Annotated in this window: 51 protein-coding genes and 1 tRNA gene; 22 read left to right on the forward strand and 30 right to left on the reverse strand. The window is 65.7% G+C overall.

Annotated features, from left to right (window positions below; all coding sequences use genetic code 11):
• Positions 1 to 206: 206 nt before the first annotated feature.
• The gene (locus QZ378_RS02145) at positions 207 to 2327 is read right to left on the reverse strand and encodes an ATP-dependent helicase (RefSeq protein ID WP_291257158.1); all 2121 of its coding nucleotides are present in this window, start codon (positions 2325 to 2327) and stop codon (positions 207 to 209) included.
• Between the two features lie 108 nt (positions 2328 to 2435).
• On the opposite strand from QZ378_RS02145, the gene QZ378_RS02150 reads away from it, so the two are divergent.
• A complete protein-coding gene (locus tag QZ378_RS02150; RefSeq protein ID WP_191379414.1) occupies positions 2436 to 3014 on the forward strand; it encodes a GNAT family N-acetyltransferase in 579 nt (192 codons plus the stop codon).
• Between the two features lie 48 nt (positions 3015 to 3062).
• Here the strand turns inward: QZ378_RS02150 and QZ378_RS02155 are convergent, their stop codons facing one another.
• The 3 genes from QZ378_RS02155 to QZ378_RS02165 all read right to left on the reverse strand — a co-directional run bounded on the left by QZ378_RS02155 (position 3063) and on the right by QZ378_RS02165 (position 4470).
• Positions 3063 to 3917 (reverse strand): DNA/RNA non-specific endonuclease, encoded by an 855-nt coding sequence (locus QZ378_RS02155; protein WP_291257159.1) that lies wholly within the window; start codon positions 3915 to 3917, stop codon positions 3063 to 3065.
• Positions 3914 to 4327 (reverse strand): hypothetical protein, encoded by a 414-nt coding sequence (locus tag QZ378_RS02160; protein WP_191529145.1) that lies wholly within the window; start codon positions 4325 to 4327, stop codon positions 3914 to 3916. Before QZ378_RS02160 ends, QZ378_RS02155 begins: the two co-directional genes overlap by 4 nt.
• Before the next feature lie 66 nt (positions 4328 to 4393).
• Positions 4394 to 4470 (reverse strand) — tRNA-Arg (locus tag QZ378_RS02165).
• A 229-nt stretch (positions 4471 to 4699) separates the two neighbouring features.
• Between QZ378_RS02165 and QZ378_RS02170 the strand changes: the two genes are divergently transcribed.
• On the forward strand, positions 4700 to 6463 hold the full coding sequence (locus QZ378_RS02170) for an ABC transporter ATP-binding protein (protein WP_291257160.1): 1764 nt from the start codon (positions 4700 to 4702) through the stop codon (positions 6461 to 6463).
• Positions 6429 to 8273: an ABC transporter ATP-binding protein gene (locus QZ378_RS02175; RefSeq protein ID WP_291257161.1), complete on the forward strand. Its 1845-nt coding sequence runs from the start codon at positions 6429 to 6431 to the stop codon at positions 8271 to 8273. Before QZ378_RS02170 ends, QZ378_RS02175 begins: the two co-directional genes overlap by 35 nt.
• Before the next feature lie 82 nt (positions 8274 to 8355).
• Here QZ378_RS02175 and QZ378_RS02180 read toward each other — a convergent pair whose 3' ends face one another.
• From QZ378_RS02180 to QZ378_RS02190, 3 genes are all read right to left on the reverse strand, one after another.
• Positions 8356 to 10086: an ABC transporter ATP-binding protein gene (locus tag QZ378_RS02180; protein WP_291257162.1), complete on the reverse strand. Its 1731-nt coding sequence runs from the start codon at positions 10084 to 10086 to the stop codon at positions 8356 to 8358.
• A gap of 4 nt (positions 10087 to 10090) precedes the next feature.
• Entirely contained in the window at positions 10091 to 11860 is a 1770-nt protein-coding gene (locus tag QZ378_RS02185) for an ABC transporter ATP-binding protein (protein ID WP_291257163.1), read from the reverse strand.
• Positions 11861 to 11965: 105 nt separating this feature from the next.
• Positions 11966 to 12586, reverse strand: a complete 621-nt coding sequence (locus QZ378_RS02190; protein ID WP_191379420.1) for a TetR/AcrR family transcriptional regulator — start codon at positions 12584 to 12586, stop codon at positions 11966 to 11968.
• A gap of 195 nt (positions 12587 to 12781) precedes the next feature.
• Here QZ378_RS02190 and QZ378_RS02195 point away from each other — a divergent pair, with 195 nt between their 5' ends.
• Positions 12782 to 13441 (forward strand): hypothetical protein, encoded by a 660-nt coding sequence (locus QZ378_RS02195; protein ID WP_191379421.1) that lies wholly within the window; start codon positions 12782 to 12784, stop codon positions 13439 to 13441.
• A 72-nt stretch (positions 13442 to 13513) separates the two neighbouring features.
• On the opposite strand, the gene QZ378_RS02200 is transcribed toward QZ378_RS02195, so the two are convergent.
• On the reverse strand, positions 13514 to 14446 hold the full coding sequence (locus QZ378_RS02200) for a S1 RNA-binding domain-containing protein (RefSeq protein WP_366935115.1): 933 nt from the start codon (positions 14444 to 14446) through the stop codon (positions 13514 to 13516).
• A gap of 171 nt (positions 14447 to 14617) precedes the next feature.
• Between QZ378_RS02200 and QZ378_RS02205 the strand changes: the two genes are divergently transcribed.
• The 8 genes from QZ378_RS02205 to QZ378_RS02240 all read left to right on the forward strand — a co-directional run bounded on the left by QZ378_RS02205 (position 14618) and on the right by QZ378_RS02240 (position 20449).
• Positions 14618 to 14809: a DUF951 domain-containing protein gene (locus QZ378_RS02205; protein WP_087236970.1), complete on the forward strand. Its 192-nt coding sequence runs from the start codon at positions 14618 to 14620 to the stop codon at positions 14807 to 14809.
• Positions 14806 to 15864 carry a histidinol-phosphate transaminase gene (gene hisC, locus QZ378_RS02210; protein WP_291257165.1) on the forward strand — a complete coding sequence of 353 codons (1059 nt, stop codon included), beginning with the start codon at positions 14806 to 14808 and terminating at the stop codon, positions 15862 to 15864. Before QZ378_RS02205 ends, hisC begins: the two co-directional genes overlap by 4 nt.
• Positions 15861 to 16733 (forward strand): radical SAM protein, encoded by an 873-nt coding sequence (locus QZ378_RS02215; protein ID WP_291257166.1) that lies wholly within the window; start codon positions 15861 to 15863, stop codon positions 16731 to 16733. The genes hisC and QZ378_RS02215 overlap by 4 nt, the downstream gene beginning before the upstream one ends.
• A gap of 18 nt (positions 16734 to 16751) precedes the next feature.
• Entirely contained in the window at positions 16752 to 17093 is a 342-nt protein-coding gene (locus QZ378_RS02220) for a DsrE family protein (RefSeq protein ID WP_191379424.1), read from the forward strand.
• 134 nt (positions 17094 to 17227) lie between these two features.
• On the forward strand, positions 17228 to 18085 hold the full coding sequence (locus QZ378_RS02225; protein WP_291257167.1) for a sigma-E processing peptidase SpoIIGA: 858 nt from the start codon (positions 17228 to 17230) through the stop codon (positions 18083 to 18085).
• Between the two features lie 27 nt (positions 18086 to 18112).
• Positions 18113 to 18835: an RNA polymerase sporulation sigma factor SigE gene (gene sigE, locus QZ378_RS02230; RefSeq protein ID WP_191379426.1), complete on the forward strand. Its 723-nt coding sequence runs from the start codon at positions 18113 to 18115 to the stop codon at positions 18833 to 18835.
• 79 nt (positions 18836 to 18914) lie between these two features.
• Positions 18915 to 19133 carry an AbrB/MazE/SpoVT family DNA-binding domain-containing protein gene (locus QZ378_RS02235; protein WP_291257168.1) on the forward strand — a complete coding sequence of 73 codons (219 nt, stop codon included), beginning with the start codon at positions 18915 to 18917 and terminating at the stop codon, positions 19131 to 19133.
• A 113-nt stretch (positions 19134 to 19246) separates the two neighbouring features.
• On the forward strand, positions 19247 to 20449 hold the full coding sequence (locus QZ378_RS02240; RefSeq protein ID WP_291257169.1) for a macrolide family glycosyltransferase: 1203 nt from the start codon (positions 19247 to 19249) through the stop codon (positions 20447 to 20449).
• A 60-nt stretch (positions 20450 to 20509) separates the two neighbouring features.
• Here the strand turns inward: QZ378_RS02240 and QZ378_RS02245 are convergent, their stop codons facing one another.
• The 12 genes from QZ378_RS02245 to acpP all read right to left on the reverse strand — a co-directional run bounded on the left by QZ378_RS02245 (position 20510) and on the right by acpP (position 30312).
• Positions 20510 to 20965: a MarR family transcriptional regulator gene (locus QZ378_RS02245; protein ID WP_087236984.1), complete on the reverse strand. Its 456-nt coding sequence runs from the start codon at positions 20963 to 20965 to the stop codon at positions 20510 to 20512.
• 62 nt (positions 20966 to 21027) lie between these two features.
• Complete coding sequence (fabZ, locus tag QZ378_RS02250) at positions 21028 to 21465, reverse strand: 3-hydroxyacyl-ACP dehydratase FabZ (RefSeq protein WP_191379429.1); 438 nt, start codon at positions 21463 to 21465, stop codon at positions 21028 to 21030.
• A gap of 2 nt (positions 21466 to 21467) precedes the next feature.
• Positions 21468 to 22709 (reverse strand): beta-ketoacyl-ACP synthase II, encoded by a 1242-nt coding sequence (gene fabF / locus QZ378_RS02255; RefSeq protein ID WP_087236988.1) that lies wholly within the window; start codon positions 22707 to 22709, stop codon positions 21468 to 21470.
• A gap of 61 nt (positions 22710 to 22770) precedes the next feature.
• Positions 22771 to 23514 (reverse strand): 3-oxoacyl-[acyl-carrier-protein] reductase, encoded by a 744-nt coding sequence (gene fabG / locus QZ378_RS02260; protein WP_291257170.1) that lies wholly within the window; start codon positions 23512 to 23514, stop codon positions 22771 to 22773.
• 4 nt (positions 23515 to 23518) lie between these two features.
• Positions 23519 to 24445 (reverse strand): ACP S-malonyltransferase, encoded by a 927-nt coding sequence (gene fabD / locus QZ378_RS02265; RefSeq protein ID WP_291257171.1) that lies wholly within the window; start codon positions 24443 to 24445, stop codon positions 23519 to 23521.
• On the reverse strand, positions 24442 to 25368 hold the full coding sequence (locus QZ378_RS02270) for a DUF561 domain-containing protein (RefSeq protein ID WP_291257172.1): 927 nt from the start codon (positions 25366 to 25368) through the stop codon (positions 24442 to 24444). The genes fabD and QZ378_RS02270 overlap by 4 nt, the downstream gene beginning before the upstream one ends.
• A 217-nt stretch (positions 25369 to 25585) precedes the next feature.
• Positions 25586 to 26536 (reverse strand): beta-ketoacyl-ACP synthase III, encoded by a 951-nt coding sequence (locus QZ378_RS02275; RefSeq protein WP_191379431.1) that lies wholly within the window; start codon positions 26534 to 26536, stop codon positions 25586 to 25588.
• Entirely contained in the window at positions 26533 to 27354 is an 822-nt protein-coding gene (locus QZ378_RS02280; RefSeq protein WP_291257173.1) for an acetyl-CoA carboxylase carboxyltransferase subunit alpha, read from the reverse strand. Before QZ378_RS02280 ends, QZ378_RS02275 begins: the two co-directional genes overlap by 4 nt.
• Positions 27344 to 28210 carry an acetyl-CoA carboxylase, carboxyltransferase subunit beta gene (gene accD, locus QZ378_RS02285; RefSeq protein WP_291257174.1) on the reverse strand — a complete coding sequence of 289 codons (867 nt, stop codon included), beginning with the start codon at positions 28208 to 28210 and terminating at the stop codon, positions 27344 to 27346. Before accD ends, QZ378_RS02280 begins: the two co-directional genes overlap by 11 nt.
• Entirely contained in the window at positions 28207 to 29589 is a 1383-nt protein-coding gene (accC, locus tag QZ378_RS02290) for an acetyl-CoA carboxylase biotin carboxylase subunit (protein ID WP_191379433.1), read from the reverse strand. The genes accD and accC overlap by 4 nt, the downstream gene beginning before the upstream one ends.
• A 4-nt stretch (positions 29590 to 29593) precedes the next feature.
• Complete coding sequence (gene accB, locus QZ378_RS02295; RefSeq protein WP_291257175.1) at positions 29594 to 30025, reverse strand: acetyl-CoA carboxylase biotin carboxyl carrier protein; 432 nt, start codon at positions 30023 to 30025, stop codon at positions 29594 to 29596.
• A 56-nt stretch (positions 30026 to 30081) separates the two neighbouring features.
• Positions 30082 to 30312, reverse strand: a complete 231-nt coding sequence (gene acpP, locus QZ378_RS02300; protein WP_087237007.1) for an acyl carrier protein — start codon at positions 30310 to 30312, stop codon at positions 30082 to 30084.
• Between the two features lie 343 nt (positions 30313 to 30655).
• Between acpP and QZ378_RS02305 the strand changes: the two genes are divergently transcribed.
• The 6 genes from QZ378_RS02305 (at position 30656) to QZ378_RS02330 (ending at position 34286) form a co-directional block, all read left to right on the forward strand.
• Complete coding sequence (locus QZ378_RS02305) at positions 30656 to 31132, forward strand: helix-turn-helix transcriptional regulator (protein WP_191379435.1); 477 nt, start codon at positions 30656 to 30658, stop codon at positions 31130 to 31132.
• Positions 31133 to 31145: 13 nt separating this feature from the next.
• The gene (locus QZ378_RS02310; protein WP_291257176.1) at positions 31146 to 31553 is read left to right on the forward strand and encodes a hypothetical protein; all 408 of its coding nucleotides are present in this window, start codon (positions 31146 to 31148) and stop codon (positions 31551 to 31553) included.
• A gap of 89 nt (positions 31554 to 31642) precedes the next feature.
• Positions 31643 to 32221 carry a hypothetical protein gene (locus tag QZ378_RS02315; RefSeq protein WP_291257177.1) on the forward strand — a complete coding sequence of 193 codons (579 nt, stop codon included), beginning with the start codon at positions 31643 to 31645 and terminating at the stop codon, positions 32219 to 32221.
• Positions 32222 to 32267: 46 nt separating this feature from the next.
• On the forward strand, positions 32268 to 32720 hold the full coding sequence (locus tag QZ378_RS02320) for a hypothetical protein (protein ID WP_191379438.1): 453 nt from the start codon (positions 32268 to 32270) through the stop codon (positions 32718 to 32720).
• Positions 32721 to 32784: 64 nt separating this feature from the next.
• On the forward strand, positions 32785 to 33585 hold the full coding sequence (locus tag QZ378_RS02325) for a M55 family metallopeptidase (protein ID WP_291257178.1): 801 nt from the start codon (positions 32785 to 32787) through the stop codon (positions 33583 to 33585).
• A gap of 41 nt (positions 33586 to 33626) precedes the next feature.
• Entirely contained in the window at positions 33627 to 34286 is a 660-nt protein-coding gene (locus QZ378_RS02330) for a hypothetical protein (protein ID WP_291257179.1), read from the forward strand.
• A 344-nt stretch (positions 34287 to 34630) separates the two neighbouring features.
• Here QZ378_RS02330 and QZ378_RS02335 read toward each other — a convergent pair whose 3' ends face one another.
• From QZ378_RS02335 to QZ378_RS02355, 5 genes are all read right to left on the reverse strand, one after another.
• Positions 34631 to 34864, reverse strand: a complete 234-nt coding sequence (locus QZ378_RS02335) for a hypothetical protein (protein ID WP_191379441.1) — start codon at positions 34862 to 34864, stop codon at positions 34631 to 34633.
• 140 nt (positions 34865 to 35004) lie between these two features.
• A complete protein-coding gene (locus QZ378_RS02340) occupies positions 35005 to 35217 on the reverse strand; it encodes a cold-shock protein (protein WP_009259878.1) in 213 nt (70 codons plus the stop codon).
• A gap of 189 nt (positions 35218 to 35406) precedes the next feature.
• Positions 35407 to 35844, reverse strand: a complete 438-nt coding sequence (locus tag QZ378_RS02345; protein WP_087237017.1) for a hypothetical protein — start codon at positions 35842 to 35844, stop codon at positions 35407 to 35409.
• Positions 35845 to 35929: 85 nt separating this feature from the next.
• A complete protein-coding gene (gene glpK / locus QZ378_RS02350) occupies positions 35930 to 37426 on the reverse strand; it encodes a glycerol kinase GlpK (RefSeq protein WP_291257180.1) in 1497 nt (498 codons plus the stop codon).
• 1 nt (position 37427) lies between these two features.
• A complete protein-coding gene (locus QZ378_RS02355; protein WP_291257181.1) occupies positions 37428 to 38111 on the reverse strand; it encodes a Crp/Fnr family transcriptional regulator in 684 nt (227 codons plus the stop codon).
• Between the two features lie 148 nt (positions 38112 to 38259).
• Between QZ378_RS02355 and QZ378_RS02360 the strand changes: the two genes are divergently transcribed.
• Positions 38260 to 38433, forward strand: a complete 174-nt coding sequence (locus tag QZ378_RS02360; RefSeq protein ID WP_191379444.1) for a hypothetical protein — start codon at positions 38260 to 38262, stop codon at positions 38431 to 38433.
• A 48-nt stretch (positions 38434 to 38481) separates the two neighbouring features.
• Here the strand turns inward: QZ378_RS02360 and ytvI are convergent, their stop codons facing one another.
• Positions 38482 to 39561 carry a sporulation integral membrane protein YtvI gene (gene ytvI, locus QZ378_RS02365; RefSeq protein WP_291257182.1) on the reverse strand — a complete coding sequence of 360 codons (1080 nt, stop codon included), beginning with the start codon at positions 39559 to 39561 and terminating at the stop codon, positions 38482 to 38484.
• A gap of 184 nt (positions 39562 to 39745) precedes the next feature.
• Between ytvI and QZ378_RS02370 the strand changes: the two genes are divergently transcribed.
• The 3 genes from QZ378_RS02370 to QZ378_RS02380 all read left to right on the forward strand — a co-directional run bounded on the left by QZ378_RS02370 (position 39746) and on the right by QZ378_RS02380 (position 42725).
• Positions 39746 to 40186 (forward strand): ACT domain-containing protein, encoded by a 441-nt coding sequence (locus QZ378_RS02370; RefSeq protein ID WP_191379446.1) that lies wholly within the window; start codon positions 39746 to 39748, stop codon positions 40184 to 40186.
• A gap of 30 nt (positions 40187 to 40216) precedes the next feature.
• Positions 40217 to 41428 carry a homoserine dehydrogenase gene (locus QZ378_RS02375; protein WP_291257183.1) on the forward strand — a complete coding sequence of 404 codons (1212 nt, stop codon included), beginning with the start codon at positions 40217 to 40219 and terminating at the stop codon, positions 41426 to 41428.
• Between the two features lie 73 nt (positions 41429 to 41501).
• Positions 41502 to 42725 carry an aspartate kinase gene (locus QZ378_RS02380; RefSeq protein WP_291257184.1) on the forward strand — a complete coding sequence of 408 codons (1224 nt, stop codon included), beginning with the start codon at positions 41502 to 41504 and terminating at the stop codon, positions 42723 to 42725.
• 54 nt (positions 42726 to 42779) lie between these two features.
• Here QZ378_RS02380 and QZ378_RS02385 read toward each other — a convergent pair whose 3' ends face one another.
• From QZ378_RS02385 to QZ378_RS02400, 4 genes are all read right to left on the reverse strand, one after another.
• Complete coding sequence (locus tag QZ378_RS02385) at positions 42780 to 43994, reverse strand: aminotransferase class I/II-fold pyridoxal phosphate-dependent enzyme (RefSeq protein ID WP_291257185.1); 1215 nt, start codon at positions 43992 to 43994, stop codon at positions 42780 to 42782.
• A 16-nt stretch (positions 43995 to 44010) separates the two neighbouring features.
• A complete protein-coding gene (locus QZ378_RS02390; RefSeq protein ID WP_087237034.1) occupies positions 44011 to 45390 on the reverse strand; it encodes an APC family permease in 1380 nt (459 codons plus the stop codon).
• A gap of 272 nt (positions 45391 to 45662) precedes the next feature.
• Positions 45663 to 46145 (reverse strand): MarR family transcriptional regulator, encoded by a 483-nt coding sequence (locus tag QZ378_RS02395; RefSeq protein ID WP_291257186.1) that lies wholly within the window; start codon positions 46143 to 46145, stop codon positions 45663 to 45665.
• A 79-nt stretch (positions 46146 to 46224) separates the two neighbouring features.
• Positions 46225 to 47121: alpha-isopropylmalate synthase regulatory domain-containing protein (locus tag QZ378_RS02400; RefSeq protein ID WP_291257187.1), on the reverse strand; the 897-nt coding region annotated here is incomplete at its 5' end.

Consider the following 47121-nt stretch of genomic DNA (forward strand, 5'->3'; position numbering starts at 1 on the left):
AACTTCATGCGGTTTTGCGGGCTTTGCAGTCTACTTCGACCTGCTGATTACGAATCAGCTGCTCTACCGACTGAGCTATTCCAGCGTCCGACCGCCGGGGGCTTCGGCCCAAAGCGGCAATTTTTATAATACTATACCGGAGGGGCGTTGTCAAGTCCCAACGCCCTGAAATTCAGCGAGGCAGGGGAGGGGAGAGGCGCCCGGCCTCAGAACCCGGGGCTGGAGGCCAGGCGGATCAGCCTGCGCCGCAGGCAGGCGGCGAGCTCCACCTTGCGCACACCCGCCTCTCCGAAATCGATCACCGCCAGGGAGCCGGCCCGGCTCTCCACCACCCCGGGGCCGAAGGAGCGGTGCACCACCACCGTGCCGGGCAGGTAGTCCTTCTCCCAGGCGGCCACTGCGGCGGCGGAGGGCTCCTTCCGGGGGGCGGCCGCCTCTTTGGGCTTCTGGCTGCTCCAGGCGGGCAGGCCTAGGAACTGCTCCACAAAGGTGGAGGGTGGGGAAGGCTCCCCGAAGCGGTTGACGCAGGTGAGCAGGGTGAGCCGCTTCTTCGCCCGGGTGGCACCCACGTAGAAGAGCCGCCGCTCCTCCTCCAGGGTGCGCTGCTCCTCCGGGGACAGATCATTGCCCTTCCGGGGGTTCACCGAGGGGAAGATGCCGTCCACCACGTCGATGAGGAACACCCGCTCGTACTCCAGGCCCTTGCTGGCGTGGATGGTGGACAGGACGAAGGGGCAGCCGGAGCTGTTTCCCGTCTCCACCGTCTCCCGCAGGGTGTCCAGCCGGCGGAGCAGCCCCTCCACCCCCGGCTCCTGCCGGGCCAGGGCCAGCAGGATGTCCACCCGGCTGCGGTCGCCGCCCTGGCTGGACAGGTAGTCCCCGTAGCCCATGTATTTGACAATCCGCTGGAGGGCGGCGAAGCTGGACAGCTGGGGCAGCTTGGACAGGTGGGTGCGCAGGGCCTTGAGCCGTCCAACCTGCCAGGGCTCGATGCCGCCGCCGTCGATCAGGGCGTCCAGCACCGGCACCCCCTCCGGCACCCGGCGGAGCCTGTCCTGGAGGACGTTCCGCTTGATGCGCACCTCCAGCTTGTAGTACACCCGCAGAAACCGCTCCCGGTCGGTGGGATCCAGGGCCAGGAGGAGCACGTCGGTGAGATCCCGCACCGCCGGGCTGGTGAAGAAGAAGCCTTCCCGCTGGCGGCAGGCGTAGGGGATGCCCCGCCGCTCCAGCAGGTCGATGAGGGGCAGGGCGCTGTCGTTGTTGCGGTAGAGCACCGCGGTGGGGACTGTGCAGTCCTCCGCCGCCTGGGCCAGATAGTGGGCCTGCTGCCCGTAGTCCTCCAGCTGGACGTGGCGCACCGCCTCCCCCTGGGGGCGGCTGGGGCGCATGTGCTTGGCGTGGCGGCTGCCGTTGCGCTGGATGAAGGAATCCGCCTTCTCCACAATGGAGCCGGCGGAGCGGTAGTTGGTCTCCATCAGCAGCACACGCCCCTCCGGGTAGAGCTTCTGGAAGTCCAGCAGGGCCTGGGGCCAGGCCGCCCGGAAGCCGTAGATGCTCTGATCCTCGTCCCCCACCAGGAACAGGCTGCGGCCCCCCGCCGCCAGCAGGTTGAGGATGGCGTGCTGAATCTTGGAGGTGTCCTGGGCCTCGTCCACGCTGAGACAGGGAAAACGGCGCTGATACCAGGCCAGCAGCTCCGGGTACCTCCGCAGGGCCCGCCAGGCGAACACCAGCTGGTCGTCGTAGTCCATGCGGCGGTGCTCCTCCAGATAGGCCCGGTAGCCGAAGTACACCGCCGGGAAGTCCACCCCGTCCATCCGGATGGCCCGGATCTCCTCGTCCCGCAGCATGCCGTTCTTGCAGCAGGTGATCTGCCCCCGCACCTCCTTCACCTCCTGCTCCCCCGGCCACTCCGCCCCGTTGGCCTGCATCAGCCAGCGCACCAGGGCATTCAGCTCCCCCTCGCTGCTCCACAGGGCGAAGGGCTCCACGCCCCGCAGCCGGGCGTAGCGGGAGACAATGGACTGGCACAGGCCGTTGATGGTGCGGAAGGACAGCTCCTCCGCATGCTCCTCCCCGAAGAGGGAGATGAAGCGGCGCTTCATGTCCCCGGCGGCGGCCACGGTGTAGGTGACGGTGAGCAGCTGCCGGGGATCCACCCCCCGGCAGTGGATCAGATAGCCCAGCCGGGTCACCAGGGTGGTGGTCTTTCCGCTGCCCGGCACCGCCAGCAGCAGGGTGGCCCCCGCGTCGGAGAGGATGGCCGCCTCCTGCTGGGGATCGGGGTGCAGGCCGTATTTGGCTTTGAACTCTGGGTAGGTCATGGGGAGCCTCACTTTCGCCGCGTACGGCCGCCCCGCCCCCGCCCATTGGAGGCGGAGGGGTGCGCGGCAGCCGCTTTTCTGCTATACTGTGGGGGAGGAGGGAGCGCCATGGAGTGCAACACACCCCGGCTGGAGACGGAGCGGCTGGTGCTGCGCCGCTTCACCCCGGCAGATCTGGAGCCGCTGTTCCGCCTGATGGCCGACCGGGCGGTCAACACCTTTCTGCCCTGGTTTCCGCTGGAGACGGAGGCGGCGGCAGCCGGCTATCTGCAAAGCCATTATCTGGACTACTACCAGCGCCCTGTGGGCTTCCGCTGGGCGGTCTGCCTGCGGGAGACGGACCGCCCCATCGGCTATGTCCACGTGGACGACGGGGAGGCTCATGACCTGGGCTACGCCCTGGCCCGGGAGGCCTGGGGGCACGGCTACGCCGCGGAGGCCGCCGCCGCGGCGGTGAATTGTCTGCGGTCCGGCGGCGTCCCCTTCATCACCGCCACCCACGACGCGGACAACCCCCGGAGCGGCGCGGTGATGGCCCGCATCGGTATGACCTACCGCTACTCCTACCGGGAGCTGTGGCAGCCCAAAAACCGCTGGGTCACCTTCCGGATGTACCAGATGGAGCTCAACGGCCCATGGCCCGACTACCCGGGCTACTGGAACCGCTGGCCCTGCCACTGGGTATAGCGCGGAGCCCCGCCGGGGCGGCAGCTGCCGCCCTAGCGGGGCCTCTTTTTAGGGGTTGCACTGGCCGCAGGGGGAGTAGCCCTCGTCCAGCAGGGCCTCCCGGCTGCCCACATAGGTCTGCTGGTTGGCCGGGTTCATGCTGGCCACGCCGGAGCAGTCTGGCAGGTGGAACTTTTTGCTGCTGGTGTTCAGGATGTAGGTGGTCTCCGCCGGGGTCTGGGTGTCCTCCGCCGGGGCAGTCTCGCCCTCGGCCCAGCTCTCCCCGGTGGCGTAGTCGATGGCGATGCCGGGCTGGACGTTGTAGACGTACACGTTGAAGCACACGCCCTCCCCGTCGTCCTCTATGCTGAGGGCCTCCATCAGCACGCCGCCGGCCACCAGATTGTCCCCCTCAAAGATGGGGGTCACCCGGTAGAGCACGTGATTGTCCGTCTCCTTCACGTAGTCGGCCACCAGGTTCTCAAAGGGCAGCATGCCGTCCACGTTCATGTACCGGGTGCCGGTGATCAGGTTGCGCTCGTTGGCGTTCTCGCCGGTGAGCTGGAAGCCGATCAGGTGGCAGCGGTTATAGAGGTACTGGCCGTCGTACTCCACATTGATCCAGCCGGAGGGGGTCACCGAGCTGATGCTCTCCCGGTCCTCGGTGGGCATCAGCTCCGTCCCCACGCAGGCCCAGGCCGGGCCGCAGCGGCCCAGATCGTCCAGCTCACTGTAGGTCTCAAAGGCCTCGGTGGTGTAGTCCGTTTCCTCGAAGAAGGGCTGGTTGGCGTTGACGGTCACATAGGGCTCTCCGGCATAGGCGGGGAGTTCATCCAGGCTGACGGCGGGAACTGCGGCCTCCTCATCATAACACCCGGTGAGGAGCAGGACGAACAGGAACAGCAGAGGCAGGACTCGTTTCATCGTTGGTAGACCTCCTTGGTTATGCGGGGGTGGGAACTGCCGGAGAACTCCTCCCGGCTGACCAGCCGCCACCCCGGCGGCTCCGGCCGTATGTCCAGATACACATCGGCAGGGTAGCGCCGGTTCCAGCGGTAGAGCACCAGCCCCTCCATCCGCTCCAGCCAGTGGAGCAGGGGGCGGTCCTCCACGAAGCAGAACTCCCCCGGGCCCGCCCGGTTCAGAAAGTCCTCCGCCGCCGTCAGCCGGGCCTCCGCCCCGGGGCCGAACAGGGCCAGGGAGGATGGCGCGCACCACAGCGCCCGCCCCGCCGCGTCCGCCAGCATGCGGGTGCTCACCTCCCGGTCCCGGCTCTGCCGCCGGCCGCCGAAGGCCATGCCCCAGCTGTCGTCCACGCATACGATGGGAATCATCCCGGCACCTCCCGCGTCTAAAGATGAGTGGAAACAAAAAGGCAACTGCCGAAGCAGTTGCCTTTTTGGTACGGCTGAAGGGATTCGAACCCCCGACCTTTTGGTTCGTAGCCAAACACTCTATCCAGCTGAGCTACAGCCGCATATCCGTTCAAACGGAACCGCCTCAATGACGGCTCAATTATATTATCACAGCCGCCGACAAAATGCAAGAGCAAATTCGAAATTTTTTGAAATTTTTTCGTCAGCCCACCGGCGGCACCGCAGCCGCCGGTTGACAATCCCGCCGGCTGTTTTATAATAAGGACAATCACTGCTGACCGGGCGGCGCGGTGCGGCGGGGCAGGAAACGGGAAAAGGAGGGATGCCGCAGTGAGGGATTTTAAGCGGCTGCTGGGCTACCTGGGTCCATACCGGCGGGATATGGCGCTGGGGGCGCTGCTGGTGCTGGTGGAGAGCGCTTTTGAGCTCTTCATCCCCGTGCTGATGTCGGATATCATCGATGTGGGCGTGGCCAATCGGGACGTGGTCTTCATCCTGCACAAGGGGGTGCAGATGGGCATCTGCGCCATTCTGGCCCTGGCTACCGGCCTGCTGTACGCCCGGTTCGCCGCCCGGGCGGCCTACGGCTGGGGAGCCCGCATCCGGGAGGCCCAGTTTGCGCGGGTGCAGGATTACGCCTTCTCCAACCTGGACCACTTTGAGACCTCCTCCCTGGTCACCCGGATGACCACCGACGTGACGGTGATTCAGAACGCCGTCAACGGCGGCCTGCGCCCCCTGGCCCGGGCGCCGGTGCTGCTGGTGATGGGCGTGGGCCTGTCCGTGTGGATGAACGCCCGTCTGGCCCTGGTCTTTCTGGTGTGCACCCCCATCCTGGCTGTGATCCTGTTCTGCATCGTGCGCAAGGTGGGGCCCATGTACGCCCCGCTCCAGAAGGCGGTGGACCGGCTCAACAACGTGGTGCAGGAGGGGCTCACCGCCATCCGGGCGGTAAAGGCCTTTGTCCGCGGGGAGTCTGAGAACGAGAAGTTCGCCGCCGTCAACGAGGAGCTGGCCGCCGCCAGCCAGAAGACCTTCCACTACGCGGTGCTCAACCTGCCCGCCTTTCAGTTGGTGATGTACACCTCCACCGTGCTGTTCATGTGGTTCGGCGGCAATATGATCCTGGGCGGCAGCCTCCAGGTGGGGGATCTCACCGGCGTGCTCAGCTATGTGCTCCAGGTGATGAACTCTCTGATGATGCTCTCCAACGTGTTCCTGCTGCTCACCCGCTCCCTGGCCAGCGCCCGGCGCATTGTGGAGGTGCTGGACGAGGAGATCGTGCTCACCTCCCCGGAAAACGGCGCGGCGGAGGTGCCCGACGGCGGCATCGACTTTGAAAACGTCTCCTTCAAATACCACGCCGGGGCGAAGGAGTACGCCCTCTCCGGCGTCACCCTCCACATTCCGGCGGGGCAGACGGTGGGCATACTGGGAGGCACCGGCTCGGCCAAGACCACCCTGGTGCAGCTCATTCCCCGCCTGTACGACGCCACCGAGGGGGCCGTCAAGGTGGCCGGCCGGGATGTGCGTGAGTACGAGCTCCACGCCCTGCGGGACGCGGTGGGCATCGTGCTCCAGAAGAATGTGCTCTTCTCCGGCACTGTGCGGGAGAATCTGAAGTGGGGCAGCCCAGACGCCACGGACCAGGAGCTGTGGGCGGCCTGCAAAGCGGCCTGCGCCGACGAGTTTCTGGAGCGGATGCCCAGGGGCCTGGACACCGACCTGGGGCAGGGGGGCGTCAACGTCTCCGGCGGGCAGAAGCAGCGGCTGTGCATCGCCCGCACCCTGCTCAAGCGCCCCAAGGTGCTCATCTTTGACGACTCCACCAGCGCGGTGGACACCGCCACCGAGGCCAGGATCCGGGCCGCCCTGACGGCCCTGCCCGGCGTGACCAAGCTGATCATCGCCCAGCGGATCACCTCGGTGATGAACACCGACCAGATCATCATCCTGGAGGACGGGCGGGTCCACGCCGTGGGCACCCACGAGAGCCTGCTGGCCTCCGACCCGATCTACCAGGAGATCTACGCGTCTCAGATGAAAGGAGGGGATGCCCATGGCGGCCCGGCAGCTCAGTGCAAAAAAGCCTAAAAACCTGCGGTATACCCTGCGCACCCTCCTGTCCTATCTGGGGCGGCACAAGCTCCTCCTGCTGGCGGTGGCGGTGCTGGTCACCATCAGCGCCCTGGCCAATCTGCTGGGGACCTATATGATCCGGCCGGTGGTCAACTCCCTGACCGCCGGGGCCTTTTCCGACCTGGTGGCCGGCGTGGCGGTGACGGCGGGCATCTACGCCCTGGGGGTCCTGTCCTCCTACGGCTACACCCAGATCATGGTGCGGGCCGCCCAGAAGGTCCTGCGGGACATCCGGCGGGATCTCTTCGCCCACCTCCAGACCCTGCCCCTCCAGTTCTTCGACTCCCACCGCCACGGCGACGTGATGAGCTACTTCACCAACGACGTGGACACCATTTCCGACGCGCTGAACAACAGCTTCGCCATGGTGATCCAGACCTTCATTCAGGTGGTGGGCACCCTGGCCATCCTGTTTATCCTCAACTGGCGGCTGTCCCTGGTGGTGGCGGCCTGCTATGTGGTCATGTTCTGCTACATCCGCTTCAGCGGGAAGCGGAGCAAGAAATACTACACCAGGCAGCAGGTCGCCCTGGGTGAGCTGGACGGCTACATTGAGGAGATGATGGCCGGCCAGAAGGTGGTGAAGGTGTTCAACCACGAGGGGGCCAGCCTGGAGCAGTTCCGGGAGAAAAACGAGGCCCTGCGCCGGGCGGGCACCGGGGCCCAGAGCTATGCGGCAACCATGGTGCCCGCGGTGGTCACCATCTCCTATCTCAACTACGCCATTGTGGCGGTGCTGGGCGGCATCATGGCCATCAACGGCACCACCGACGTGGGCAGCCTGGCCAGCTATCTGGTCTTTGTGCGCCAGGCCACCATGCCCATCAACCAGTTCACCCAGCAGACCAACTTCCTGCTGGCCGCCCTGGCCGGCGCGGAGCGGGTCTTCCAGGTCATGGACCAGGACAGCGAGGTGGACGAGGGCAGAACCGTCCTGGTCAACGTGAAGGAGACCGGCGGCCGCCTGTCTGCCTGCCCGGAAAAGACGGGCTGCTGGGCCTGGCAGAAGCCGGACGGCTCCCTGACGCCCCTGCGGGGGGATGTGCGCTTTGAGCACGTGGACTTCGGCTACGAGGCCGGGCACCCCATTCTCAGGGACATCAGCCTCTACGCCGAGCCGGGGCAGAAGATCGCCTTCGTGGGCTCCACCGGCGCGGGCAAGACCACCATCACCAACCTGATCAACCGCTTCTACGACGTGCAGGGGGGCCGGGTGATCTACGACGGCATCGACGTGCGGGACATCAAAAAGGACGATCTCCGCCGCTCCCTGGGCATTGTCCTCCAGGACACCCACCTGTTCACCGGCACCATCGCGGACAACATCCGCTTCGGCAAGCTGGACGCCACCCGGGAGGAGGTTGAGCGGGCCGCCCGCATCGCCAACGCCGACTCCTTCATCCGCCGCCTGCCCCAGGGGTACGACACCCCGGTGACCGCCGACGGCGCCAACCTGTCCCAGGGCCAGCGGCAGCTGCTGGCCATCGCCCGGGCCGCCGTGGCCGATCCGCCGGTGCTGATCCTGGACGAGGCCACCTCCTCCATCGACACCCGCACCGAGGCCCTCATTGAGAAGGGCATGGATCAGCTGATGGAGGGGCGAACCGTGTTCGTCATCGCCCACCGGCTGTCCACCGTGCGCAACGCCGACGCCATTCTGGTGCTGGAGCACGGCCAGGTGGTGGAGCGGGGCAGCCACGAGGCCCTGCTGGCCCAGCAGGGCGAGTACTACCAGCTCTACAACGGCATGTTCGAGCTGAGCTGACCTCCGAAAAGCCTACCCGGCCCCGGAACTCAGTTCCGGGGCCGGGATTGTCTGTTTCCCGGGGAAAGCCGGGGGCGCGGCGTCACAGGGCCCAGCGCTGGCTCTCGGCCTGGGTGCGCACCATATGAGCGTAGATGCCGCCCTGCTTCATCAGCTCGGCGGGGGGGCCCTGCTCCGCCGCCACACCGCGGTCCAGTACCACGATCTTGTCCGCCCCGGCCACTGTGCGCATGCGGTGGGCGATCACCAGCACCGTCTTGTCCCGGATGAGCCGGGACAGGGCGCCCTGGATCAGGGACTCGTTTTCCACGTCCAGGGAGGCGGTAGCCTCATCCAGCAGGATGATGGGGGCGTTTTTCAGAAAGGCCCGGGCGATGGAGATGCGCTGCCGCTCACCGCCGGAGAGCTGGCAGCCGTTCTCCCCGATCTCGGTGTTCCACCCGCCGGGCAGCTTCTCGGCAAACTCGTCCACATTGGCCAGGCGGGCGGCGGCGATGCACTCGGCGTCGGTGGCGTCCTTCCGGCCGATGCGGATGTTCTCCAGGATGGTGTTGTCAAAGAGGGTCACGTCCTGGAACACGATGGAGTAGAGGGAGAGCAGGGCCTCCGGGTCGGCCTTGGACACGTCCATGCCCCCTACGGTGATCCTCCCCCGGTCGGCATCCCAGAACCGGGCGGCCAGCCGGGACACGGTGGTCTTGCCCCCGCCGGAGGGGCCCACCAGGGCGGTGACCTCCCCCTGCTTCGCGGTGAAGGACACGTCCTTCAGCACCGTCTCCCCGGTGTTGTAGGAGAAGCCCACGTGGTCGAAGGTGATGTCGCAGCCCCGGTTGGTGAGGGTGTCCGAGCCCTGTTGCACCGGGTGATCCAGGATCTCGTTCATCCGGGCCACGTTGGTGCGGGTGCTGACCACGGCGGCCAGGTTCTGTAAGGCGCCCTGGAGGGGGTCGTACAGCCGGGAGACCACCAGCAGGAACAGGAAGAAGGTGAGCACGTTCAGGCCGCCCTGCACCAGCAGGAGGGAGCCCGTCAGGGCCACCGTGGCAATGCCCAGCTTGAGGATCAGGGAGGCGGACACCACAAAGGCGGCCAGGCCGAACTCGTTGACGATGCTCCGCCGCTCCACCGCCCGGATCTTCTCCTCCAGCCCCGCCAGGTAGGCCCCCTCGGCGTTGTTGGAGCGGAGATCCCGCACTGTCTCGATGCACTCCTGAATGCCGTCGGCGCAGGCCATCCTGGCGTCCATGGTCTTCTGGTTCAGCTTCTCCTGCACCCTGGCGGAGCCGGCCACGATGGCGAAGGACACGGGCAGCACCCACAGGGCCGCCAGGGCCATGCGCCAGTCGATGCAGAACAGCCCCGCAGCCACCAGGGTGGTGGAGCAGATGGCCCCGGCCAACTCGGGGACAAAGTGGGAGAAGCTCTGCTCCAGGAAGGTGCAGTCGGCCATGATGGTGCTGGTGAGATCCGCCAGATCCTTCTTGCCGAAGAAGGACAGGGGGAGCTTCCGCAGCCGCTCGGCCAGGGTGATGCGGCGCACGCCGCTCTCCACATAGGTGGCCAGATAGGTGGCGTTGTACTGGAGCCAGGTGGTCAAAAAGATCAGCCCCACGCAGGCCGCGCACCCCGCAATGTAAAAGGGAACCCGCCCGGCGGCCACCCCGCCGCCCAGCAGCTCCCCCACCAGCAGATAGAGCAGCCCCACCGGGAACAGAAAGGAGAGGTTTTGCAGCACGCAGGCGATGCAGCCCTTGATGAGATCCCTGGCGCCCTGCTCGGACAGGGCGTATTTCCGCTGCAGCTTCTGAATCACGGTTTCATCCCTCCTTGGCGACCTTCCACTGGGTGGAGGTCTGGTAGTTGTCCCACAGGCGGCGGAAGAGGCCGTCCCGGGCCAGCAGCTGGTCATAGGAGCCGTGCTCGGCGATGCGGCCCTCCTCCACCACAAAGATCTGATCCACATGGGCGACGGTGGACAGGCGGTGGGCGATCATCAGCACGGTTTTGCCCTCGGCCAGGCGGGCGAAGGCGGCCTGCACCCTGGCCTCGTTGTCGGGATCAGCGAAGGCGGTGGCCTCGTCCAGGATGATCACCGGGGTGTTTTTCAGCATCACCCGGGCGATGGCGATGCGCTGCTGCTCCCCGCCGGAGAGGTACACCCCCCTGCTGCCGATCACCGTGTCCACCCCCTGGGGCAGCTTTTCCAGGATGTCGCCGCACTGGGCGCTGCGAAGGGCGGCCAGCACCTCCTCCCGGGTGGCCTCCGGCCGCCCCAGCCGCACGTTGTCCAGGATGGAGGCCTTGATGAGCCTGCTGTCCTGGAACACGAAGGACACTGTGTCCATCAGCGTCTCCTTGGCGATGTCCCGCACGTCCACGCCGCCGATGCGGATTACGCCGCCCTGGGGGTCGAAGAAGCGGGCGATCAGCTGGGCCAGGGTGGTCTTGCCGCCGCCGGAGGGGCCCACAAAGGCCGCCGTGGTACCGGTGGGGATGGAGAGGGTGACGTGCCTGAGCACCTCCGGTCCGCCGCCATAGCGGAAGCACACGTCGCTCAGCTCCACGGAGCCGTCCCGGGGCTCCCGGGGGCGGGCGGGCTCGGGCAGGGGAGCCAGGTTAAGCACACTGTCGATGCGCTGGAGGGCGTCGTCCACGATCATGGCGTTTTCGCTCTGGAACATGATGCGGGTGAGGGTGACGGAGATCACCGGCGTGATGATGATGTAGAAAATCAGGTTGAGCAGGAACTGGCTGGTGACCCCGTTCCGGGTGAGCACCAGCGCCCCGGCGGTCAGGAAGGCGAACACCCCGTTGATGGCGGCGGTGTAGCACATCATGGGCAGGCGCAGCTGCTTGGTGTAGGCGATCACCCACACCTTGTAGCGGTCGATGGAGTCCTTGAACTTCTTGAAGGAGAAGATGGTCTGGCCGAAGGTCTTGACCACCGGGATACCCCGGACGTACTCCACCGCCTCGTTGGACATGTCGTCCAGGGCGTCTTGGTACTCCTTCATCTTCTGCTGCATCCGGGGCCCGGTCATAGCCATCATAATGAGGAAGCCCAGAGCCACGGGGGCCAGGCTCAGCAGGCCCAGCCGCCAGTCGAACACCAGCAGCAGCACCAGCAGGCCGATGGGGGTGGCGATGGCCCCCGCCCGGTCGGGGAGCTGGTGGGCCAGGTAGGTCTCGGTGGCGGCGCTGGACTCGTTGACGATCTTGCGCAGGCGGCCGCTGCCGAACTGCTCCGCCGCCCCCAGGGGCAGGGTCACGATGTGGCGCATGGCCTCGATGCGCAGGCTGCTGGCGATGCGGAAGGCCCCCATGTGGGAGCACATGAGCGCCGCGATGTACACCAGCACGGCGAGCACCGCGAACAGCACCGCCATCCAGCCGTTATGGGCCAGGCCCCGGGCCCGGGAGAAGTCCGGGGCGGCGGCCAGCACCTCCCCCATGAGGCGCCAGATGTACCAGTAGGGGATCAGGGCCAGCAGGGCGCTGGCCGCCGACAGCACCCAGGACGCGTAGGTCAGGTATCTGTGCCCGCCGGCGTAGTCCAGGAGCCGCGACAGATTGGATGGTTTCTTCAATGCAATTCCTCCTTTTCCGTGTGCTCGATAGTTAGCATAAACTAACTATCGTTTAAAAAGAAAGGGACAGGTTGTGTCCCTCGCTTTTTCGGGGTTCATGCCGCCCTACGACTGGCCCATGACCTCCAGCCAGCCGGCAGTATAGAAGGCCCGCATCTGCCGCAGGTAGTTTTCCGCCTCCTCCAGGGGCATGGCGTGGAGGATCAGCTCAAAGAAGGTGCGGAACATGCCCGTGATCAGGATGTGCTCCAGCCGGGGATCCAGGCAGGGGGCGGGGCGGCCCAGCTCCCCCAGGACGGCCATGTAGTCGTGGGTGGCCGTAACCTCGATTTCCACCATCTCGTCCACCAGCCCGGCAAAGCGGGTGCCCTCCGAGGCGGTCAGCAGCAGCTGGCACTCCTCCAGATGGTCATAGGCGTAGTGGAGCATGTCGAACATGCAGCCGCCGGAGAAGCTGCCCAGCTCGTCCGGCTGCCGGTGGTGGGGGAGGTGGGCAAACTCACTCTGGGCCTGCCGGAAGCGGCGGATCAGATAGTTGTAGTGGGGGCCCACCAGGGCCTCATACAGCGCCTCCTTGCTGGGGTAGTAGCCGTAGAAGGCGCCGGTGGTCATGCCCAGGGATTTGACGATGCTCCGCAGGGAGGCAGAGGGGAAGCCCTTCTCCCGAAATTCCGCCCGGGCGGCCTGATGAATACGTTCCAGGGTGGACAGTGTCTGCTCGGACACAGGTATCCCTCCGTATAACGATGCTATATAACACTGTTATATTATAGCGCGCCGCACAGTACCTGTCAAGGAGAAGGCAGTCTGGGGCGATGAAAAATTTTATGCATCCTGTTCTGCACTTGACCGGCCGGTAAAATGCGGCTATCATAAGGAAAAAGCCCTGCCGAAGGCAGGGCGCCGAGGGAGGCGTGGAAAATGATCCAGGTGACAAGAGACCAGGCACTGGCGGAACAGGACATCCCCTTCGGGCTGGTGGAGGTACACTATCCTGCCCGGGAACAGTGGCGGGAGGCGGACTTCTGGGCGCTGGCGGAGGAGGAGCTGGCCGCCCTGGGCCGGCGCTTTTCCGATTATGACCGCAAGGAGGCGTTCGGGGAGAATCCCTATTACCGCTTCTTCAAAAAATTCAAGAAGACCTATCCGGTGATGCTCCAGATGGAGTCGGTCCTCTTCAAGGGCCGGCCATTTCCCAGGGAAAATCCGGTGACGGGAGTGGCCTTCCTGCTGGAGCTGACGACCCAGATCCTGTCGGGCACCCACGATATCGACCGGCTGGCCGGGCCGGTGGAGCTCTTTCTGGGGACGGAAAAGGAGCCCTTCCCCGGACTGCGCGGGGAGGAGGTCCACACCTACCCGGGGGACTTCTGCGGCCGGGATGGGGAGGGGATCATCTTCAGCGAGATCGCCGGGGCGGACGCCAGAACCTGTGCCCGCCCGGAGAGCAGGCGCGTATTCTACCCGGTGTTCGGTACGCCGGGCCTGTCCGGGGCGGTGATCACTGACGCCATGGAGTGCCTGACCCGCTATGCCCAGGTGCTGGCGCCCGGGGCGGAGGTGGAGGCCGCCCTTCTGTAGCGGCGGTCTGGGGGCAGGAGGCCCTGAAAAAGGAAGGAGAGGGCGCGGAATATCCGCGCCCTCCCTGGCTTTTCAGGAAAAGACGGTCTCCGCCCCTACCTTGACGCAGCCCGGCGGGGCGTACTTCCACTTCTCCAGCCGGCCCTGGGTGATAAAATACTCCAGCGGGGCGGGGCCCTCCAGAGGCGGCAGGGTGTCGATGGCCAGCAGCTTGATCTTCATCCGCTCGGGCAGGATGGCCTTGATGTACACGGAAACCCGCTGCCCCTCGGCCAGGCCCGCCTTCCGCTCCGCCAGGCCGGACAGGTTGGGGGTGAGCTCTACAAAGGCCCCGTAGTCCTTGACGCCCCGGACGATGCCCGGCACCGTCATGCCCGGCTGGAACCGGGCGGCGTTCTCCGCCCAGGTGCCCAGCAGCTCCCGGTGGGTCAGGTAGATGCGCTCCGCCCGGGGATCCAGATCCAGCACCGCGGCATAGGCGGCCTGCCCCACCCGGAACCGCTGGCCCGGGTGGGGGATGCGGGAGACCGAGATGTTCTCAATGCCGATCAGGGAGGGCACGCCGCAGCCGATGTCCACAAAGGCGCCGAAGGGCTCCAGGTGGGTGACCACGGCGGGGATGATCATGCCGGGGCGCAGCCCGGCCAGCATGGCGTCCAGGGCGGCCCGCTGGGCCCGGCGGCGGGAGAGCCGGGGGCGGAGGGCGCCGTCTGCCTCCTCCAGCCCCTCCACGGTGAAGCAGACCGGCCTGCCCACCCGGGAGAGGATGGCGATCTCCCGGGTGGTGCCCTCGGCGATGCCCAGGGCGGCCTCCTCCCGGGGGATCACCCCGGTGAAGGGCCCCACGGACACCAGCAGATTGTGGCCCTCGTCGCACAGCTGGGCCACCCCCTCCAGGACGGTTTTCTCCTCCATGGCCCGGCGGAGTGTGCCGGCGGAGGCGCAGGCGGCCTCGTTTTCCGGTGTATGCAGCAGACGCCCCTCGGGCGGATAGCGGCTCGTCAATATGACCAAATCCTTTCTCGGCTCCAGGCGCTTTTTTCTTACCCAACCACTATATGCGCCCCCTCCGGTTGAATTGACAGGGGCGGAGCGGGAATTTATAATATAGACATCTGATGCTTTACACAAATAAAGCGCGCGGCCCGGCCGCGCGGAGAGAAGGGGGCGCGGCGCGTGGACATTCACGTGGGCGATGTACTGGAACTGAAAAAGGAGCACCCCTGCGGCAGCCGGCGGTGGCTGGTGCTGCGGGTGGGCATGGACTTCCGCCTGCGCTGCGAGGGCTGCGGCCACGAGGTCATGCTGCCCCGGAGCAAGGCGGAAAAGAGCATCCGGAAGATTCTGCGGGAGGAGGGGACGGAATGAAGGAATTTTGGAGTGCGCGGGCCCGGAGCCTGACCCCCTATGTGCCGGGGGAGCAGCCCCAGGGCCAGACCTTTATCAAGCTCAACACCAACGAGAACCCCTATCCGCCCTCGCCGGCGGCCCTGGCGGCCATCCGGGCGGCGGCGGACGGGACACTGCGGCTCTACCCAGACCCGGAGTGCGCCGCCCTGCGGCAGGCCCTGGCGGAGACCTACGGCCTGCGGCCGGAAAACGTGTTTGTGGGCAACGGCTCCGACGAGGTGCTGGCCCTGTGCTTCCAGGCCTTTTTTGACCCGGGGCGGGAGATCCTCTTTCCCGACGTGACCTACAGCTTCTACCCGGTGTTCGCCCAGCTGTACGGCCTGGACTACCGGGAGGTGCCCCTGAACGACGACTTCTCCCTCCCGCTGGAGCCCTTCCTGGGCGGGAACGGCGGCGTGGTGATCGCCAACCCCAACGCCCCCACCGGACAGGCGGTGGGCCTGGACGCCGTCCGCGCCCTGCTGGAGGGGAATCCCCGGGCGGTGGTGCTGGTGGACGAGGCCTATGTGGACTTCGGCGCCGCCTCCGCTGTGGAGCTGGTGAAGGCGTACCCCAACCTGGTGGTGGTGCAGACCATGTCCAAATCCCGCGCCCTGGCGGGCCTGCGGGTGGGGTATGCCCTGGCGGATGAGAACCTGATCGCCGCCCTCCACAGCGTGAAGAACTCCTTCAACTCCTACCCTCTGGACCGGCTGGCCCTGGCCGGGGCGGCGGGGGCCCTGTCGGAGCCGGACTATCTGCGCCAGACGGCGGAGAAAATTATGGCCACCCGGGCGCGGACAACGGCGGCCCTGCGGGCCATGGGCTTCCAGGTGGCGGACTCGGCGGCCAACTTCCTCTTTGCCTCCCATCCGGCGGTGGCGGCCAAGACCCTGCTGGACGGCCTGCGGGCGCGGGGAATCCTGGTGCGGTGGTGGGACAGGCCCCGCATCTCCAACCACCTGCGCATCACCGTGGGCACCGACGGGGAGATGGACGCCCTGCTGAGCGCCCTGGAGGAGCTGGTGCCGTGAGATACGAGGGGAACATCTACCGCCCGCCGGGGGAGTGGAAAAGCTACCTGCTCCAGGTCACGGTGGGCTGCTCCCACAACGCCTGTACCTTCTGCGGCATGTACAAGGACAAGCGCTACCGGGTGCGCCCCCTGGAGGAGATCTTCGAGGACATTGCCATGGCGAAGGCGGCCTGCGGGGACGTGAGCCGGGTATTCCTCTGCGACGGGGACGCGGTGGCCATGGATACCGCCGATCTTCTGGCGGTGCTGAAAAAGCTCTATGAGACCTTCCCCTCTCTGGAGCGGGTCAACGCCTACGCCGGGCCGGTGAGCACCCTGGCCAGGACGGACGGGGAGCTGAAGGCCCTGCGGGAGGCGGGGCTGGCCCGGCTTTACCTGGGGGTGGAGAGCGGCAGCGACACGGTGCTGAAGGCGGTGCGCAAGGGCGTGGACGCCGCGGGCATGCTGGAGGCGGGCCGCCGCCTGGTGGCCGCCGGCTTTGATGTGTGGGTGATGGTGCTCATCGGCCTGGCCGGGCCGGGGGCGGCCTCCCGGGCCCACGCCCTGGACACGGCGGCCATGGTCAACGCCATGGGGCCCCGCCACCTGTCCGCCCTGACCTATATCCCCGAGCGGGGCACCGTGCTGGGCCGGGCGGTGGAGCGGGGGGAGTTCCGCCTCCTCACTGCACGGGAGGCCCTGGAGGAGACCCGGCTGCTGCTGGAGCACCTGGAGGTCAATCCCCTCCACTTCACCAGCGACCACGCCTCCAACTACCTGCCGTTGAAGGGCGGCCTGCCCGAGGACAGGGGGCGGCTGCTGACCCTGATCGACCAGGCCCTGGCGGGGGAGCGGGGCGTGCGGGCCGAGCAGTGGCGGGGCCTGTAAGAGGAAAGGAAGAGGAACATGGACGACAACCATCTGCACATCCTGTGGACAAACGCCGACCCGGTGGTGTTCGACAAGATGGTCATGATGTATGCGGTGAACAGCCTGGTGCGGGGCTGGTGGGAGCGGGTGACGGTGATCCTCTGGGGGGAGACCGCCCGCCTGGCCGCCCGGGATGCCGGGGTGAAAGAGCGCATCCAGCTGGCCATGGATCAGGGGGTGAAGTTCTCCGCCTGCATCACCTGCGCCCGGGAGCTGGGCGTGGAGGAGGAGCTGCGGGACATGGGGCTGGAGGTCATCTCCTGGGGCCCGCCCCTCACCGAGCTGCTGAAAGCCAGGGCGCCCCTGCTCACCGTTTAACGGAGCTCACAAAAAGAAGCTGACAGGCAAAATGCCTGCCAGCTTCTTTTTTACCCTGTCCCGGATCTGACCTTTTTTGTGGACGGGGGCCTCTATAATGGGACGTGGCGGGCCGGCCGGGAGGGGGAAGCGGGATGACGGTGATCTATCTGGATGAGCTGTTCCTGCTGAACTTCGTGGTGGACTACCTGCTGCTGCTGGCCGCTGGACGGCTGTGCGGCGAGGTGCTCCGCCGGGGCTGGCTGGCCCTGGGCGCCGCCGTGGGCGCGGGCTACGCCGCCGCCGCCTTCCTGCCGGGGATGGGCTTCCTCCTTCACCCCCTGTGCAAGCTGGCGGCGGCGGTCCTATCCCTGCTGGCGGGCTACGGCCGCAGCCGGCACCTGCTGCGGGTGGGGCTGGTGTTCTTCGCCGTGTCCGCCGCCTTCGGCGGCGGGATTTTCGCCCTCCAGCTGCTGGGCGGCCAGGGGCTCACCCTGCGCAGCGGGATTCTGTACTCCGCCATGGATCTGCGGCTCATCCTCCTGTCGGCGGCGGGGTGTTACGTGCTCATCACCCTGGTGCTCCAGCGGACGGCCAGGCACACCGCCGCCCGGCGGGAGCTGGCGCCCGTCCTGCTCACCCTGGAGGGGCGGCGGGTGGCCCTCACCGCCCTGGTGGACACGGGCAACACCCTCACCGACCCGGCCACCGGCCGGCCGGTGATGGTGGCGGAGGGGGAGAAGGTGGCCGGGCTTTTCCCCGCCGGGCAGGCCCCGTCGGGGGAGGAGCTGCGCCGCCCGGTGGACGCCCTGGAGCGGCTGGGCCGCCAGGGGTGGCAGGGGCGGTGCCGCCTGCTGCCCTATCGGGCGGTGGGGGTGGAGTGCGGCATGCTGCTGGCCCTGCGGCTGGACGGGGCGAAGGTGGGCACGGAGGACTACGGCAAGCTGCTGCTGGCCCTGTCGCCCACCCCCCTCACCGACGGGGGCGGCTACAGCGCGCTGATTGGTACATAAATAAACACGGAGTGCGGGGGTATGGATATGAAGAGCTGGAAACTGCGGTGGTACGTTGGAGTGCAACGGCTGCTGGCCCGGCTGGGGCTCCAGCTGCCGGGCAAGATCATGTACATCGGGGGGAGCGACACCCTGCCGCCCCCTCTCTCCAAGGACGAGGAGGCGGAGCTGATTGCCCGGCTGGACGGGGGCGACGAGGGGGTGAAGGGCCAGCTCATCGAGCGCAACCTCCGCCTGGTGGTGTACATCGCCCGCCGGTTTGAGAACACCGGCGTGGGCATCGAGGATCTGATCTCCATCGGCACCATCGGGCTCATTAAGGCCATTAACACCTATCAGCCCGCCAAGAACATCAAGCTGGCCACCTACGCCTCCCGGTGCATTGAGAACGAGATCCTCATGCACCTGCGCAAGACCGCCAACCTGAAAAGCGAGGTGTCCTTTGACGAGCCGCTGAACACCGACTGGGACGGCAACGAGCTGCTCCTGTCCGACATCCTGGGCACCGAGGGGGATGTGGTCATGAAGCCCATCGAGGCCGACGTGGATCGCCAGCTCCTCTCCGACGCCCTGGAGAAGCTGGAGGAGCGGGAGCGGCGGATCATCACCATGCGCTTCGGCCTGGACGGCCGGCCCGAGCGCACCCAGAAGGAGGTGGCCGACCAGCTGGGTATCTCCCAGTCCTACATCTCCCGGCTGGAGAAGCGCATCATCAACCGCCTGAAGCGGGAGATCCTGAAGATGCTGTGAGTCCCGCTGTTGACAAATGGTTGGAAATGGGCTACGATTCCCATTAGAGAGAAATATAACCCATACAGGAGGGATTCGGATGGAAAAAATGGCCGCGCCGGAGGGGAAGTACCTGGCCTCCGTCAAGGTGGGCCCCAAGGGGCAGATTGTCATTCCCAAGGAAGCGCGGGAGCTGTTCGGCATTCAGCCCGGCGACACCCTGCTGCTGCTGGCGGATGTGAACCGGGGCATTGCCCTCCAGACCTTTGAGAAGGCCGACCCCATCTTTGCCGAGGTGTTTGCCGGGGGAGAGGGGTAGAGGGAAGAAACCAGAAGCCGCGCCGGAGGGCGCGGCTTTTTTGTCTTGACAAGAGAAATGGAAAGTGATATAAGTAAGAAAAGTAATACTAATAATACTTTGGAGGGGACACCATGAGCCGGATCGTCTTTTTCTCCATCCCAGCCCACGGCCACACCAACCCCACGGTGGAGGTGGTGCGCACTCTGGTGGCGCGGGGCCACCGGGTGCGCTACTACTCCTTTGAGGAGTTCCGGGGCAGGCTGGAGGGCGCTGGGGCGGAGTTTGTGCCCTGTGATTCCTATCTGCCCCCGGCGCCCCGGGACGTGGAGCGGCGCATCGGCCGGGACTTCGCCAGCCTGATCGGCATGGTGGTGGACGTGACGGCGGCCATGGAGGAGCGGGTGCTGGGGGAGCTGGCGGCGTTCCGGCCCCACTGCATCGTGGCCGACTCCCTGTGCATCTGGGGCAAGCTGTACGCCGAACGGCTGGGCGTCCCCCTGGTGTGCTCCACCACCACCTTTGCCTTTGACCAGGAGACCGCCAGGGGGATGCGTCCCGGCCCTGCGGAGCTGCTCCGCACCCTGGCGGGTGTGCCCAGGATCGGGAAAAAGCTGGCCCTGCTGCGGGCCCACGGCTACCGGGCGGAAAAGCTGACGGATCTGATCCAGAACGACAGCTCCACCGACACCATCGTCTATACCTCCCGTGCCTTCCAGCCCGGCGGGGAGCGATTTGGGGGGCGGGTGGCCTTTGTGGGGCCCGTCCTGCCGGAGCTCCCCGCCCCGGCGGAGCGGGGAAACCGGCCCTTCATCTATGTGTCCCTGGGCACGGTGATGAACCGGAACGCCCGCTTTTACCGGAACTGTGCGGAGGCTCTGGGGGGCGGCCCCTGGGACGTGCTGATGTCGGTGGGGAGCGGGGAGCAGGCGGCGGCGCTGGGAGCCCTGCCCCCCAACGTGCGGGCGGAGGCCCGGGTGGATCAGCTCCGGGTGCTCCAGGCCGCCCACCTGTTTGTGACCCACTGCGGCATGAACAGCGTCAGCGAGAGCATCTGGCAGGGGGTGCCCATGGTGCTCTCCCCCCAGCAGTCGGAGGAGCGCATGGTGGCCCGCCGCGCGGCGGAGCTGGGGGCGGGACTCCTGCTGAAGCGCTCAGGCCCGGCGGCCATCCGGGCCGCGGTGGAGGAGGTGCTGTCCCGCCGGGCGGACTACTGCCGGGCCATAGAGCCCCTGGCCGCCGGCTTCCGGGCCGCCGGAGGGGCCCTGCGGGCGGCGGAGCACATCGAGGGCGTGATCGCCCGGCGGAGCGGCGGGGCCCGCCCGCAGCTCCCATGACGGCGTCTCGGGACAGCAAAAAAGAGATGCGGATGAAAATCCGCATCTCTTTTTTGACGTTCAGGTTGTCTCCGCCTGGCCCAGATCCACCTCGGGCATCAGCTCCTGATCCACGATGGCCAGCATCTCCTCCAGCTTGGCGCACTCCTCGGGGGAGAAGCGCTCCCGGATGCGCTCGGTCACCATATGGACATAGTCGTTGCTGATGTTATAGTAGTCCTTGTACTTCTGGGTGACCTGGAGGTGGTACTCCCGCTTGTCGTGCTCCGACTGTATCTTCTGGATATAGCCCTTTCGGATGAGGCTGTTGATCTTGTAGGCCGCATTGGGCGGGGAGATCTTCATGAAGGAGGCGAACTCGTTGACGGTGGGGGAGCCCAGGGCCTGGATGGTCTCCATGGCGAAGGTCTCCACGGTGGTCAGGCTGGCCTCCCGGTTCTGAAAGCGGGCGAAGATCTCCTGATAGAAGTGCAGCTTGAATTTGGTATACACGATTTCAAATTTCTCTTCCAGCATACTGGGCCTCCGCGTCCAAAGTGATAGGGGTTCTCTCTTCCTCATTGCGGAGGGGCAAGGGTTCAGGCGTTGGGGGCCAGGGCGAAGGTGAGCTCCGCCGTGACGGCGGCCTTGCCGTCCACGGTGGCCTTGGCCTCGGCCACCGCCACCGGGCCCTTCTGCTTGATGATGGTGCACTCCAGCTCCAGCACGTCGCCGGGGGTGACCTGCTTGCGGAAGCGGGCGTTCTTGATGCCGCCGAACAGGCCGATCTTCCCCTTGTTCTCCGGCATGGACAGCATGGCCACGGCGCCCACCTGGGCCAGGGCCTCCAGGATGAGCACGCCGGGCATCACGTGGTACTGGGGGAAGTGGCCCTGGAAAAAGGGCTCGTTGACGGTGACGCACTTGATGCCGCGGGCCCACTTGCCCACCTCGCCGTCCACGATGCGATCCACCAGGGCGAAGGGGTAGCGGTGGGGGATGATCTCCGCGATCTGATTGGAATTCAGCTGCAGCATACTCAGCCCTCCCACTTCTTAAACAGCACGCAGGCGTTGTGGCCGCCGAAGCCCAGGGAGTTGGACAGGGCGTATTCCACCTGCTGCTCCCGGCCCTGGTTGGGGATGTAATCCAGGTCGCAGGCCGGGTCGGGCACCTGATAGTTGATGGTGGCGGGCAGGAAGCCGTCCCGCAGGCCCAGGGCGGTGAAAATAGCCTCCACCGCGCCGGCGGCCCCCAGCATGTGGCCGGTCATGGACTTGGTGGAGCTGACCGCCAGGCGGTGGGCATGCTCGCCGAACACGGTCTTGATGGCCGCGGTCTCGCCGGAGTCGTTGAGGGGGGTGGAGGTGCCGTGGGCGTTGATGTAGCCCACCTGCTCCGGAGACACCCCCGCATCGGACAGGGCCTGGGCCATGGCCCGGGCGCCGCCCTCCCCGTTGGGGGCGGGGGCGGTGATGTGATAGGCGTCGCAGGTGGCGCCGTAGCCCACCACCTCGGCGTACACCTTGGCCCCCCGGGCCATGGCGTGCTCGTACTCCTCCAGCATCAGGATGCCGGCGCCCTCGCCCATGACGAAGCCGTTGCGCTCGGCGTCAAAGGGGATGGACGCCCGGTTGGGATCATCCCCCACGTGGAGGGCCCGCATGGTGGTGAAGCCGCCCATGGACAGGGGGGTCACCGCCGCCTCGGCGCCGCCGCAGAGCATGACCTCGGCGTAGCCGTCCCGGATGTGGCGGAAGGCGTCGCCCACCGCGTTGGAGCCGCCGGCGCAGGCGGTCACCGGGCAGGTGCACATGCCCTGGAAGCCGGAGAGGATGGCGATATAGCCCGCGCCCATGTTGGCGATGGTGGTGGGGATATAGAAGGGGGAGGCCCGGTCGTAGCCCTTCTCCGAGCAGCGCAGGGTCTCGCTCTCGGCCATCTCGATGCCGCCCACGCCGCTGGACACGATGACGCCGCAGCGGGTGAGATCCTCCTGCTCACGGTTCAGGCCGCTGTCGGCCAGGCACTCCTTGGCGGCGGTCATGGCCAGCTGGATATAGCGGCTCATGTGGCGCACGTCCTTCTTGTCCAGCACGGTGGTGGGATCCCAGTCCTTCACCTCGGCGGCCAGATGCACCTTCTGAGCGGAGCAGTCGTAGTGGGTGATGGGGCCGATGCCGCACACCCCGTCTTTGACGGCCTGCCAGGTATCGTCAGCGTTGTGGCCCAGGGGGGTGATGGCCCCCAGGCCGGTTATCAGCACTCTGCGTTTTTCCATAAAATTTGTCGTTCCTCCTCAATCAGGTGGAAGATGGGGGACGGCCTGCGGCCGCCCGCGATTACATCCCCATTCCTCCGTCCACAGAAAGCACCTGGCCGGTGATATAGGCGGCCTCGTCGGAGGCCAGGAAGGCCACGGCGGCGGCCACGTCCTCCGGGGTGCCGGGGCGGCCCGCCGGGATGGCGGACAGCATGGCCTCCTTGGCGGCCTCCGGCAGGGCGGCGGTCATGTCGGTGGCGATATAGCCGGGGGCCACCGCGTTGACGGTGATGCCCCGCCCGCCCAGCTCCTTGGCCAGGGACTTGGTCATGCCGATGACGCCCGCCTTGCTGGCGCAGTAGTTGATCTGGCCCGGGTTGCCCCGCAGGGCCACCACGGAGCTGAGGTTGATGATGCGGCCGTACTTGGCCTTCATCATGGGCCGGGCGGCGGCCTTCATGCACAGGAAGGTGCCCTTCAGGTTGGTCTCGATGACCGCGTCGAAGTCCTCCTCCTTGAGCATCATGGCCAGGTTGTCACGGGTGATGCCCGCGTTGTTGACCAGGATGTGCAGGCCCCCCAGCTCCTTGACGGCGGTATCGATCAGGGCCTTGACGGCGGCGGGGTCGGCCACGCTGCCCTGGACGGCCCGGGCCTGCACGCCCAGGGCCTCCAGCTCCTTCAAAGTCTCCTCCGCGGCGGCGGTGTTGCCCGCGTAGGAGAACACCACATTGGCGCCCCGGCGGGCCAGCTCCAGGCAGATGGCCTTGCCGATGCCCCGGCTTCCGCCGGTGACCACGGCGGTCTTTCCAGTAAAGCTCATAGCGTTATCCTTTCAGCGCGGCGGAGAGGGCGTCCACGTCGGCGCAGGTCTCCACGGCGTAGGTCTTGATGTCGGGGGCGGTCTTTTTCACAAAGCCGCTGAGGGCCTTGCCCGGGCCGATCTCCACGATGGTGTCCACGCCCAGCTCAGCCAGGCGGCGGATGGTGTCCTCCATGTAGACGGAGGACTGCACCTGCTTCTCCAGCAGGGCGGGGATGGTGTCGCCGGGGCCCATCTCACGGCCCAGGCAGTTGAACAGCACGGGGATGCGCATCTCCCCGAAGGTAATCTCCTTAAACTTCTCCCGCAGGGCGTCGCCGGCGGGAGCGAGGAGGGAGGTGTGGAAGGGCCCGCTGACCTTCAGGGGCAGGCACCGCTTGGCGCCCAGCTCCTTGGCAAGCCCGGCGGCCTTGTCCACGGCGGCCTGTTCGCCGCCGATGACCAGCTGGCCGGGGCAGTTGTAGTTGGCGATCTCCACCACCCCCGCATCGGAGGCTTTCTGGCACGCCTGCTGCAGCTTCTCCCGGTCCAGGCCCAGCACGGCGGTCATGCCGCAGGGGCGGCCGGCGGCGGCAGAGGCCATGGCGCGGCCCCGGAAGGCGGCCAGGGAGACGGCCTGCGCGGCGGTGAACACCCCGGCGCACTGGAGGGCGGAGTACTCGCCCAGGGACAGTCCCGCGGCGTAGGCCGGGGTGATGCCCTTTTCGGCCAGGATGGCGGTCATGCCGGCGGCGAAGGCCACCATGCAGGGCTGGGTGTACTCGGTCTGGTTCAGCACCCCGTCGGGGTCGGAGAACATGGTGGTTTTCAGGTCGAAGTCCACGTCGGCGGAGTCCACCACGGCCCGGAAGGCGGGGTAGGCCTCATAGAGGTCGGCCCCCATGCCGGGGTGCTGGGTGCCCTGACCGGCGTACAGAAATGCCAGGCTCATTCGCTCAGCTCCTTCCGCACCTTCTCGTAGCCGGCCATCAGCTCCTCAAAGATCTGCCGCAGGGGCTTGATCTCGTGGATCATGCCGGCCACCTGGCCGGCCATGAAGCTGCCGGTGTCCACGTCGCCGTCGAACACCGCCCGGCGGAGGGAGCCCAGGGTCAGCTTCTCCATCTCCTCCAGGGGCAGGTTCTGCTTCTCCATGCGCAGGTACTCCCGGGCCATCTTGTTCTTCAGCACCCGTACCGGGGCGCCGCCGGAGCGGCCGGTGACCACGGTGTCGTTGGCGCCCGCCTTAAGGACAGCCTGCTTGTAGTTGTCATGAATGGGGCACTCCTCACTGGCCAGCAGGCAGGTGCCCACCTGCACGCCGCAGGCCCCCAGGGCAAAGGCGGCGGCCAGCTGGCGGCCGTCGGCGATGCCGCCGGCGGCGATGACGGGGACGCTCACCGCGTCCGCCACCTGGGGCACCAGGGCCATGGTGGTCATCTCGCCCACGTGGCCGCCGCTCTCGGTGCCCTCGGCGATCACGCCGTCAATGCCGTAGCGCTCCAGCCGCTTGGCCAGCACGGGGGCGGCCACCACGGGGAACACCTTGATGCCCGCCTCCTTCCAGGCGGGGACGTACTTGCCCGGGTTGCCGGCGCCGGTGGTGACCACCTGCACGCCCTCCTCCACCACGACCTTGGCCAGCTCGTCGATGTGGGGGTTCATCAGCATCAGGTTGACGCCGAAGGGCTTGTCGGTGGCGGCCTTGGCGTCCCGGATCTCGGCCCGCAGGGCCTCGGCGTCCAGGCCGCCGCCGGCCACCAGGCCCAGGGCGCCGGCGTTGGACACGGCGGCGGCGAACTTGCCGGTGGCTACGTTGGCCATGCCGCCCTGGATAATGGGGAACTCAATCCCCAAAAGCTCGTTTAATTTCATAGAAACTCCTTATGAAACGACTCCACGAAAAAGCCTCGCAGAGTTTCCCCGCCCGCAGGCGGGGAAATAAAATGAAATCCGTTTTCGGCCGCGACATGCGCGTGGACGAAAACACTTCTCAGCCCACAAGTGTGAGTTTTATCCGGCGAAGCCGGACAAAACTTGCGCGCGGGGGCTGCATCTCCCTCCAACAAGCGGCTCTGCCGCTTGTTGGAAGCTACGCCAATTCCAGTAGCGCCCCCGCCCAGGTCAGTCCGCCGCCGAAGCCCACGCACAGGGCCCGCTGGCCGGAGCGCAGCTCCCCGCCGGTGATCAGCTCGTCCAGCAGCAGGGGGACGCTGGCGGCGGAGGTGTTGCCGGTGCGCTCGATGTTGCCGGTGCACTTGGCCGGGTCGATGCCCAGCTTTTTGACGGCAAAGTCGATGATGCGCTGGTTGGCCTGGTGGAAGACGAACCGATCCACATCCTCCAGCCCCAGGCCGGCCTTGGAGAGCACCTCCCTGGCGCAGCGGGGCACGGCCTCCACCGCGAAGCGGAACACGGGCTGGCCGTCCATGTGGATGTAGGAGGGGCGGTCGGAGTGGACGCCGGGGGCGTAGAGCACCTCGTCGTTGCCCCGGCAGCCCAGCACGGCGTGGAGGGAGGGATAGCCGGCCCGCCACTCCACCACGGCGGCGCCCACGCCGTCGCCGAAGAGCACGCAGGTGCCCCGGTCGGAGAAGTCGGTGATCCGGCTGAGCACCTCGGCCCCCAGCACCAGGCCGTACTTCCGGGGCGCGGCGGCCAGGAGGCACTCGGCGGTGTGGAGGGCGTAGACAAAACCGGAGCAGGCGGCGTTCAGATCAAAGCACACCGTGTCCTCCGACAGGCCCAGCTCCCTCTGGAGCAGGCAGGCGGCGGCGGGGGTCAGGTAGTCGGGGGTGAGGGTGGCCACGATGCACACCCCCACCTCCTCCGGCTTCACGCCGGCGCGGCCCAGGGCCTGCCGGGCGGCGGCCAGGCAGAGGGAGGTATGGCTCTCCCCTTCGGCGCAGTAGCGGCGGGAGCGAATGCCGGTGCGGGTGGAGATCCACTCGTCGTTGGTGTCCACGATTTTGGCAAGATCGTCGTTGGTGACCACCTTGCTCGGCACGGCGGAGCCGGTGCCCAGGAGTTTGATTCCGCTCATGTGCGCTCCTTTCTCAGGGCCTTGGCGCCCATGGCCCGGAATTTCTTATACCGCCCGGCGGCCAGGGCCGCGCCGCTGAGCTTGCTCAGGGAGTTGAGCTCCCGCGCCAGGACGGTGTCCAGGGTCTTGTACAGAGTCTCTGGGTTGGTGTGGGCCCCGCCCGCGGGCTCGGGGATCACCTTGTCGACCACCTCCAGCTCCAGCAGGTCGGCGGCGGTGAGCTTCATCACCTCGCAGGCCTCCTCGCTGCGGGAGGAGTCCTTCCACAGGATGGCGGCGAAGCCCTCGGGGGAGAGGACGGAGTACACCGCGTTCTCCAGCATGAGGACCCGGTTGCCCACGCCCAGGGCCAGGGCGCCGCCGCTGCCCCCCTCGCCGGTGACCACGGAGATCACCGGTACGGTGAGGCTGCTGGACAGGGCCAGGGTGTGGGCGATGGCGTCCCCCTGACCTCTGGCCTCGGCCTCCAGGCCGGGGTAGGCGCCGGGGGTGTCAATGAAGGTGATGATGGGGCGGTGGAACTTTTCGGCCTGGAGCATGAGCCGCTGGGCCTTGCGGTAGCCCTCGGGGGAGGGCATGCCGAAGTGGAAGGCCAGGTTCTGCTCCAGGGAGCGACCCTTCCGGTGGCCGATGACGGTCACCGGCTTGCCGTGGAACAGGGCGATGCCGCCCAGGATGCTGCCGTCCTCGGCGCACAGGCGGTCGCCCCGCTGCTCGAAGAAGTCGGTGAACAGGTGCTCGATGAACTCCGCCGTGCCGGGGCGCTCCGGGTGGCGGGCCAGGGCCACCCGCTGGGCGGCCGTCAGCTCATTTGCCATGCTCGTCGCCCCCCTTTCCGTGGAGTTTCAAAATCTGAAGCAGGGTGGTGCGCAGCTGGGGCCGGGGGACGATGGCGTCCAGGAAGCCGTGCTCCACCAGGTACTCGGCGGTCTGGAACCCCTCGGGCAGCTTCTCGCCGATGGTCTGCTCGATGACCCGGGGGCCGGCGAAGCCGATGAGGGCCCCCGGCTCGGACAGGATGATGTCCCCCAGGCTGGCGAAGCTGGCGGTGACGCCGCCGGTGGTGGGGTGGGTAAAGACCGAGATATACAGCCCGCCCCTCTGGGAGAACCGCTCCAAGGCGGCGGAGGTCTTGGCCATCTGCATCAGGGAGAGGATGCCCTCCTGCATCCGGGCCCCGCCGCTGGCGGAGAAGAGGATCAGGGGCAGCCTGTACTTGTCGGCGAACTCCACCAGCCGGGTGACCTTCTCCCCCAGGGCGGCGGACATGCTGCCCATGAAGAAGCGGCTGTCGATGGCGCCCACGGCCACCCGCTGGCCGCCCATGCGGCCGGTGGCGGTGACCACGCCCTCGTTCATGCCGGTGCGGCGGCGGGCCTGATCCAGCTTGGCCTCATAGCCGGGGAAATCCAGGGGGTCGTTGGAGGCCAGGCCGGCATCCAGCTCCCGGAAGGTGCCCTTGTCCAGGATCAGGCTCAGCCGGTAGTAGGCGCCCACGGGATAGTGATGGCCGCACAGGGGGCATACATAGCGGTTGGCCACCAGCTCCCGCCGGGGCACCGCCCTGGAGCAGGCCGGGCAGGTCTCCTCGGTCTGGGCCGGTGCGGGGGAGGAGCCCCGCAGGGCCTTCAGGGACAGCAGCTTCTGTCGCCGCTGGGCAAACACGCTGCTCATGCTTCACCCACCTCCCCGCTGCCGCTCCAGGCCAGGAGGGTGTCCATGTTGGCCTCCAGGAATCCGGTGGAGTAGTTGCCCCGCACGAAGTCGGGGTGGTGGAGAATCTGGTGGAGCAGGTCGATGTTGTTGGCCGGCCCCTCGATGATCAGCTCCTCCAGCGCCCGGCGCATCCGGCGGATGGCCTCCAGCCGGGTGGGGGCGTAGACAATCAGCTTGGCCATGAGGGAGTCATAATAGGGGGGCAGCTCGTAGCCGTTGTAGAGGCCGGTGTCCACCCGCACGCCGTACCCGCCGGGCAGGTGGAGGAAGTCGATCCTCCCCGGGGAGGGCTGAAAGCCCTTGGCCGGATCCTCGGCGTTGATGCGGCACTCGATGGCGTGGCCCCGGAAGGCCACCTCCTCCTGGGTCACGGAGAGGGGCAGTCCGGCGGCGATGCGGATCTGCTCCCGCACCAGATCCATTCCGGTGACCAGCTCGGTGACCGGGTGCTCCACCTGGATGCGGGTGTTCATCTCAATAAAGTAGAAGTGGCCCTCCTGATCCAGCACGAACTCGATGGTGCCGGCGTTGACGTAGTGGGCGGCCCTGGCGGCGGCCACGGCGGCCTGGCCCATCTGCTCCCGCAGGGCGGGGGTGAGGGCCTTGGAGGGGGACTCCTCCAGCAGCTTCTGGTTGCGCCGCTGGATGGAGCAGTCCCGGTCGCCCAGCTGGATCACGTTCCCCTGGCCGTCGGCCATGATCTGGAACTCAATGTGGCGGGGGTTGACAATCAGCTTTTCCAGGTACATCTCCCCGCTGCCGAAGCAGGCCACCGACTCGCTGCGGGCCTCCTCAAAGAGGGGGATGAGCTGCTCCGGATCGTACACCCGGCGCATGCCCCGGCCGCCGCCGCCGGCGGAGGCCTTGATGAGTACCGGGTAGCCGATGGAATCGGCCAGGGCCTTGGCCTGCTCGGCGGTGTCCACCGCCCCGTCGGAGCCGGGCACCACCGGCACCCCCGCCTGCTGCATGAGCTTCCGGGCGGCGGCCTTGTTGCCCATGGCGCGGATCACGTCGCCGGAGGGGCCGATGAAGGTGATGCCGGCCGCCTCACAGGCGTCGGCGAACTCGGCGTTCTCGCTCAAAAAGCCGTAGCCGGGGTGGATGGCGTCGCAGCCGGTGGCCTGGGCCACGGTGAGGATGGCGTCCACATTGAGATAGCTGTCCGCCGAGCGGGCGGGGCCGATGCAGTAGGCCCGCTCCGCCAGCTGGACGTGGAGGGCGTCGGCGTCGGCCTGGGAGTAGACCACCACGGGCTCGATGTCCATCTCCCGGCAGGCGCGGAAGACCCGCACGGCGATCTCGCCCCGGTTGGCAATCAGAATACGCTTGAACATGGGCTCACCCTTCCCGGTAGCGGATCAGCGGCTCCCCGAAGGACACCAGGGCTCCGTCCTGCTGGAGCACGGCCTCGATGACGCAGTCGCAGGGGGCCTGCACCTCGTTCATCATCTTCATGGCCTCCATCAGGCACACGGTCTGGCCTTTCTTTACGTGGTCGCCCACCTGCACATAGGGGGCGGCGTCGGGGGCGGAGGCGGCGTAGAAGGTGCCCACCAGGGGGGCGGTGATGAACAGGCCCTCGGGCTCCGATACCGGGGCAGGGGCGGCGGCAGGCGCGGCGGCCTGGGCCGCGGGGGCGGCGTAAACCGGGGCGGCGGCCCCGCCGCCCTTGCCCAGCTCCAGGGAGAAGTCCTTGGTGGTCAGCTTGAAGCTGGTGGCGGCGCTGGCGTCAAACCGGGCCATCAGCTCAAAAATCTCTTGGTTGCTCATAGCGGCTCCTTTCGGAAAAAAGGCATCGGCAAAAGCCGATGCCCCGGTTCCCCAAATTACTCAGCGTGATCTTCCAGATACTTGACCAGATCGCCCACGGTCTTCATGTTGGGCAGCTCCTCGTCGGCGATGGTGACGCCGAACTCCTCCTCCAGGGCCATGGACAGCTCCACGGCGGCCAGGGAATCGGCCTCCAGATCCTCGGCCAGACGGGCCTCGGGGGTCACCTTGTCGGCGTCGCAGCTCAGGGTCTCCACGATGATCTCTTTAACCTTCTCAAAATCCATGATAGATTCTCCTTCAAAAATAGTTCAGACATTTTACTTAAAAATTTTTAAGTAAAATAACTGAGGGATATTTTAACAGGAGATTTGGATTTGTCAAGATGGAACTTTGCAAAATGGTGGATTGCGCCAAAAAATTCTCCGAGGCGGGGGGACATGTGGCAAAAAGCACGGGGCGGAGGGGCGGAAAGGGCGGCCCGCCGTTGTGCCCCACAGGAAAACATGGTAGGATAAAGGCACAGGAAACCCGCAAAAAGAGCGGCGGGCAACCACAGGTTTCTCCCCGTGCAACCCCGATGTGGTTGCCCTGGAGGGGCCCGCCCGGTAGAATGGGGGCATGAAAAAGATGGAACTGAAGGAAAAGCTGGCCGAGCTGCGGAGCAGGAGCGGCTTGTCCCAGCAGGATGTGGCCGAGGCCCTGGAAGTGTCCCGCCAGGCGGTGTCCCGGTGGGAGACAGGGGCGGCGGTCCCGGGGCGGGACAGCCTGCTGGCCCTGAGCCGGCTGTTCGGCGTGTCGGTGGAGGAGCTGGTGAGCCCGGCAGAGCTGGCCGCCCCCCCGGCGGAGAAGCCCGGGAAAACGGAGGAAGGCGGGGAACTGCCGGAGCCGGAGGCGGACTCCCGCCGGCCCGGGGAGGGGAGCCGCAGGCGGAAAGCCGCGATAGGGATCGCCGCCGCCGGAGCCCTTCTGCTGCTCGTCCTGCTCTGCGTGGGCGTATGGCTTGGAAGGGAGGAAGAAGATGAGGACTATATTCCGATTGAGGATATGCCGGTAGAGAAAGTAGAGCTCCCGAAAGAGGATAGTTTGAAATTATATCTGGAATAGGAGGAAATATAATATGCAGACGAAGAGATGCTTGTGTGTGCTCATGGCGTGTGTGCTCTCTGTGGCCTGTTTTGGTATGAACGCCGGAGCCATAGATTCTGGGGCTCAGGAGCCGGAAATTTTCGTATCCCGTGCGTCTGGCCGGTTCAGCATGGATATTCCTGGAGGGGCCCTTGTGACGGCTGATCAAGATTTTCCTATGGAGGCTGGAGAGACGGTTACGATCAAAGCATCCTATTCACCTGTTGATGCCAGTGTGGATTTTGGCCTGATTGATTCCGATGGATCATTTCACTACTTCAATACTAACGAAGGAAACCTCAACAAGACAATAAAAATTAAGGAAAGAGGATACTATACTTTGGCAGTCCGGAATAATTCGTCTGATACGATTAACGTATCCGGATATGTGAATTATTGAGGGGATTACTGGCGAAAAAGGAGATTGGAGTGATACCGATGTGGTAAGGAGTATACTGCCGCTGATCTTCTGATTTGATGGCTCTGAAGATGGATGGGAAAGTGAAAGCCAATTTGCTGAAAGAAGATTCTGTTATGGCTAAAAAGGTATTGAGAAGGTTTCTTGCGCTGACCTTTGCTTTGGCGATGATGTGCTCGGTTACTGCGGGCGCGGTTTCGGGTTCCGTGCCTCCTGTTTCCACGGAGAGGCGGATCATCAACAGAGAGGTCGCGCCCGGTGTGGTGCTCCTGGATGAGGGATATGACATGGACTTCGGTGTCTATACGTTTACCCGGACCTACAAAGTCAACCTCAGTGGCACGCGAAGCGTATTTGTCATGGAAGACATCAATAATCGGCACCATGACGGCTTGCGGGTACTGCTGGTAGACGATTCCAGCTCTGGTACCGCGCCGGTAGAGACTACCGTCCAAGAATATCCGAGACATGGGTTGGGTATACCGGCTGACGAACATTTTGCTGAGTTGGAGGAGGGTGAAAAGGCTGACTTTCAATTAACTGATCCTGTAGGATGTACGTATTCCATATACGCAGCATTTAAATATTCGGGAGACAGCGGAAGAGTCACGCTCAAAATTTCCTGCGATGATTATGACATGATCGAGTAACAGTGATTCGCTGTCATTCGAGTCCCATTCAGTGGAGTGAAACCAGATGAAAAAAAGGAAACCTTTCTCTGCCGACACGATATTCTGGACCATAGTGGCGGCCGCGGCGGTCTGCGCGCTCCTGTTCTTCCTGTTCGGCCCCAAGGAGCGGTGGGTGTCGAAGTCGTATTCCGTGGATCTGGGCGCGGCGGAGGAGCCTGTGCTGGTGGCGGATTTTTCCCGCAACGCCGTCTGGCGCGGGATGCCGGACGGCATGTGGGTTATGCTGGACGAGCAGTCCGGCGGGGACGGGGCGCCGGTGACCTTCCAGCTGGTCCGGACAGAGGGCAGGGGGGCCGCTGAGACGGTGGAGGAGGTAGCCCTGTCGCCGGGGGAGGAGGCGACCTTCCAGCTGCCGGACCGCCCCCGGTTCAAGTACAAGCTGTACGCTCAGAGCGGCGGCGGGGCCGCCTCCATTGCGTGCAGGGTCTCCATCAACAACTACGAAGTGATGAGCTGACGCCTTCCCCATTGCCCCCCGCCCCGAAACGTGGTAGGATAGAGGGCAAAGGAGGCGCATAGCCATGAAGGTATTTATCAGCGCGGACATCGAGGGCACCGCCATCACCGCCACCCGGGAGGGGTGCCGCCCGGGGGAGTTTGAGTACGAGCGTAGCCGGCGGGAGATGACGGCGGAGGTGGTGGCCGCCGCCGAGGGGGCCCGGGCCGCCGGGGCCGACCTGGTGGTGGTGAAGGACGCCCACGGGCCGGGGCTCAATCTTCTGCCCGAGGAGATGCCGGAGTATGTCCAGCTCATCCGCAGCTGGAGCCGCTCCCCGGAGCTGATGGTGGAGGGGCTGGACGAGAGCTTTGACGCGGCCCTCTTTGTGGGCTACCACAACGCCGCGGCGGAGGAGGGCAACTCCCTCAGCCACACCATCAACGGCGGGGTGGTGCACCGCATCACCGTCAACGGCCTGCCCGGCTCGGAATTCCTGATCTACAGCTGGATGGCCGCCTGGTACGGGGTGCCCAGCGTGTTCCTGGCCGGAGACCGGGCCCTGTGCGAGGCGGGAAAGACCCTCCACCCGTCCCTGGTCACCGTGCCGGTGAAGGAGGACGTGGGGGGCCGCTCCCAGGGGCTGAGCCCCGCGCTGGCCCACCGGCTGATCCGGGAGGGGGCGGAGCAGGCCCTCCGGCAGGATCTGGCCGCCGCCCGCATCACCCTGCCGGAGCACTTCCGGGTGGAGCTGACCTACAAGAGCCACCGGGACGCCTATACCAAGGGCTTCTACCCCGGGGCGGAGCGGGTGGACGCCGTGACCCTGGCCTACGAGTCGGACGACTGGTACGAGGTCAACCGCTTCCTCCTGTTCGCCATCTGACGGCCTCCAGGGCCCATATTCCAAAGACAGGGAGACGATTCATGTTCAAAAAGATAGACACACACGGCATCAACTGTATTGAGCCGGTGCCCGGAAGCCGCGGCCCGGCGTGGTACTGGGGCAGCGACTTTGCCTCCGGGGATCTGTACGAGGCGGAGGAGCTGTTCCGCGGCGGACACCCCGTCCGCGGCAACCGCCTGGTGTTTGTCCGCTACCCGGAGGGCCGGGTGGTGGAGCCCATCGCGGGGAGGGAGGGGCGGTACTTCGGCCGGCCCTGCTTCGATGGGGGAAGGCTGCACATCCTGCTGGCGGACTTCCCCAGGGGGCAGATTGAAATCCACCGGTACGATGACGGGACCGGGCAGACGGACCTCCTGGCCGCCATCCCCCTGGACCAGGTACCGGACTGCTACAATCTGCTGCTGTTCGGCTCCCCCCTCCTGCTGACCCGGCAGGGGAACGACGGGAAGTTCCAGCTCCTCTGGCCGGACAGGGCGGAGTTCCCCCTGGAGGACAGCGGCGCCTTCCTGGGCCGGGGGGAGGACGGCCGGCTGTATTTCAGCCGCTGGTTTGAGGAGGCGGACGGCTCCGATTACCGGGAGGAGGTGGTGGTGCGGAGGTACCCCGCCGGGGAGGTGCTGGAGGTGATTCCGGGCACCCTGTGGGAGATGCCCGACGGCCAGCAGTGGATTCTCCAATAGCCTGTGTGAAAACAGAACGTGCCGCCCGGTTTGCCGGGCGGCACGCAGCGTCTCGAAAAAGCGGCAGAGCCGCTTTTTCGAGAAAGACCACATGGCGGAAGGGGTTCGTTTTCTTGAGAAAAAGTCACCCCTTCCACCATGAGAAGTGTCATTTCCGAGGCGCATGTCCCCGGAAATGACGGATTTTGATTTGATTCCTGCGGCTGGGGCGCAGGAACTCTGCGAGGCTTTTCCTCACAGAGATTTTTCGACACGCAGACGTGCCGCCCGGTTTGCCGGGCGGCACGTCTGCTGTGTGGGGGTGTTGTCGTAAGTAGCCGCCCCGGCTGGGGCGGCAGGGGCGGTCAGTTCCGGCAGCAGCCGCAGGAGCCGCTCCCATCCCCGTCCTCTGCGGTATCCCACAGGAAGGCGGGGTAGGAGACATACACCGGCCAGCGGGTGTTGACGGCGGAGCCTCCGCCGGGAAAGACGGGCAGCTCGGGGAAGGAGGGCAGGGTGGAAATCCCGCCGTTTCCGGCGGTGGAGCCGTTTCCGCAGCAGCAGCGGCGGCAGCAGTTCTGACACTGACAACAAGACATGAGATATTCCCCCATACAGATGTCGGCGGGGGAAACCCGCCGCATCAGCAGTATACGCCGCAGGGTGCCGGCGGGTGCGTGGACAAAAAAGCCGCCGGACCAGAGGTCCGGCGGCGGTGGGTACATCTGACCGTCCTATGTTAGGCGGCGACCACGTTGACCGCGCGCAGCTTGTCGGCGTTCTTGGGATCGGGCTCCACATCATAGGTGACCTTCTGGCCCTCCTGCAGGGTCTTGAAGCCGTCGCACACGATGGCGGAGAAGTGGACGAACACGTCGTCGCCGCCCTCGTCGTTGGAGATGAAGCCGAAGCCCTTGGTCTCGTTGAACCACTTGACAGTACCGTGATACATGAATGGTACCTCCTGAAAAGATTTTGATCTAAATGACATAGAAAAAACCCACATGCCTGTTGTTCGTCTGAAGAAGCGACGATGACTACAAACATGTGAGTTCAGGCCGTGCATTTAGACTACTTGATATACTATACCACCAATTCCAGATTGCGTCAAGAGGAAAGCGCAGGAATCTGCGGCAGAGGGCTATACCTGCTCCCGGTCGGTGTTCTCCGCGATCAGGCGGCGGATGGACTCGGCGGGATAGGACAGCAGCCGCCCGTACTCCCAGGCCACCTGGCTGCGGTTGCCGCCGAAGTAGGCCCCCTCCGCCACCAGGGCCGCCTTGCGCTCCTTCAGGCGCAGATACTCCTCCAGCACATGGCCGGCCCGGTAGAACAGGATGTTGTGCTTGCCCCGGTTCAGGGACAGAGGGAACAGGTCGGAGAGCAGGGGCTCGTCCTCTATGTAGAGCTGGTTTCCATACCGCTGGCACAGCTCCCGGGCATAGGGGAGCAGGGCGTCCCGCTCCTCCGCGCTGTCCATGGGGTGGCTGAGTGCCAGGGATTTGACGCCGGCGTACACCATCTCGTTGAAGCAGTCGATGACGCCGCACTGGTAGGAATAGGAGTCGATGTTGCGCATGGTTGGATGCCTCCCGTCTTGTCTCCCCTATTGTACCCTTTCCCACAGAAAATGGCAAGGGAGAAGGACAGGGAAATCCAGGAAGTTATGTCGGATTTTCGCGGGCCCATCCCCGGCAGCGCACCACGGCCCGGTGCCAGTCGGCCAGGAGGGACGCCCGGCGGTCCTCCTCCATGGCGGGGGAGAAGGTGGTGTCGCACCGCCACAGGCGGGAGAGCTCCTCCCGGCTCTCCCACACGCCGGCGGCCAGGCCGGCCAGATAGGCCGCCCCCAGGGCGGTGGTCTCCCGGATGGCGGGGCGCAGCACCGCCCGGCCCAGGATATCCGCCTGGAACTGCATGAGGAAGCCGTCCCGGCTGGCGCCCCCGTCGGCCTTCAGGCTGGTGAGGGGCACCCCGGTGTCCGCCTCCATGGCCCGGGCCAGGTCTGCTACCTGGTAGGCGATGGACTCCTGGGCCGCCCGGGTGATGTGCTCCCGCCGGGTACCCCGGGTGAGGCCGATGAGCATGCCCCGGGCGTACATATCCCAGTAGGGCGCCCCCAGCCCCGTGAAGGCGGGCACCAGGTACACGCCTCCGTTGTCGGGCGCCTTCCGGGCGTAGTACTCCGCGTCCCGGCTGTCGGGGAAAAAGCGCAGCTCGTCCCGCAGCCACTGGATCACCGCGCCCCCCACGAACACCGCGCCCTCCAGGGCGTACTCCACCTTGCCGTTGAGGCCCACGGCAATGGTGGTCAGCAGGCCGTTTCTGCTCTCACAGGGGGTATCCCCGGTGTTCATCAGCAGGAAGCAGCCGGTGCCGTAGGTGTTCTTGGCGTCCCCGGGGGAGAAGCAGCCCTGGCCGAAGAGGGCGGCCTGCTGGTCGCCTGCCATGCCCGCGATGGGGATGCGTACCCCCTGTATGTCGGTATAGCCGTAGATCTCGCTGGAGGAGCGCACTTCCGGCAGCACGGAGCGGGGGATGTCCAAAGCCTCCAGCAGGGTGTCGTCCCAGTCCAGCCTGTGGATGTCGAAGAGCATGGTGCGGGAGGCGTTGGTCACATCGGTGACGTGAACCGCCCCGCCGGTGAGCTTCCACACCAGCCAGCTGTCCACCGTGCCGAAGAGCACCTCCCCCCGCGCCGCCTTCTCCCGCGCCCCCTCCACGTGATCCAGCAGCCACTTGAGCTTGGTGGCGGAGAAGTAGGCGTCGGGGATCAGGCCGGTGACGGCCCGGATGTGCTCCTCCAGCCCGTCGGAGCGGAGCTGATCCACCAGCTCTGCCGTGCGGCGGCACTGCCACACGATGGCGTTGTGCAGGGGCCGGCCGGTGGCCCTGTCCCACAGGATGGTGGTCTCCCGCTGGTTGGTGATGCCGATGGCGGCAATCTCCGACGGCTCCACCCCCGACCGGGCGATGGCCTCCATCATCACGCCGTACTGGGTAGACCAGATCTCCATGGCGTCCTGCTCCACCCAGCCCTCCCGGGGGTAGTGCTGCGTCAGCTCCTTCTGGGCCACGCCCAGGATGTTCTGCTCCCGGTCGAAGAGAATGGCCCGGGAACTGGTGGTGCCCTGATCCAGGGCCAGAATGTACTTGCCCATATTACGCGCCTCCTGATGGAGAGATGTTGTGAAGGGTGAAGCGGGCCCGGTCTGCGGTGAGCACGCCCTCCCGCTGAAGGGCGCCGATGGTGCGGGACAGGGCGCTGCGATCCACGCACAGGTAGTCGGCCAGGGCCTGCCGGTCAAAGGGGACGGTGACGGTGCGCCGCCCCGTCCGGTCGGACAGCTCCTCCAGATAGGCCAGCAGCCGCTCCCGGATGGTGCGGCCGGACAGGTGGTTCAGCTTGCCTGCCAGATGGAGGTTCTTCTCCGCCAGCACGGCCAGCAGGTTGGCAATCAGCCTAGCGTGGCAGCCGCAGGCGGCGGAGCAGGGGGAGGAGATGCGCCGGCAGTCCAGCAGAAGCACCGCCGCCTCGGCCTCTGCCGTGACGGTCACCGGCAGGCTCTCCGCCCGGGCGCAGGCATAGGACTCGGCAAACAGGCCGCCGGGCCCCATGCTGCCCATGACCACCCGCTGGCCGTCGGCTCTGGCCCGGCTCACCTGCACCTGGCCGGTGAGCACCATCCCCAGGTGGGTGGCGGGCTCACCGGCGCGCAGCACCGCGGCCCCCTTTTGGTAGCGCCGCAGCTGACCGCCCAGGCAGTCCACCGCCGTCAGAATCTGTTCATCCTCCATGCCGCGAAACAGCGCCGCCCGGCGCAGCGCACCCAGATAAGACTGCATGGTACCCTCCCCGTTGCAGCAGCAACCTTTTCTGCTCTGATCCTATCAGACCCCCGGGAAAAAGGCAAGATGAAATGGCGGCCCGGCTTGCAAAATGGCGGGGAAGCTGGTACAATCAGAGCAGTACACACAGAATGGCGGTGAAGAAATGGGTGGCCTGTTCTCCGTGGGGGTATTGCTGATTATTGTAGGCGTCCTGTTCCTGCTCATCCCCCTGGACATGCTCCGGAAGGTATTCCGCCGGATGCGCTCCAAAATGGGAACCAAGGTGGGCGGCGTGGTGCTGATCATCGCGGGCATTGTGCTGATGCTCTACAAGTGAAACCGGAGCGACACAGAGGGGCCGCCGGCGTATGCCGGCGGCCCCTGTTTACAGCCGGGAGAAGAGCCCGCGCAGCACGCCGGAGGCCCACAGCTGCCGGGCCAGCACCCCGGCCAGGGGGGCGAGCACCATGCCGGCCACCCCGAAGGCCCGGAAGCCCACATACATGCAGGCCAGGGCGGCCAGGGGCGGCAGCCCCACCCGTTTCCCCACCAGCCTGGGCTCCAGCAGGCTGCGCACCAGGGTGACAGCTCCGTAGAGGAGCAGCAGCCCCAGGCCAAGCCGGACATCTCCCAGCAGCAGGGCGATGGCCCCCCAGGGGAGCAGCACCGTCCCCACCCCAAAGACGGGCAGGGCGTCCACCAGGGCGGTGAGCCCGGCCAGCAGCAGGGCGGGCTCCACCCGCAGCAGGAGAAAGCCCAGAGCCAGCTCCCCGAAGGTGAGCAGCATCAGCAGCCCCTGGGCCCTGAGCCAGCCGCCGAAGGCCGTTTTCAGGCCGCCGGACACCCGGCCCAGCCGCTCCTGCCAGGTGCCGGGCATCAGCCGCCGGAGGGAGGCGCGCAGGGAGGGGCGGCCTGCGCTGGTAAAATAGGCGGCCAGGAGGGTGGTAAAGAGAAAGAGGGCGGCGGAGGGAAGGGCGGCGGCCAGGCCGGCAGCCCCCTCCGCCAGGGCCTGGGAGAGCCGGCCGGGCAGGGCGGCCCCCTGGCGGGCCAGGTTCTCCAGCCCCTCCCGGGCGGCGTCCTGGAGGGGGAGGGGCAGGGCCACCAGGAAGCGGTAGGCCCACCCCTCCAGCTCCTCCGCCAGGGCGGGAAGCCCGGAGAGCAGCACGGGCAGGCGGGCCACCAGCCGGGTCAGCTCATACCAGGCCCGCCAAAGGGCCAGGGCCAGAAGGCCCAGCAGGGCGGCGGCCAGCGCGGCGGTACACAGGGCGGCGGCCCCCCACCGGGGCAGGCGGAGCCGGCGCATGAGAAGGCCCACGGCGGGCTCCAGCAGGGCGGCCAGCCCCCAGGCCAGCAGAAAGGGGAGCAGCCAGGGCAGCAGGAAGCGGACGCCCAGCCACAGCCCGGCCAGGGCCAGGGCGGCGTAGAGGAGGCGGAGCAGGAAGCGCAGGTGCCTGTTTTCCGGCAAAAAGACGCCCCCTTCCCCGAGAATATGTAGGATTCCACAAAAAAGCGCGGACAGATCTGGAAGAAATCGGCGGGATTGGCGGAGGTTGGCCCTTGCGGCGGGGTGGGTGGATGTGCTACAATAGACCACAAGCGGAAAACAAATGGCCTTCCGCTGTGGACACATAAAGCGGGAGGTGCATAGTATGGGAAAAACGCCGGGCTATTTTATTGTGGAGGCCGGCGCGCTGCCCGAGATTTTCCTGAAGGTGGCGGAGGCCAAGCGGCTCCTGGAGACCGGCGAGGCCGAGACCGTCCACCAGGCGGCCCAGCAGGTGGGCATCAGCCGCAGCGCCTTTTACAAGTATAAGGACGCGGTGCGGCCCTTCAACGACATGCTCCACGGGCGGATCGTCACCTTTCAGTTCCTGCTGAAGGACGAACCGGGGGTATTGTCCGCCGTCCTGAATATCTTTGCCCAGACGGGCGGAAATATTCTCACCATCAACCAGTCCATCCCGGCCAACGGCTGCGCGGCGGTGACGGTGGGGGCGGAGACCTCCGGCCTGTCCCTGCCGGTGGAGGAGCTGATGGAGCGGGCCCTGCGGATGGAGGGCGTGCTGCGCTGTGAGATTCTGGCGGGTTGAGTGCCCGGATGTGAGGAGGAGAGACAGAGTATGGTGAACGTGGCAATTCTGGGCTTTGGCGTGGTGGGCTCCGGCGTGGCCGAGGTGCTGGCCACCAACGGGCCCCACATTGATCAGAAGGTGGATGATCTCATCCGCCTGAAATATATCCTGGACGTGCGGGACTTCCCCGACAGCCCCTTTGCCGACAAGGTGGTGCACGACTTCTCGGTGATCGAGAACGACCCCGAGGTGTCCATCGTGGTGGAGACCATCGGCGGGGCGAAGGCGGCCCTGGACTTCACCCGCCGGGCGCTGCGGGCGGGCAAGAGCGTGGTCACCTCCAACAAGGAGCTGGTGGCGGAGCACGGCTGTGAGCTGCTGGCCCTGGCGGCGGAGCAGGGGGTCAGCTACCTGTTCGAGGCCAGCGTGGGCGGCGGCATCCCCATCCTGCGCCCCCTGAACCAGTGCTTGGCGGCCAATGAGATCGAGGAGATCACCGGCATCCTCAACGGCACCACCAACTATATCCTCACCCGGATGATCCGGGGCGGGCTGAGCTTTGACGCGGCGCTGAAGGAGGCCCAGGCCAACGGCTATGCCGAGCAGGATCCCACCGCCGACATCGAGGGACACGACGCCTGCCGCAAGATCTGCATTCTGGCCTCTCTGGCCTTCGGGCGGCATATCTATCCCCGTCAGGTGCCCGCCGAGGGCATCACCGGTGTCACCCTGTCCGACGTGGCGTGGGCGGAGTCCTGCGGGAAGAAGCTCAAGCTGCTGGGCCGGGCCATCCGGCAGGCCGACGGCAGGGTGTGCGCCTATGTGTCCCCCCACCTGGTGGACGTGGAGAACCCCCTGGCCGGGGTGGAGGACGTGTTCAACGCCATCGCCGTGAAGGGCAACGCCATCGGCGACGTGATGTTCTACGGCCGGGGGGCGGGCAAGCTGCCCACCGCCTCCGCCGTGGTGGCCGATGTGATCGACGCGGCCAAGCACCGGGATGAGAAGAAGCGGGTGTTCTGGGCCGAGGGCGGCGAGGACACCACCGTGTCCCCCGACGGCCTGGCCTCCGCCTGGTACGTCCGGGGCTCCGGGGATGCCGGGGCCGTGCAGGCCGCCCTGCCCGGGGCCAGGCTGCTGGCGCGGGCGGACGCGCCGGCGGGTGAGTTCGCCCTGGTCACCCCGCCCATGACCCGGGCGGAGCTGGACGGCAAGCTGGCCTGCGTGAAGCCCCTGTCCGTGTTCCGGGTGCTGGACTGAGGGCATAGGATGGCCTGGGGCGCCATGCTCCGGCCTGTCCTGACTTTTTCCTTTGTAGGGGGTACATATACCAATGGGACTGATTGTACAGAAATTCGGCGGGAGTTCGGTTGCGGACGCCGACCGCATCCGCAACGTGGCCCGCATCATCACCGAGACCTACCGCCGGGGCCATAAGGTGGTGGCGGTGCTCTCCGCCCAGGGGGACACCACCGACGATCTCATCGCCAAGGCGGCGGAGATCAACCCCAACGCCTCCAGGCGGGAGATGGATATGCTGCTGTCCACGGGGGAGCAGATCTCCTGCTCTCTGTGCGCCATGGCAATCGAGGCCATGGGCTATCCGGTGATCTCCCTGACCGGGTGGCAGGCGGGCTTCCGCACCAACTCGGCCTACGGCGACGCCCGCATCAAGCGGGTGGACGTGGAGCGGGTGCTCACCGAGCTGGACAAGAACACCATCGTGATCGTCACCGGCTTCCAGGGCATCAACAAGTATGACGACATCACCACCCTGGGCCGGGGCGGCTCGGACACCTCGGCGGTGGCCCTGGCCGCGGTGCTCCAGGCGGATTTGTGCCAGATCTACACCGACGTGGACGGCGTCTACACCGCCGACCCCCGCCATGTGACGGGGGCGCGGATGCTGGAGGAGATCACCTACGACGAGATGCTGGAGCTGGCTACCCTGGGGGCCCAGGTGCTCCACAACCGCTCGGTGGAGATGGCCAAGCGCTACGGCGTCAATCTGGAGGTACTCTCCAGCTTTTCCGGCAAGCCCGGCACCAAAGTCAAGGAGGTTGCGAAAACCATGGAAAAACTGCATGTCAGCGGCGTTGCCTGCGACAAGAACGTGGCCCGGCTGGCCGTGGTGGGCCTGCCCGACGAGCCCGGCATCGCCTTCAAGATCTTCTCCCTCATGGCGAAGGAGAACGTAAACGTGGACATCATTCTCCAGTCCATCGGCCGCCACAACACCAAGGACATCAGCTTCACCGTGGGCAAGCAGGACATGGAGCGGGCCAAGCAGGCCCTGGAGGCCCGGAAGGAGGCCCTGGGCTTCGACCACGTGGACGTGAACGACGCCATCGCCAAGGTGTCCATCGTGGGCGCGGGCATGATCCACAACCCCGGCGTGGCCGCCAAGATGTTCGAGGCCCTGTACAATGCGGCCATCAACATCCACATGATCGCCACCAGCGAGATCAAGATCTCCGTGCTGGTGGATCTCAGCGAGGCCGACCGGGCGGCCCAGGTCATCCACGACCGCTTCTTCCACGAGGTGGGCGTGCAGTAAACCGAAAAAGCGCGGAGCCGGTTCCCAGCGGGAATCGGCTCCGTTTTTGTGTGCTCAGGCGTTGAATACGTACTTGTCCAGGCGGTGGAAGGCCTCCTGGATGCGGGAGAGGGGGGAGGCCAGGTTCATGCGGATGTGACAGGGGCCGTGGAACATCCGGCCGTCCTGCCAGCCCACGCCCACGTCCCAGCCGGCCTTGATGACCTGATCCAGGGTCTTGCCGGTGCGCCGGCAGTAGTCCGTCAGATCCAGGAAGAGCATATAGGTGCCCTGGGGCATGGACACGTCCACCCCGTCATAGTGCTGCCGGATGTGGTCACAGGCGTATTTGCAGTTGCCCTCCAGCACCTGACGCAGCTCGTCGGCCCACGCGCGGCCCTCCTGGGAGTAGGCGCCGATCAGGGCGTGCATGGACAGCACATTCATCTCGTTGTAGTGGGTGGCGTCGCCGTGGGCGGTGACCCGATCCCGGAGATACTGGTTATAGATGATGTGATAGCTGCCGATCAGGCCCGCCAGATTGAAGGTCTTGGAGGGGGCGTACACCGCCACAGTGTGCTCTCTGGCCCAGTCGTTGACCATGAGTGTGGGGATATGCTGGTGGCCGGTGTAGGTGATGTCTGCCCAGATCTCGTCGCTGATTACTAGGCACTGGTTAGCCTCAAAGACCTCCATGGCCTTTTCCAGCTCCCAGCGCTCCCAAACCCGCCCGGCGGGGTTGTGGGGGGAGCAGAAGATGGCCAGATGGATGTGGTTTTCCTTCAGCTTGGCGTCCATGTCCTCGTAGTCCATGCGCCACACGCCGTTCTCGTCCTTCTTAAGGGGGCTGTATACCGAGGTGCGGCCCAGGCCCTCCACATCGGCGGCGAAGCCCACATAGGTGGGGGAGTGGAGCAGGATCTTGTCGCCGGGGGCGGAAAGGGTTTCCACCGCGCTGGTGACGCAGCCGTGGACACCGTTCTCATAGCCGATGTATTCCCGTTTCAGATCCCGGAAGCCGTGGCGCTCGGTCTGCCAGCCGATGATGGCGTTGTAGTATGCGTCGCTGGGGAAGAAGTAGCCGTACAGGGGGTGCTTGGCCCGCTCAATCATGGCGGCGGGGATGGCAGGGCAGGTGGCGAAGTTCATGTCCGCCACCCACATGGGGATGGGGTCGAAGCCCTCCTTGGGGGCGTCGGGCTCGTTGCCCCAGACCTTATGCCCGATGCTCTCCACCGCCAGGGCGTCTTTGCCCCGGCGGTCAATGATGGATGTAAAGTCGTATTTCATAATAAAACCTCCTTGTTTAGCCCTCATTCTCGGTATCGACCAGGGCGCGCTCAATCGTCTCCTGCTTGCGGGCGGCCAGGACATCGGGCGAAACCCACTTCATTTTCAGGGTGATGAGAGGGATAATGAACATGACCACAATTTCGCCCACACACAGGGCGGCGGCCTTGAAGTCAAGGTTGATGAACAGGTTATAGATAATCATGATGCCGAAAACACTACCGGCTACAGAGCAGAGGTTCCAGACCCACTTCGGGAAGCGGAGGCCCCGCTTTTCCCACTGCTCCGGATACAGCTTGGGCAGACGCAGGCAGTAGAGGTTCATGAAAATATTCAGGATCATAGTGGGGATCATGGTATTGCCGACAACACCCTCAATGTCCAGGCCGGTCACCAGGGGGATCAGGCTGACAACATATAGCACCAGGTACATGACCCAGGGATAGCCGCCCTTGGTGGTCTTGGTGAACACGGAGGGAAGCCAGCCGTCCTCAGCCACCCGCAGGATAGGCGCACGCAGATAGGCCATAACACCCAGCATGGTGGAGGCCACAGCGCAGATACCGCCGCCCACCACGAAGAACACGTATAGGCCACGGGGCAGGATCGCCTCGGCGGTGACGCTGATGTTCTGGCCGGCCACCTGCTCATAGGGCAGGATGCCGCTAGCCACATAGCCCATCAAAGCATACACCACGGCGACAACAACGGTGGCGAGAATTGAGGCCAGGGGAATGGTGCGCTTGGGATTCCTGGTGACTCCGCCCATAGAGATCATGGCGGAGGTGCCCATACAGGCAAAGGACATCATGGAGAGAGAAGCCATGAATCCGCCAAACCCGTCGCGCCAGAATCCGCCGTCCGCATTGGAGAAGAAGCTGGCGGCGTCTACCTGGGGAACGCCGAACACAATGAACATCCCCAGAGATACAAGCAGGGTAACGGTAATCAGGTTCTCAATCAGGGTCAGCATGCGGGAGCCGCGGATGGTGCATACAAATCCCAGCGTCAGAACCAGCACCGAGAAAGGCATCTGGAAGTTGCTGACCTGCGGCCACAGTTGTTCCACAAATTGCGTGATAGCCAGCGAGTGGCCAGCCAGTACAAAGGCGGACGCGATTTGGAACCAGGCCGACACACCGGTGAGCAGCGGCGGGAAGACCATGGACCGGGCGGCGTAGTCGCCGCCGGGCAGCACGAACATGGAGCCAAATGCCAGAGAGTTCCAGAAGGCCAGCAGCATGTAGACGCAGCCAATGCTGCATACCAGCACAATGGACCGCCCGCCATAGGCGATGCCGGAGCCCATCATGATGAAGATACCGGTGCCGATGCCGCCGCCCACGCAGAGGCCGATCAGATTGAGTAAGCCTAACTTTTTCCCTTTTTCCTCCACGGAAATTCCTCCTTTATAGATTATAGCACGAATCCTGTGGGTTTTCCGCTTTATTTTGATCAGCGCGTCCGCTGCAAAGCACGGATATATTTATAATCTATAATATTAATCAGCTAAATTAAATAGCATATTTATAATACTACTACAACGGAGGATGTCAAGAAAAACTGTGCAGATTTCACAAGTTCTGCGGGGCGCACAAAATCGGAGCGTGCGTTTTGTCGGATCCGACAAAGAAAACCGGGGCGCGGCCATGGCCGCGCCCCGGTGGTTCACAGATTATGTTCCTTGCTGTGCTGCACATCCTCCTGATACGCCTCGTTGAGCTTCCGCTGCACCATCAAATGGTGCTCCAGCTCTTGGGTGGAGAAGGTATCCAGGAGCCGGAAGGTGGCCTCCTGGCAGCAGCGGTTGAAGGAGGTGTGATCCTGATAGACCCGCTGGCCGCTGTCGGTGAGATAGAGGTTGAAAATCCGGTTGTTCTCCGCGTTGCGCACCTGCTCCACCCAGCCCTTGGCCCGCAGCTTCCGCACGATCTGGGAGCAGGCGCTGGGGGTTTTTTTCAGGATGGCGGCCAGCTCGGTGACGGTGATCTCCGGGTGCTCGCCGATGAGGTCGATGATCTGGGCCTCCGACTGGTAGAGGGTATTTTCCCCGTACTGGTGGGGGAGGGAGTCATATTCATACATCAGGTCGTAGGCCTCGTCCTGGGCCGCCCAGATCTGCCGGAGCAGGGCCTCGCGCTGGTCTTCCATAGCCGTCCGCGTCCTCTCTTACATAGTTGCCACCATATTATAACGGATTTGCCGCCGGGACGCAAGCCGGGAATTGGCCTTACTCGGCGTCGTGGTTCACCGCCCGGTTGATGGCGGAGAGGATGCCCTTCAGGGGGGCCAGGTTGATGTTGTGGCTCATGCCCACGCCGAACCAGTCCTTGCCGTTCTGATCCTGCAGGTGGATGTAGGACACGGCCTGGGAGTCGGAGCCCTGCTTGATGGCGTGCTCGCTGTAGTCGATAAAGGTAAAGCGATCCATCTTCTGGCCGTGGATGGCGTTGAAGAAGGCGTCGATGGGGCCGTTGCCGGAGCCCTGCACCTGGAACACGGTGTCGGTGTGGCGGAGGGTGCCGGCGAAGGTGACGTGGGAGTGGCCCTCCTCGTCGGTGAACTCGGCGAAGGAGTGGCGCACCAGCTCGTAGGGCTTCACCGCGTCAATATAGTGGGTCTTGAACAGGTCGTAGATGGCCTCGGGCTTGAGTTCCTTGCCCACCCGGTCGGTCTCCACCTGGACGATGTGGCCGAACTCGGGGTGCATGGCCTTGGGCAGGTCGAAGCCGAAGGAGTGCTGCATGACGAAGGCCGCGCCGCCCTTGCCCGACTGGGAGTTGATGCGGATGATGGGCTCATACTGCCGCCCCACGTCCGCCGGGTCGATGGGCAGGTAGGGCACCTCCCAGTAGTCGCTGCCGCTCTCCTCCATGTAGCGCACGCCCTTGTTGATGGCGTCCTGGTGGGAGCCGGAGAAGGCGGTGAACACCAGCTCGCCCACGTAGGGCTGCCGCTCGCCGATCTTCATCTTGGTGACCTTCTCGTACACGTCCCGGATCTTGTTGATGTTGGAGAAGTCCAGGCCCGGATCCACCCCCTGGGTGTACAGGTTCAGAGCCAGGGTCACCATGTCCACGTTGCCGGTGCGCTCGCCGTTGCCGAACAGGGTGGCCTCCACCCGCTC

This window comes from Flavonifractor sp., assembly GCF_019422385.1.
GTDB classification, from domain to species: domain Bacteria; phylum Bacillota; class Clostridia; order Oscillospirales; family Oscillospiraceae; genus Flavonifractor; species Flavonifractor avistercoris.

Excerpts from the sequence above, each read along its gene's own strand:
- QZ378_RS02145 (WP_291257158.1), bottom strand. The coding sequence starts at position 2,327 with ATGACCTACCCAGAGTTCAAAGCCAAATACGGCCTGCACCCCGATCCC.
- QZ378_RS02150 (WP_191379414.1), top strand. The coding sequence starts at position 2,436 with ATGGAGTGCAACACACCCCGGCTGGAGACGGAGCGGCTGGTGCTGCGC.
- QZ378_RS02155 (WP_291257159.1), bottom strand. The coding sequence starts at position 3,917 with ATGAAACGAGTCCTGCCTCTGCTGTTCCTGTTCGTCCTGCTCCTCACC.
- QZ378_RS02160 (WP_191529145.1), bottom strand. The coding sequence starts at position 4,327 with ATGATTCCCATCGTATGCGTGGACGACAGCTGGGGCATGGCCTTCGGC.
- QZ378_RS02175 (WP_291257161.1), top strand. The coding sequence starts at position 6,429 with ATGGCGGCCCGGCAGCTCAGTGCAAAAAAGCCTAAAAACCTGCGGTAT.
- QZ378_RS02195 (WP_191379421.1), top strand. The coding sequence starts at position 12,782 with ATGATCCAGGTGACAAGAGACCAGGCACTGGCGGAACAGGACATCCCC.
- hisC (WP_291257165.1), top strand. The coding sequence starts at position 14,806 with ATGAAGGAATTTTGGAGTGCGCGGGCCCGGAGCCTGACCCCCTATGTG.
- QZ378_RS02220 (WP_191379424.1), top strand. The coding sequence starts at position 16,752 with ATGGACGACAACCATCTGCACATCCTGTGGACAAACGCCGACCCGGTG.
- QZ378_RS02225 (WP_291257167.1), top strand. The coding sequence starts at position 17,228 with ATGACGGTGATCTATCTGGATGAGCTGTTCCTGCTGAACTTCGTGGTG.
- sigE (WP_191379426.1), top strand. The coding sequence starts at position 18,113 with ATGAAGAGCTGGAAACTGCGGTGGTACGTTGGAGTGCAACGGCTGCTG.
- QZ378_RS02235 (WP_291257168.1), top strand. The coding sequence starts at position 18,915 with ATGGAAAAAATGGCCGCGCCGGAGGGGAAGTACCTGGCCTCCGTCAAG.
- QZ378_RS02240 (WP_291257169.1), top strand. The coding sequence starts at position 19,247 with ATGAGCCGGATCGTCTTTTTCTCCATCCCAGCCCACGGCCACACCAAC.
- QZ378_RS02245 (WP_087236984.1), bottom strand. The coding sequence starts at position 20,965 with ATGCTGGAAGAGAAATTTGAAATCGTGTATACCAAATTCAAGCTGCAC.
- fabZ (WP_191379429.1), bottom strand. The coding sequence starts at position 21,465 with ATGCTGCAGCTGAATTCCAATCAGATCGCGGAGATCATCCCCCACCGC.
- fabF (WP_087236988.1), bottom strand. The coding sequence starts at position 22,709 with ATGGAAAAACGCAGAGTGCTGATAACCGGCCTGGGGGCCATCACCCCC.
- fabG (WP_291257170.1), bottom strand. The coding sequence starts at position 23,514 with ATGAGCTTTACTGGAAAGACCGCCGTGGTCACCGGCGGAAGCCGGGGC.
- fabD (WP_291257171.1), bottom strand. The coding sequence starts at position 24,445 with ATGAGCCTGGCATTTCTGTACGCCGGTCAGGGCACCCAGCACCCCGGC.
- QZ378_RS02270 (WP_291257172.1), bottom strand. The coding sequence starts at position 25,368 with ATGAAATTAAACGAGCTTTTGGGGATTGAGTTCCCCATTATCCAGGGC.
- QZ378_RS02275 (WP_191379431.1), bottom strand. The coding sequence starts at position 26,536 with ATGAGCGGAATCAAACTCCTGGGCACCGGCTCCGCCGTGCCGAGCAAG.
- QZ378_RS02280 (WP_291257173.1), bottom strand. The coding sequence starts at position 27,354 with ATGGCAAATGAGCTGACGGCCGCCCAGCGGGTGGCCCTGGCCCGCCAC.
- accD (WP_291257174.1), bottom strand. The coding sequence starts at position 28,210 with ATGAGCAGCGTGTTTGCCCAGCGGCGACAGAAGCTGCTGTCCCTGAAG.
- accC (WP_191379433.1), bottom strand. The coding sequence starts at position 29,589 with ATGTTCAAGCGTATTCTGATTGCCAACCGGGGCGAGATCGCCGTGCGG.
- accB (WP_291257175.1), bottom strand. The coding sequence starts at position 30,025 with ATGAGCAACCAAGAGATTTTTGAGCTGATGGCCCGGTTTGACGCCAGC.
- acpP (WP_087237007.1), bottom strand. The coding sequence starts at position 30,312 with ATGGATTTTGAGAAGGTTAAAGAGATCATCGTGGAGACCCTGAGCTGC.
- QZ378_RS02305 (WP_191379435.1), top strand. The coding sequence starts at position 30,656 with ATGGAACTGAAGGAAAAGCTGGCCGAGCTGCGGAGCAGGAGCGGCTTG.
- QZ378_RS02310 (WP_291257176.1), top strand. The coding sequence starts at position 31,146 with ATGCAGACGAAGAGATGCTTGTGTGTGCTCATGGCGTGTGTGCTCTCT.
- QZ378_RS02315 (WP_291257177.1), top strand. The coding sequence starts at position 31,643 with ATGGATGGGAAAGTGAAAGCCAATTTGCTGAAAGAAGATTCTGTTATG.
- QZ378_RS02320 (WP_191379438.1), top strand. The coding sequence starts at position 32,268 with ATGAAAAAAAGGAAACCTTTCTCTGCCGACACGATATTCTGGACCATA.
- QZ378_RS02325 (WP_291257178.1), top strand. The coding sequence starts at position 32,785 with ATGAAGGTATTTATCAGCGCGGACATCGAGGGCACCGCCATCACCGCC.
- QZ378_RS02330 (WP_291257179.1), top strand. The coding sequence starts at position 33,627 with ATGTTCAAAAAGATAGACACACACGGCATCAACTGTATTGAGCCGGTG.
- QZ378_RS02335 (WP_191379441.1), bottom strand. The coding sequence starts at position 34,864 with ATGTCTTGTTGTCAGTGTCAGAACTGCTGCCGCCGCTGCTGCTGCGGA.
- QZ378_RS02340 (WP_009259878.1), bottom strand. The coding sequence starts at position 35,217 with ATGTATCACGGTACTGTCAAGTGGTTCAACGAGACCAAGGGCTTCGGC.
- QZ378_RS02345 (WP_087237017.1), bottom strand. The coding sequence starts at position 35,844 with ATGCGCAACATCGACTCCTATTCCTACCAGTGCGGCGTCATCGACTGC.
- glpK (WP_291257180.1), bottom strand. The coding sequence starts at position 37,426 with ATGGGCAAGTACATTCTGGCCCTGGATCAGGGCACCACCAGTTCCCGG.
- QZ378_RS02355 (WP_291257181.1), bottom strand. The coding sequence starts at position 38,111 with ATGCAGTCTTATCTGGGTGCGCTGCGCCGGGCGGCGCTGTTTCGCGGC.
- QZ378_RS02360 (WP_191379444.1), top strand. The coding sequence starts at position 38,260 with ATGGGTGGCCTGTTCTCCGTGGGGGTATTGCTGATTATTGTAGGCGTC.
- QZ378_RS02370 (WP_191379446.1), top strand. The coding sequence starts at position 39,746 with ATGGGAAAAACGCCGGGCTATTTTATTGTGGAGGCCGGCGCGCTGCCC.
- QZ378_RS02375 (WP_291257183.1), top strand. The coding sequence starts at position 40,217 with ATGGTGAACGTGGCAATTCTGGGCTTTGGCGTGGTGGGCTCCGGCGTG.
- QZ378_RS02380 (WP_291257184.1), top strand. The coding sequence starts at position 41,502 with ATGGGACTGATTGTACAGAAATTCGGCGGGAGTTCGGTTGCGGACGCC.
- QZ378_RS02385 (WP_291257185.1), bottom strand. The coding sequence starts at position 43,994 with ATGAAATACGACTTTACATCCATCATTGACCGCCGGGGCAAAGACGCC.
- QZ378_RS02395 (WP_291257186.1), bottom strand. The coding sequence starts at position 46,145 with ATGGAAGACCAGCGCGAGGCCCTGCTCCGGCAGATCTGGGCGGCCCAG.